The sequence below is a fragment of the Bordetella genomosp. 5 genome, from assembly GCF_002261475.1.
Lineage (GTDB): Bacteria > Pseudomonadota > Gammaproteobacteria > Burkholderiales > Burkholderiaceae_B > Bordetella.
This window is the reverse complement of sequence record NZ_NEVN01000013.1, coordinates 1-57,671: the sequence shown is the minus strand read 5'-3', so window position 1 is coordinate 57,671 and position 57,671 is coordinate 1. Positions and strand designations below refer to the sequence as shown.

Sequence of the window (57,671 nt, the reverse complement as noted above, 5' to 3'; positions counted from 1 at the left end):
ACGAGCACCGCCGGCTGGCGCATGCCCTGCTCGCGCGCGACGAAGCCGCCTGTGTCGCGATTCTCGAAAAGCACATCGGCCGCCGCATGGACCAGATCGTGGTGGCGATCCGCGAGGGTTACGCGCAGATCTACATGAGCGGCATCCCCGCCTGAGCGACCGCGCCGGCGCGATGCGGGGCGCAGCAAGCCGTTGCGACTTGTGACGTCGTGGGCGGGGCGACCTGCGTACACTCGGACGCTCTCGTTACGCCGGCCGTTTCGCCATGTCGCTGCCCGACCCCGCCGTCCGATCCCCGATCCGCTCCGTGACGCACGGCGATGCGCCCGACGCGTGTCGCCGCGGCCTGCTCGCCATGATGGGCGGCCTGGCGCTGGGCCTTCCGTGGCCGGGTTCGGCGGCCACCCCCTCCAGGAGCGCTTCCCGCATGCAGGCCTACGATCTCGTCATCGAACATCGCAGCGTGCCGGCCGATGGCCCGCGCGGTCATGGCTGGTGCTTCGGGCTGCCGCCCGGCATCACGCCGGCACAGTGGCCGCTCGACCCCACCAACGGCTACCCGCTCTCGCACGGATTCACGCTGTTGCTGCCGCCCGAGTATCGGGTGCGGGGCGCGGATCTGGTGGCGCTGTCGTTCTTCGGCATCGCGCCGGATCACAATGACGGCGGACCGGCCGAGGTCGCGGAAGTCAAAGCGTTCTATGACAGCTGGCGCGACGGCATGGACGTGCCCGCCGATCCCGAGCTGCTGCCGTTCTGGCGCGCGCAACAGAGCGCGCACCCGCATCTGCACCGCATGCGGGATCTGCTCGGCTGCCCGTATGCGGTGATTTTCCATACGCAGGCCTCGTTCGAGGGCGAGTTCTGCGAGCCGCCCGCGCTCGAGCCGAACCGCTTTCGCGACCGACTGCGCGCGCCTGTGTGGATGAACGTGGGCTCGGCGGCGGCGTTCTGGGGCTATGACCACGCATTGTCGCCGCCGATCGACCAGGGTTTCTACCGCGAGATCATCGGCGAGGATCCCGGGCGCACCCCCGGCTATAACCGCGCCATCGCCTGGTCGCCGCGCCGCACGGACCCCAACGCCGGATTGGCGCCGCTGGAAGATCCGCCGGCCGGCGAGGGGCAGTATCAGCGCGAGTTCTATTGGGAGGGCGGGCAGGTCGCGCGCGAGCATTACCGCGAGCACGCCTGGGCGCGCGATCTGCAGCCCAACCATATCGGCGGCACCATGCGGCCGGCGCAGGCCATTCCCGACGGGATCAGCCCGTATTACATCGAGTTCGAAGAAACCTTCGGCGGCTACAACTTCGGCACCGGCAACGCCTGGCTCGATCTGCAGCACCTCACTTTTGACTGGAGTCAATGATGGCAGGACGCGCTATGCGCACATCACCCGCTGGCCTCGCAACCCGCGATGGCCAGGCGGCGCAGTTGGGTTTACATGCCGAACCCCGCCGGGCGCGGCTGTCGGCTTTGCGGTGCGCCGCGGCCGGGTTGCTGGCGCTGAGCGCCTGCGTGGCGCATGCCGAGCAGGCGCCCCGCACTTACCATTTCAGCGGCGCCGAATTGCTGGCCGCGATCGAGGGCAACATGCCGTCGGGCAATGCCGATGTGGGCCAGCGCCAGCGCGCGTCGGCGGCCTTCGGACAGGCCTATGTGGTCGGAGTGGCCGATCTGAGCCAGGGACGCCTGTGGTGCACACGCACCGGCGTGCTGCCGCACGAGCTGGTGGACCGCGTGCACACCTATCTCACCGATCTGCCGGCCAACGCATTACGCGGCAACGCGGCCACGCTCACGGGTCAGGCGCTGCGGCGCGCGTTCCCGTGCGCAACGCCGGCCGGCGGCCGCTGAACACGGCGGCTGCGGCGTTCAGTTGGGGCTGATGTTGGCGCGCTGCGCCAGTTCCTTCATCTGCGGCAGCTCTTTCTGAATCAACGCGGCGCTTTCCGTGGCGCCGACAAAACCCGATTCGAAGCCCAGGTTCTCCAGCGTCTCGCGCACGGCCGGGGAGTTGGCGGCCGTGCCCAGACCCTTTTCCAGGCGCGCTTTTACGTCGGCCGGCAGGCCCGCGGGCGCGGCGATCAGCAACCACGAATCCATCGCCACCGACGGGTAACCCAGCTCGGCAAAGGTCGGCACGTCGGGCATCAGGCTCGAACGCGCCGGGCTGGAGATCGCGAGCACGCGCACCTTGCCTTGCTTGCTCTGCGGCAGGGCCGCCGCAACCGTGTCGACCGCGAACGGGATCTGACCGCCGATCAGATCGGTCATCGCGGGGGCGCTGCCCTTGTAGGGGATGTGCGTCATCTGCAGCTTCGCGGCATGAATGAAGGCTTCGGCCATGAAGTGGGCCGACGAGCCCGAGCCGAACGAGCCGTACGGCGGCGGCTCGCTCTTGTGCGCATTGGCGTAGGCCACGAATTCCGGCAGGGTTTTGACCGGCACATTCGGATTTGCGAGCAGCGCCAGGCCGGTGCGGCCGATGATGCCGATGGGGTCGAAGCTCTTGACCGGGTCGTAGGGCAGGTTGGCCTGGATGGCCGGATTGACGGTAAACGTCGTGCCCGGGCCGGCCAGCAGCGTGTAGCCGTCGGGCGCGGAGCGCGCCACATAGCCCGCGCCGATCGCAGTCGCCGCGCCGGCGCGGTTCTCGACCACCACGGTCTGTCCCAGCTCCTGCCCCAACTGCTTGGCCACGACGCGGCCCAGCGCGTCGGTCGCGCCGCCGGCAGGGTAGGGGATGACGAGTGTGATCGGGCGGGAGGGGTAGTTGTCCTGGGCGCTGGCGGGAGCCGCGAAGAACGGGGCGGCCGCGAGCGACAGGCTGGCGGCGAGCAGGGCTTTCTGAATCATGGACTTCTTCTGGTGAGGCAACGTGCAAGGGCCGCCATTGTCCCGGAAAGCACGCGCCTGCCACAACGCGGGGCTAGACCGACGAGCAATAAGCTTATGGCGCGGGATCAGTGGCGGCCACGCGCCCCGGACCCAGGCGGCGGCCACCGTGCCCGCCGCCTGGGTCCGGCCACGCGCGGCGTGGAACCGAAGCGCGACTCGCGTTACTCACGCCCTTTGGGCGTGTGCATGTCGCGCGGGCCCGCCATACGCCATCGGGTGTCGTCCGTGTCCGTCTCCTCCCTGTTATCGCGTCTGCGTCTGCCGCCTCTGCCGCCGCAGAAGCGGCCCGCCGATCTCGTTTATGCCGCGCCCGACCTGCCGCCGTCCGGCGCGCTGCTCGGCCTGGGCATGCAGCACGCCGCCACCGCGCTGGCGCTGATCGCGTATGTGCTCGTGGCGGCACACATGGCGCAGTTGCCGCTGGCCGCCACCAACAGCCTGGTCACGGCCACCGTCCTCGGGATGGCGCTCGCGACCCTGCTGCAGGCCTGGGGCGGCCGCGTGGGGGCGGGCGCCTTGATCGTGCACATCCCCGATCCCGTGATCATCATGACGGCGGCCGCGATCCTGGTGCATTACGGCCCGGGCGGGCTGGTGGCCGCGGGTCTGGTCAACGGCCTGGTCGGATTCTTCGTGGCGCAGGTGTTGCCGCGCCTGCGCGCGCTGTTTCCGCCCACGGTGGCGGGCGTCGTCGTGTGCCTGACCGGGCTGTCGCTCGTGACGCCCGCGCTCGAGCACAGCACGGGCATGGGCGACGGCGGGCCGCTCGATCTGCACGCGGTGTTGATCACGACGGTGGCGCTGGCCGTGGTGGTCGGCATGTCGGTGTGGGGCACGCGCCGCATGAAGCTCTTCGCGCTGCTGAGCGGCTTGCTGGCCGGCGTCGTCGTGGCGGCGCTGTTCGGTCGCCTCTCAGGCGGCGAGCTGCTCGCGGCTGCGCCGCTCTTTGCCTTGCCGGCGCTGCCGGTACCGGTGCTCAACGTGGATCTCGGCCTGTTGCTGGCCGTGGCGCTGCTCTCGCTGATGGTGCAACTCGACACGCTCGGCACCGTGATCCTGATGAACAAGATGGACGATGCCGACTGGCGCCGCGCCGATATGCGCCGGGTGGGCCGCGGCATCCGCGCCGGCTCGATCTCGGCCATCGCAGGCGGCTTTCTCGGCGGCCTGCCGAGCTCGACGTCGTCGGCCAACATCGCGCTCTGCCACATCAGCCGCTCGACCTCGCGCTACGTCGGCATCGCCGCCGCCGCGCTGCTGGCGCTGGTGGCGTTCATGCCCAAAGGCACGCTCGCCCTGACGCTGATCCCCACGCCGGTGATCGGCGCCGTCGAGATCTACGCCGCCGCCTACCTGATCGTCTCCGGCGTCGAGTTGATCGCCTCGCGCGCCATGGACTCCCGCGCCATCTTCATGGTGGGCCTCTCGGTGGTGGCCGGCATGGGCGTGATCCTGCTTCCGGCGCTGCCGCGGCATGCCCCCGAGGTGCTGCAGTTTGTCGTGAGCAACGGCGTGATCCTGGGCGGCATCATCGCCATCCTGCTGAACATGATCTTCCGGCTCGGCACCTCGCGCCGCGCGGCCCGGGCGATCGATCCGCTGCCCGAGTCGACGGCCGACTATCCCCATCCCCCGCCCGACGCCGCCACCGCCATCGTGCAGTTCGTCGAGCACCAGGGCGGCGTGTGGGGCGCCCGCCGCGACATCGTCCACCGCGCCGCCGCCGCGGCCCTCGAAGGCGTCGAAGCCATCGGCCAGGCCGACGGCCGCCGGCTGCTCCAGGTGCGCGGCACCTTCGACGAGTTCAACCTCGACATCGAACTCCTGCACAGCGGCCCGCCGCTACCGCTCGCAGGCGTCCCGGCCGACACCGCGCACCTGCTCGACACCGACGATGCCAATTTCCACGCGGCCCTGGACGCCGCGCTGGCCGGCGTCTCTACCGCCCTCCTCAAACGCCTCACCGACCGCGTCACCACCGGCGAGCGCAATGGGCAGGCGTATCTGAGGCTGCACTTCGATCACTGAGGCTTGGCCGCCGTGACTCACCACTCGCCCGCATAGGGCGAGTGTGGGTGGCATCGAAGCGTGGTGAAATATAGCACTTAGTGCTAGACTTTATTGCGAGAGCGTTGGGTCAAATCTGGAAGAAGCGCCTCCACCAGAACATGTTTCGCAGCATCGTGATCAGACGGATCTGTATCGCCTTATCAGCGTTGAACAGCTGCTCGATCAACTCGAGATCGAGGAACTACTGGAGATTGTCAGCGATGGCGACGAAGCCACGATTTAAAAGCGATGCGTTTGCCGCGATCCATAGCGCAGCTCTCGGATTGCAGCGCTCCGGTGTCGGAAACCGCCAGACGATGCGCGAGTTCGATGAGATGTGTCTCATGGAGGCGCCTCGTTTCGATGCAGCCGCGATCGCGAGAATCCGCGAGACGGCGAATGTCAGTCAGCCCGTGTTTGCCAGGTATCTCAACACCAGCACGTCCACCGTGCAGAAGTGGGAGTCGGGCGCGAAGCAGCCGAGTGGCCCCGCGGCTCGATTGCTCCAGGTCGTTCAAAAGTACGGACTCGAAGTCCTGGCATAGGCGTTTGCCGTCGTGCCCGTCGGTAATTCGCCGCTTCGAGAGCACGCACTGGCCGGTCCAGCCGGCATTTGGCGCGGGCCGACCGGCCGCTCGCGTGCCGTCATGGCTGCTCAAGGCCTGCGCAATTTCCGGTGGCCGACTGTCCCGCCGTCGAATCCTCGCAAACTTTTTGCCAGCATCCGTGCACACGCGCGAAATTTCATGTATAGTTTCGTTCTTCGCGTTGGCCTGGTAGCTCAGTTGGTAGAGCAGCGGATTGAAAATCCGCGTGTCGGTGGTTCGATTCCGCCCCAGGCCACCAAGAATATCAAGCACTTAGCCCCGCGAAAGCGGGGCTTTTTGCTTTGGTCTGTCAGATTTCTGACGTTCTTGGCTGCGCCTGGTTGCGGACACCGGCGTTTGGACGGAACAACTTTTCGCCCGGACGCGCCTCGAACCGCTCGGTTTTTGGCTCCGTTTACCTATACCGCAACTCCTCATCTTCGGAGTTGCCATGCAACCATCCCCGCACCACCTCATCAACCGGTCACGCCTTGTTGAGGTGACCCATGGCTAAGCCCTTCAAAGAAGGTAACGGCTGGGCTTTCCGGCTACGCCTCAACGGGCAGGACGTCTACCGCAGCGGCTTCCAAACTGAAGCCGCTGCCAAAAGCACCATGAAAGACTTGGTAAAGCAGCTTTCTGCTGACGAACAGGCATACGGCCAAGGCCCCTTCAAGTCCACACTCGCTGAAGCGTTCACCCATTACGCGATTCACAAGCTCCCCTTCCTCAAGGGAGCGACACAGGACAAGAATCGCATCAACCGTTACCTACGGGCATTGAAGCTTCCCGTCATCCAGCTTGAGCGCGTCGGCGCAACTGCTGGAGAGAAGCACCATTACTGGAACGTCTCACTTTGCCGCGAGCCAGAACGCGCCATCCCGCAGAGCCTGAAGTCTCATCGCACGAAACTGGCCGGCCAGACGCAAAAAACCGACCGACTCCGACGCAGTCTTGCCGCAACCAAAATCGCGGAAATCTCGCCCTTCCATGTGCAGGAACTCATCAACGCAATGCGCGAGGAGGGAGCTAAGGCCGCCACCATCACCAATGAACGCGCCGAGTTGCGCAGGTTGTTCACGTACACCAAGAAAATTCTTCGGTGGAGCCATCCGGTTTCCAATCCGGCCGCACAGGTGGCCTTGCCGAAAGCCGATGCGCCGCGCAAGCGCATCCTGACAGCCGCAGAATGGAAGCGGATTGCCACGCATCTGCGTGAATATCCGAACCCCTACATCTTCCCCTTGGTCTGCCTCATGCTGGAGACAGCCATGCGGTCGTGCGAGCCGCTGCACTACGCCACGTGGGATGACGTGCAGTGGGAGCGCAACGTCCTTTCGTTGCGAGACGCCAAGGCCGGCAGCAGAGACGTCCCGCTTGGGCCAGGCGCCATCGAAATCTTGACCGCATTGCGCGCGATGGGGCGGCCGGAGGCGTCCGGGCGCATCATTCCCATCACCTACGAGGCCGCAAAGAAAGGGTGGCGTGTCGCTTGCGAGCAGGCCGGTGTCAAGAACGCACGCCTCCACGACCTGCGTCGCACGGCCAGCACGCGGTACGCCAATCAGTTCAACGGCGACCTAACAAAGCTCATGCCGATTACAGGGCACAAGACCGTCAAGATGGTCATGCACTACATCGGCGTCACTGCTGATGACGTGGCGCGTCTCATGCACGGCCACGCAGCAGGCGAGGAGCACTCTCCTGCGCGATACCAAAGCTCCACGGTTTCGCCGCCGCTACGGGCTCCTGTGGTGGAACAAGCAGGCTCTTCGTCTCCGGTCAATGTCACTCCGCCAGTCGCCGCAGCTGTCGTGACGCCGGCACCGGTCGGACGTGCCAGCAACGTGGTCCACCTCGACTTCTCCCGCAGAGTCGCCTGACACGGCGCCGTCAAACAGACACCCCTAAATCAGGCAGCTCGTGGCGCAGGCCATGCGCTGCCGCACCAGGTAGAACATATGGCTTCCTTACGCGACCGGATGAAGCAGCAGACAGCAGCGCTTGCCACCGCATCCGACATACCAACCCCCAGAGCCGACACGCCTCAGGCGCCCCGCACAATGCCAGGCATGATTGCCGCGCTAGTGACTGCCGAACAGCGCGTCAAAGAGCTTGAAAAAGGAGCCGGCTCGCTCGACATCACACTAGCGGACATCGACCCCAACCCGTGGCAGCCCCGGAAAGTGTTCGCTCCTGATGCCTTGTCGGAGTTAGCGGAGTCCGTTCGGGAAATAGGGCTGATAGAGCCCATCGTCGTGAGACAGGCAGGGGAGCGTTTCCAGCTCATCGCGGGCGAGCGACGCCTGCGCGTGCACCATCTACTAGAACGGGCCACTATCCGTTCTGTCATCGTCACGTGCGAAGACCAAGACATGGCCCTGCTCGCCTTGGCAGAAAACCTGAGCAGGGAAGAGCTGTCGGACTATGAAATCGCGCAAGCCTTATTGCAGACAGAGGCCCATTTCCCAAACCGCAAGCGCATGGCTGAAGCGCTGGGCATGTCACGCAGTGGTCTGTATCGCTTCTTCACCTTCCAGAAGCTGCCCGCCTTCGTCTTGGAAGACTTGGCCCTGCGGCCTGGGCTGATAAGCAGCACCACGGCTGATGAACTGGTGACCGCCATCCGGCGTCATGGAGAACTAGGGGAGCAGGCAGCCAGGGAGGTTTGGGCACTGCTTCTTGCCGGTAAGCTTGACCATCGCAAGGCCGACGCGATGTTGGACTCGATAGTGCGGCAGAGAGGCAGCAAGGCGTCGAGCGCCATACAAATCGATGCGCTCTATACCGGAGCGTTGCGGGCCGGCAGCATCCAACGGGACGCCAGGGGCTTTACCCTCAAGCTGAAGGCTGGTGCCATGACAAGTGAGCAAGAGGTCCGGTTACGGGAGTTCATCGAGCGGATGTTCGAAGCAAAGCCTGAAAAGGGCTAACCGAAGCGAGAAAGAACTGACTGGCGCCTGCGGACCGATTCGTGCCGGAGGCGTTCGCTTCAACTTTTTTGCTGAGATGCATCGATTTCGGTCGAAAACGCTATACCTGTACTCAACCACAGTAGAGGTTCATAGCACGTCTGAACAGTCCACCCCCAGCATTACCGACGATGCATCCGTGTCGAAGCTTGTGAACAAAAAGGAGCTTTGCGGGCTGCTGGCCGTGTCGGACCGGACCATTGAAAACATGGTGAAGGCGGGAGCTTTCCCGCCTCCGGTACGCATTGGCAAGTACACGTATTGGTCTGAACTGGCGATTCGCCGTTGGCAAGAGCTAAAGTTTGCAGGGCAGGAAAATTGGATGCCAGTGATAGGCCCGAATATCCCGGTGATTCGATACAGCTAATGCAGTGCAAGAGACCTTCGAGTCGACTCAGCCCCGGAACTTCGCCGGGGTTTTTTTTTGCCGGCCACTCTACGAAGTCGCACCGTCGTCCAGGCGTTCGTCCAAAGCTTTCCTCAGTTGCAAGTTATCTCGTTCAAGCGCTGAGGCAGACGTCAGTAGCCGGATGATGGAATTCCAGTACAACGCGCCGATGTCACCGTCTTCTAGGGCGAGCTGATGCATCTTCTTCACGGCAACAGAAATATCGACCGGTTCCATAACCACCTTTTAGAGAGTTTCAAGCTTGGTTCGAATTGCGTCCTGAACACCGGCTGCGCTGATGCCTTGTGTCCCATCTGTTCGTACCAAGTAGTCTTCATATCCGGCTGGCCAGTTATCGCTGTCGTCGTCGACAGCGAACCAGGACAGCGGCTGGCGTCGCTGTACATCCTCGACTATCTGCACACCTCGAGCCTTGGCCAAGAACGACTCTTTCCCCATATAACGTCGATGGAAAGTCGCTCCAATCACGCGTGCTTGGAGTGGCACACTCAACTGATGTTTGGCGAACTCGAAGCTGCGTACTCGCACCCAGCTTGTCGACAATACGATTGCGACGTCGGGATAGGGCTGTAGGAGGCGGTCAAGTATTGGCATCCATTCGAAGAGCTTTCGGCCAGGTGTCTTGATGTAGATGCCTCGCTTGGCACTGCAGAAAACATCGTCGGAATGAACGACTCCGTCGAAGTCAAGATAGAGCACCTTATCCGAATTTTTTACGGTTCCCATAGCGAGTATTTTGTCGTCGCACTGAGTGCAATGCAACGGTTTCATCCAGGCTTGAATTTACGCAACTGAGAGAGATGAAAGTTGCCTTTTTTCGTATACCAACATGGTCTGTGCGACTCCGTTCTTCCGTTCAAATTCTGTTGTTCCCAAAGCCTGAGAGCCAACTGACGTTCCACTCGACTGTCCAAGTTGGACACGGTCGTCAACTTGGAGCGAACAACCGCATAACCGAACCTACTCGCCGTTGCGAGATTTTCGAGCGCACACGCTATACGAGGAGCGAAGCATTGAATGCTCGTTTTTCTTCCGCTAGCGTTACCTGCATTTGCGCCTCCTACCAACCTCTTAGGTGGAGCATGAGGAAATTGAAAAACCTTAAGGAATCAGGCGGTTATTCGATTCGCAGGTATTTCACACCGTCGTCTTTACTTGCGTCGCAGACCACGGAAGCGGCAGGGAAACGGGCGAAAAGGCGGCACATGCCCACCCCACTCACCTATCAACAGCTCCTGGAAGACCAGGAACGCAAAGTTCAACTCGATGGATTGAACGCTCGGACAGCAGCCAACCGCGCTATAGCCTTGCGCAACTTTCTCCGGGCGAATTCCCTTCACGCAGATGACGTAGTTGGCAACGAGATGCGCATTCAGTACCCGGATGCGATGGAACGGTTCCTAGGCGCTCTACTAGCCGAGGGAAAAAGCCCTCGGTCCATCACCAACACTAAGGCCGCCATGCGACCGTGGAAGGAAGCCGTCGTGGAGAGCGACACACTGCTCGCCTTGGCTGCCGAAAAACCCACGCCGTTCATCGAAAGCATGACGAGCCTTATCGGAGACCGGGCGATTAATCACGTAGCGCATCAAGCGGCATACCCCGCGACATGCTGTTCGGCTGGCTGCGAGGCAAGATTCCCAGGCCCAACAACATCACCTACGTACGACGCCTCGAAGGGTTCTTTGGCGTCGAGAGCAACCTCCTGGTTCAGCTCTCCGGGATGAAGGTCAAAGGACTACGGCAGGAATCGGTCGGTGGTACGCCCGCGCCGATTGAATACCGCAACCAACTTGGCGGCCTGACGCGGTCTATCTACTCTGTAAAGCCGCACGCCGACTCGCCACTGCGGCCGCAATGGACAGAGTTCCTGCGCTACAAGACCATGGCCGTACCTCTTTACAAACGCACCAAGCGCGGGAAATGGCGCGTGTCGCCTTGCCCGCTGACGGCCTTGACGCCGACGAACTGGTGGGCGTTCTTGGATGGCAGAGAAGTTGCCTCTGCCCGGAGGGGCTGGCAGTTCACCGGTACATTCCTCGGCTGGCTGAAGATGTCGACCGAACTTGGAGGCAAGGGTCACCTCGAGTCGGAAGTGCAGACCATGGCCTGGTTAGCTGTGCCGGACCATGTGGAGGACTATCTGAACTGGCGGGCAGCCAGGGCACGAAAGCGCAACCAAGGCTTTGTGCAGTTCCTTGCCTTCGTAGCGACTTTGGTGCGACCCAGAACGGGGTACCTACTGCAAAGGCCCGAGATGCAGGCCACGTTGCCATCCAGGTTGCAGCAGGAGCCATGGGAAAGCATATGCGCCCGGCAGTTCGAGCTCACGGAGCAGTTGACGGGCGCTTATCACAATGAAATTGAGGTCTCGCGGGATTCTTTCGAGCCCATCAAACACATCTTGGACTATGCGTCCCCCATGGATGCGATGGCCGACATGATTCAACGTCTTCGCGCCGATAGGCCCGTTGGGCAATGCCCGACGTGAAGCTGTCTGGTCTCGCAATCTCGTGCTACTGAAAGTCTTATTGTCCAACCCTCTGAGGAAGCGCAACCTGGCCCACATGACCTGGCGCGCGGACAACACCGGCCACCTTTACCAGCGTGGTGACGGCTCATGGTGGATAAAGATTCCCAAGAATGAATTCAAGAATAGCTATGGGGCTGCCGCAGACGTTATCTACGATAGCCCAGTGCATTTCACCGCATGGCGAGACATCGAGCGGTACCTCCACAAGCATCGACCAGCGCTAATGGTCGCTCCAACAAACCTTGTATTTCTGACGATGAAGGAGAAGAGGGCTGACGCTGTGCATCGACCTTGGGTCGAGCTAGGACAGACCGTGGCCGAACTGACCGCGAAGTATCTGGTGCGCTGCAAGGGCATCGGCCCCCACGCGTTCCGTCATCTCGTCGCCTCATCGATTCTTAAGGCTGACGGTGGTGATTTCAAGACTGCGGCCTTAGTCCTGAATGACCGCATTCAAACAGTCGAGCGCCACTATGCCAGCCTTCGTAGTGGCGACGGCGCAGCTCGGATGGCAGAACTGTTGGACAGTTCATTCAGGCGGATGTGAGCAGAGGGTGTCCCGCAGCGGGACACCCTCCGCGCGGGCCAACATGCTTACTCTAGCCCTGTCTGCCGGAACACGTGATGCCGGTGAAAAGCCAAATATTCCGTGTGGCCCAAAGCTAATTTTCCTACGCCCCATTCAGTAGAAAGACCGAGCTGCTGCCTGGATTTCATGGGGAGAGCTTCGGATACGAGCAGCCTTCCTTCATCCGAAAATGAAATCCATCCACCATCGAACAATGCATCAAGGTGCGGACTGAGTAGGAATCCATTGAACACATCCAATCGCTCGTTGTCGCTCCCGCAGACAGCCCAGGGCTTTATGTGCGAGGCTCTTAGCAAGTCAGTTATAGCAAGTCCCGTCACACAACATCGGCCCTGCCAGTAGTCCAGCAAGGCGGCTCGAAACAAGTTCTGGCCCACGCGCTGGACGACAATGCGCTCGGCCTCGGTGGCCATGGGCATATTGTCAGTTTCGCGGCGAAATGCATCGGCTACGCGGTTAGGCCGCGTTCGGGCATGCGCGGCCGCACTACGCAGCACGTCGTAGAGCGCCCCGAAGCCATTCACCGCAATGACGCAAGCACCGTCCGTCGTTCCAAGCAGGTCGGCACTGGACGCGCTGACCGATAGAGTCGACGAAGCGGTCGTCTGCACGAACACAGACTCTGGGAATCGCGCTGACCGCAGTTCGAGGCCGCCGTCACGCTCAAGCGGTGTTATCTCGAAGCCGCAGTCAGTGGCGGCCTTTTCGATGCGTAGTCGGACAAGCGGAGTCATGCCCGCGTCCAAACTAGCCTCTCACACTCCACCAGCGCGTAATTGGCAATCTGATTGATGTCGTTCACCCTCTCCATGCTCTGTTTCTTCAAGAACTGCTTGGGGAACAGGTGATGCCGCTCCTGCGCCGTCTTCTGGCCTTGGGCTGTGGGTCTAAGAGGTCCACCACGGGACTCTCCGGGAATACAAGAAGTAGCCGACCGGTTACCCCGATACATCGAGTCGAACAGGTCACGGACTTTGGCGTTGGCCCAGACGAAGGGGCGCTGGATGTTGGGAAGGCCGATATTGCCGATGAGGTCATCAAGGCTGTAGTGCATTTCTTTGAACACGGTTTTAGTCATAAAGGTATGAACTCTTTTGCTGCGCTTCGCAGGCATTAATCACAGCGGGCGTCCGCCGTATCCCGCCGGAGGTGCCTTCAGAACCTTTGGGTTCTTTGCTGCTGATGTGGTCTTGAAGAGCGACGGGTCAACTTCAAAAACACTCACAGCGACCTGCTGACTTCCATGCACGTGCGCGATAAGACGCTCGTGCTTCGGCAGAGGCACTTGAGCTGTTGAACCACCAAACTCGCCTGAGTTGGCGAGAACCACCGGCTGGTACATGTGGAAGTGCAACGCTGCCACCATGTTGTCGAAGGTTTGAACATCCTGATTCAGTGCGGCGACCAAGAACACGTCTGACTTGTCGCGAAGGTCCGCTACGAGGTCCAAGTCTGTGGCGTCGTAGCAAATGGCTGCAGCCACACGTGTCCGCGATTTGGCGCCAATTGGCAGCTCGACCAAAGTCACATGTGGCCGGTGCCCCTTCACCCCCATCTTCACCTCAAGCTTCATCGGATGATGCTTGCCCTGCCAAACGTACTGGAACGCCCGCCCATGGTCTGGAGATTCGGTTCGAATGAGCCATAGGCCTTGGTTGACGACGCCACCCGCCTTATGCGAATGAAGGAACGTCAAGCCAGTAAAGATGTTGGCTCCTGCCTTGTCTGAAAGCCGTCGCAGAAGGAACACGTGCTCGGGATGGACGGACAGCTCGGGGAAGAGGATTATGTCGACCAACGGGGCATTGGTCTTGTCGGATGCCGTTGCAGGGCTCGCCGACGCCCAGGTCTTGAGCTGCTGGTAAGTCAGGCGGCACACCTCTGCCAAGTGGCGTCGGTGCTCAGCCAGAGTCCCCGGCGTCCAGTGCGTAGGGTCCTTGTCGTTGAATTCACTTCTCTGGGGTCGCATTGGCTGCACGATGGCGACGCGCAGAGGTCGGTCTTGCAAGGGCTCATGGTCATCGACTGGTACCACGTACATTGGCGTCTTGCTTCGACGACCGTACAAGCTGCGCTGCACCAGGATGCGCTCTTGAACAAGAGCGAGTAGCTCGGCAGCGGTTCTGACATTGCCGGCGGCCGAAGCAGCACTTGTCCGGAACTCAACTCCAGGCCATTGAAGGAGCGTCGACAAGAGGCTGGAAAGCCACGGCGACAACGGCGCAGGCTCATCCAGGATACCTCGGCCCGAGTTCAAGAGGCCAAAGCGACGTTTGAACCAAGTGCTGCGCAAACCACTGTAACGACCTACCTCCTCAGTCACAAGGTAGCGACGGCTCGTGAAGTCAAACTCCCCCGTCAGGGCCGAGCGCAGGATGCGGCCCAGCCCGTAGAGCCAGGCCTTCTCGGGCGCAACCCAAGGTGGGCTGGCATACAACGGGTCTGCCACATCACCTGCCTCAATCGACTCCACTCGCAGGAAGCCTGGCTGCTCAGGCAACTCCGGAAGCCGTGACCAGTCCTCGCAACGAAGCAGGATGTCAGAGGCGCTGCGACCGGCTGCCAATTGTTCTTCGGCTCCGGGATGACGCAGCAACGCGTCCGCGAGCATGAGAAGAGCGTTCTCCTGGTCGAAGAGATTGTTCGACTCACTGATGACTTGCAGAAGCGATTGAGCGCGTTTCAGCTTGGTCGAGTGCCTCCGCGAACTGCTCGACCGCTTGTTGACTTGGACCAGCGCAGCCGGAACGAACTGCCGCCAGTTTGATGCGCGGCGCCCATTCAGTGCCGCCATGAGCAAGTCTGGGCGACTCAACGCCATGGTGCGCACAACTGTCTCCCGGACAGCTTGGTCGTCGGTGCGCCTGAGTCCATCCGACAACCACACACCGAAACGCCGGGCATTGGGCTGCAGTTGCTGCGCCACGATGGCCAAAGGTATGGAGCTTCTAAGCTCAGCCCCCTGAGCCGGTTCGAACAGTGCCACGCGCTGCAACGCTGCGTACATCTGTACCTCGGGGGCAGGTTCGACCGTTGCAGCGAGGGACGCATCGCCGATGGAAGCCAGATACAGACGGGCCTGCTGGCGAAGGTACCAGGGCGACGCGGTTCGTTCGGTCAGGACGCGCCGCGCGATTCCCCCAAGCTCCTCGCGGTAGCCCTGGATGTCCACGCCTTCCGGATACTCGTTGGGGTCACGGAAGCCGGTCTCCACGGCACCAGCCCGCAACAGGTCAGCCAGGACGTACTCTGCCACGCGCACCTGCCTGAGCTTTGCCGCGTCAAGGTCAGCCGCTAGGTCGAACAGCTTGATATCGAGCGCCTCAGTCACCGGACCCAGCAGGCGGGGATGAGGAAACAGGTCCAGTCCGCAGCGCAGCAGCAAGACCAGTGCGGGGTTTTCGGCCCAGCACTTGATGAGCTTGCGTGCTGTGGACTCGAACTCATGCGACAGGACCACGCCCTGTGTCACTTGGTCGCCGACTGTTTCGGATGAGCCCGCCGTGCTTTCAAGGTCCGTCATCGCCAGCCGGTGCCGCATCAGCTGGGCAATGCGCGTCGCGACGAACCGCTTCACGGTATCGTCTCGCACGTCAGTGTTAGGTACGGCAACCGTCGCCAGTGCCAGTCGAGAGGGTTTAGGGTCGTCGACGCTGTCAATCTGCTCGGAAGTCCACAGAAGCCCGTCCAGGCCGCCTGCAGCCTGCGCCAACGATTCCAAGTCGAAGGTCCCGCTCAACTCTGCGTTGAGCATCTCCATCAGTGCCGATACGTGGCTTTGCGCCGAAATCGCCCGGTATGAAGTAGCAACGCACTTTTCCAACGACAGCTCAAGTGCGGTCCGAGCGCCCATGCGGTCGCAGTGTGCTTTCAGTGCCGAAGTCACATGTCGCTTGACATACTCCAGCACCGCAGCTTGACCAAGTCCGCTAGGCCCGCTCCCAGTCTCAACGACGACGCGCATATCGTCGACATAGCGGCAGTAGTCCAGCAGCTTGACGTCGTCGCCAATCGTGGCTCCCTCAGCTGCAGACTTCTGCATGTCGCGGTCGAATCGAACGAGATAGGCGTTCGCGAGAAATCCCGATGCGACTAGCCCTTGGGGCAGTCCCAGTTCAAGCGTTTGATGCTCTGCTCCACGAATCAGTCCCGCCTCCTGTTGGTCTTCAGCGCGCCATTGCCACGAGAAGATTCGGGCTGCTCGCTCCCAGAATGCCGCGTCCGCCACCGCAGAGTCAGGGAGGCCGTGCACCGTCCTGTGCTCAAGCTCCAGGCCCTTCAGTTCCTCGAGCAAAGCATCGCGGTCGACATGGTCAAAGAACGACTTGATATCCAACGAAACCACAAACAGCTCCCGCCGCGCCGGCAACTGAGATGTGAGTTCCGCACACACTCGACGAGGTCGGGCAAGGAAGGTTCGGTAGTCCTGGAAGTACTGGCGATAGGTCCGACTATTGCCCCACGAAAACTGGGCTCGAGGCCTAGCACCGGCATTGGTGACCCATGTGCAATGCAGGCGGTTGCCGTAGCTCACCACTCCGGCCGCCCGCATCGCCGCGACATCGGTGCCCGTCGTATCGCCTTGTGCGGATTCCACGGTCTCCGCCAGACACATCATTACCGTCGTCGCCAGGCTCTGGTCACGAATCGACAGGTGAGCAAGCGGCCGCAGCCTCAATCGGTGTTGCGCGGGTCCTGGCTGCCCATCCGATGAGTCTGACGGGCCTTGCTCTCTGGGCGTCCAGTCCTCGAACTTCGGCTCGGCGCCAAGGTCGTTCAAGTCAAGGTCCAACAATTGGTCGAGAGATGTGATGGTTGGGGCTGGGCGAAACCACCAACGCGCGTTCTTGGGCGCGGGAACCAACAGCAAATCCTTCGGCCGAAACTCGGCTTGGCCGACCTCGTCTGCCCAGCGAAGCAGATGGTGCTCCAGGTCGATGGTCGAGGCGTCCAGTTCAAGGACGTCGGCATACCAGTTGTGCCGACGGATGTAGGTGTGCGACTTCTTCCATGCCTGGGCTAGCACGACGACATCGCATAGCTTCTCGCCCTTCGGCGGGAGGTCTTGATACTCTTCTTTGACCACAGACACTCAGCTCTCCCTTCGTTCTTGTTGCGCTCCCTGTGCCGAGTCCCCGTCGGCACGGGACATCAAACCAAATCAAACCCCGTCAGCTCAGGCGCCAACTGCCGCTTGAACAGCAGCGCCTCATCCGCCCCCGGCGCCAACTCCAGGACGACGTGCGGCGCTCCACCAAGTTTTTTCGGCGGCGCCGAGGTTGTGGTGACGATGAACTGGAACGGCGCCATGCCACTCTCGCTGAGCTGCTCCGCCGCCTCGGCGGCTGCGAGGAAGAATTCGCGGTACAGGAGCTCGCTCATGTCCGCCTCTCTCGGGCAGTCATGGACGAGAAAGCCCGGGTGTTTGCTGGCCTTGGACACGGCGGAGTCGAGCAGGCAGACGATGTCGCCGAGCAGTACTTCCAGTACTTGGTAGGCCTCACCGCCGCGCGCTACTTCGAAGGGTCGAACCTCATGCCCCGGAATGAACCGCGCATATCCTGCCGCGCCGAGGAGCCTGGCTGATACGGTGGCCGTCAGGGCCTTAATGGCGTCGACTCTCGACGACTGCTGAGACCGTCGGCTGACCTCTGCCGCCCGCAGAGAGCCCAGCGCTGCTTCGAACTCCTGAAGCTGCTTCCGAGCCGCAACCAGCTCGGCTGTGTCACCGCCTTGGTTCCGTCGGGCGTGCTTCGCCTGAAGCTCATCCCAGGACTGCTTCAAGAGCGTCCGAGCGCTCTCGCTGGTGGCGATACGAACACGTAGTTGTCCAAGCTCGGTCTTCCTCCCGGAGATGCGTTTCGCGTGGTCGGCGACCTCCTGCATCGCACTGTCGAACTCGCGCTTCCGAGCTTCGTGGCGCTTGGCGAGTTCAGCCGCATTTGCCTTGACCTGCCGACCGTCTTGGAACCACGTCATATTGACCGCGCACTTGCGCTCTTGAATGTGATGACATGCGCTGAACTCCACATCCCCATGTTCGCACCGACTGCCGTCCAGCCCTTCCAGTTGCTCCCGCAGCTTGGTCAGCCGCGCAAAGTCGGCCTGGTTTGCGCTCACGAGGGACTTGGCGATTCCGGCGTCAAGCTCTGCTCGGTCGCGGGCCTTCGTCAGCTCATATAGGCGGACCTGCTCCATTGCGAGCGCCTCCTCCGCCTGCACCACTTCCATCTCCCATCTGCGCTCGTCCAATTCGGCTTTCTGCAGCGCCGCCTGAACACGAGACTCGACTGATTCGCCGACGGTGGTCGCGAAGACGGGCTCGTCCTCTTCAGCCCGCACCTTCTGGCGCAGTTGGCGGTCAGCATGGGCCAGAGCAAAGGCTGGTGCTCTCTCGAGCTCGGGGATGCGCTCCTTGCACTGGTCAACCTGCTTCTGCTTGGCCTCGATGTCACGCAGCAGGCGGTCCAGTTCCTGGTCTACCAAACCCAGCACGGAGCCGACCAGCAGCGGCGGGTCCCGCCGTGAGCGCTTGAAGCCCAGGCCTTCGCCCTCGCGCCAGTGGTAGAAGCCGTCGAAGCGGGTTCGCTGCTCCCGAATGCACCAAGCCAGCAGGTGACGCCACTCGAGCGCCTGATTCGTGCCGGGCAAGGTGGGGGCGGCAAGCTGGCCTATCGAGAACTGCTCCAGTGCGCGACCATAACCGTCGAAGTCGTTCGGCGCGGTGCCATCGAGCAACTGGTCCAGTGCGTCACACTGAGCGGCCATGGAGCGGCTGTGCGAACCATACGGCCGGAAGACGAGCCAGAAGGCACCATCCACATGGACCTTCGCCGCCACGCCGCCCTTGGGAAAGCTGCCTGCCGCCTTGCTCCGCAACGTGGCGATGGTCGGTGCATCGTCACCCAGCACGTACCTCAGCAACAGGCAAAGCGACGTCTTGCCCACGCCGTGGCCTGCGCTGGCCAGGCCAGAGGCATCATTCGAAGCGGACTCCTTGGCCCAGACGATGTTCAGCCCGGGATGCAGGTCGATGGTACGCGTGACGGCCAACGGCTCACGGGACTCGACGAACCAAACGGTTTCAACCCACAGCCTGGGCTGCGTGCGGACCGGCTTAATTGCCTTGAGCCAAGTTGACATAGCGTCCTCTCTTACTATGTGCCAGTGGCCTTAGAGCTTGCGGGCACGGTCGCGCTTCTCTCGGCTTCTGATGCCATGCGCCGGCTCTCTGCCAGCCACAGAAGCCGGGCAGTTTCGGGATGCTCTGGTAGTTGGATAACATCGCTAGGTGGCGCACCGGCGCCGCGCGCATAGAAGACCTCGCCACCCCGGGTTGAACGCACGAGCACATCAACGCCAACTAGGCGCTGCACGATGGGCAGGATGCGGCTCAGGAGTAGCGCCACGTCTGCAATTCCGAGTGAACCTTGCAGGGCCTTGAGGCGTGCACCGTCGACAGTTGCCAGATAGTTCGCTGCCGCGGCCAAAGTAGCCACCGCTGACTGGATGTCCGCCAGCGAACTGCCCCCCGTCCGCTCGACGACCAGTGCTATCACCAAGCCAGCCACGCGGCCTTCTTCGGCATTGCGAATCATCCCGAGCTCGGAGTACGACATTGGCACCGGCCGCGGCGCGGATGACACGCTGGCCTGCTCGTCCCACGCCTCCAGCACCAGCCTCCGCGTCCGGTATTCACCGTAGGCCCGAATTTCGCCGTCCTTCAGCACCCGGAAGGTCTCGCTGGGGTAGTCAGCGCCCATCACGTCTTTGGGGTCGAGGATGTAGCGCAGTTCGTCGCGGGTGAGGCCATAGAGGCGGGCGTAGTAGGCATCGAGTTCGGCGCGCAGTTGGGCGCGACGCTCGGTGTTCCAGGCGAAGGGCTGACCCTGCTCTGCGGCTGGGCGCGGGTCATAGGTGGCGAGGTCCTGGCCCCAAGCCTCCAGGTCGTTCGCGGTGTAGGTGAGTTCGAGGACGCGGGGGACGATGAAGGCGAAGTCTGCGTCAGAAAAGCGGTCTGGCGGAGGGACAGGAAACTGCTTGACGTATCCGAAGGTCATATTCGTCCCACCAAGCTTCTGACGAACGACATAGTCAAAGCTCAACGAGCCGAGTAGCCCAAGAAGACAGGCGCAGAGACCTGGTGACTGGTCACTCGCAACTAGCGGCATTGAGTGCCCCACAGCCACACGCGGCATGACCGAAGCGATATAACTGCGCTCGTCGGTGCTTCGGGCGATGTTCCGAAAGCCCATCAACCACCGTGGACTGCGCTGGTCCATCCAGACGTCGAGCAGCGTCCGCAAAGTATCCGCCAGTGATGCAGCTCGTAGCACCTCTGCCAAGGTCGTCAGTTCGTCGTCTGCCAAGCGGGCATCTTGGTTTTGCGTAGCCCACTTGGGGAACTCAGCTAAGGCCTTCTTGGTCGTCAAACCCTCGCCGCGTAGCACTTCGTTCAGGCGCGCGAATTGAGTCTTGAGTTGCGCCTCCGTAGGTGCGATGTGTGGCTGGGCCTGGCTCGGCGTCCACCCGTCGGGCGCGGGTGCAGCACCTGACGCACGATGGAACAACTCGCCAGCCACCCATTGCGCCAATGCCAGCAACAAGTCGCCTAACGCGGAATCCTGAGCGCTCGCATTCCCTGCCTCTCGCGCGGCGTGCAGTGCCAGCCAAGCTCGCGCAACGCGGGTTGGCACGCGGGCGATACGCGCCAACACCTCACGCTCGTCCACCCAGTACCGCGGGCGCACGGTGAAGGTGGGGTCTGCCTTCTGCTCGCCGCTCACGTCGTCAGTTTCCACTTCACCCGCCACTCCGTTGGCAGCCTCTACATAGGTCGCCCACCGGTGGTCGAACTGGTGAATCATCTTCGCCTCGTACAACGGCAAGCGGTCGGGCATGCTAGAGGCAGCGGGCCTATCAGCGAACAGGCCACTGTCGCCAGACATATGGAACATCGTCCGGAAGCGGATGCCCCACGGGTTCACGTCGGGCTGCTGCACCTCTCCATCGTCACCAATTACCTCCTCGTTGATTAGCACGGGCGCAGAGCGGTAAAACTTCTTGGTCAGCTCTGCGTCGCGCTCGCTGCGGAACACCGGGCAGGTTCGGGTATTCGGGTTGATGAGGGCAAACTCGTCCGACGTGAGTTGAAAGCGACGACGGGTGTCGTGAATTTGCTCTGGCTGACGCGCGAAGAAGACGAGCGAGGCAGGCCCACCAGAGGGCTGTCCCCCGAGTGTGAGAAGTGCGAAACGAAATGAGTGATGTACGGAAGGAAAGACGAACTCTTCGTTCTCCAGGCAGAGCAGGCTGCGCAAGAAGCCTCCCACTGCCAAGCGCTCGAAGTAGGCCTTAGTGGAGTCGTCTGTAGCAATGCCCGTTGGCACGATGAATCCAGCCCGTCCGCTTGGTGCTGTGCCTTGCAGGAACAGCTCGGAGAACATGGCGTATGTGTTGACGTCACCCACGCCGGTGAGCGGGTAGCGTCGGCTGTCGTGCGCGAAGAGGCTGGCCGCCTCGGCACCGCGGCGTGCGGCGATGAAGCTGGCGTACAGCGCCATTTCTGCGCGGTTGGGAGGAGTCAACCCCTCGGCACGCTCCAAGTCAGGATTCACGCGGTGCAGCAGCACGCCCTCGCGCAGCCACTCGATGCGCTGTGCGCGCTCGGCCTTGTTCTTGGCCATGGCCACAAGCGGGCTGCGGGTGGCGAAGAACTCTTCTTCCTGCAGCTTGATACGCTCCCAAGGCGGGTTGCCCAGCATAACGCTGAAGCCGCCCCTCGCGGCCACTTGCGGGAAGGCCAGCCACCAGTGGAAGACGCTGTGTTGGCGGCATAGAGCCTGAGCAACATTCTCAACCTCAGTTTTGGGGGCCTGACCACTCAGCACGCCCCACAGGTAGCCCGAAAGGGGAACAGTGTCACCAGCCCCGGCCAGCTTAGGCGCCAAGAAGGCAGCCACGTAGGTGTCTGCCAAACGGGCAAAGCTGCTGCGCTGCGCCTCAGTTTGCGCCGTTGTCCAGGCTTGGCGCTTCGCGGCCAGGTGCGCAGGGGTGTCGTCGTCCAAGGTGTCAACGCTCACGGCCCGCGTCGCCAGGCCAGCCTTGGTGAGCAGGTCGCCGCCAGCGATGGCACGCCAGCTCTTCAGGTCGGCCTTGTTCTGCTTCTTCAGCGCGCTGGCCATGGCCTTGTCGTCACCCGAGAGCGCGGTGTAGGCCTCGTCGGGAATGCCGTCCTCCAGCACCTTGGGGTCCAGCACACCCAGCAGCGCGTCGCCAACACGCAGGTGGTGGTCTACGAAGCTCAGTGGGCGGTCAGGCGAGTAGGCCTCCAGCCACAGCGCCGTCTTGGCCAGCTGGATGGCCATGGGGTTCTTGTCCACGCCGAAGATGCAGCGACCCACCACGTCACGAAGCGCATGACGATAGTCCGATGGCGTCGGGGCCCCACCTTCTCGTTCGGCCGCAGCGCGGTGCAGTGCTACCTCGTCGGCCAAGCGCCGCGCCGCCGACAGCAGGAAGTGGCCGCTGCCGCAGGCGGGGTCGCACACAGTCAGTGCCAGCAGCGCCTGCACTGGTTGCTCTGGGTTGGCCTTCACCGTCTGTGCGATGACGGGCTCTAGCGCGCTCTTGACAAGCTCCTGCACCAAGCTGTCCGGCGTGTAGTAACTGCCGGTGAGCTTGCGGGTGTTGCCCTTGGTGCTGGCGTCGCGCTCGTCGTCGCCGACGAAGGCCAGGCGAGCAGTGGCATGCGATGCCAGCCCTTGCAGGTCGGGAACCAGCTCCAGCAGGCTTTCGTAGACGCTGCCCAACTCCTCGGGGCCCATGTCGCGGTAGTTGACGCGCGAGAGCCCTCCGTCTGCGCGGAACCAGCCGAGCTGGAACACCGCGGCCAGCAGGTGGCGGTTGTTCAGTTGGGCTGAATCCAAGTACAGGCACTGCTCGGCATCAAACAGGCCGCCAAGCGCTGGTAGGCCCAGGGCGGGCTCACCGGTGCTCAAGGAACCGAAGGTGATGCTCAACGCCTGCCACAGGTCGGCATGGCGGTCGTGCTGGCTGCGGCGCACGGCGCGCTCGCGCAGCCAGGTGAGCGAGTAGCCGGACAGGTAGCGGTCCTTCGCCTCGTCGCTGGCATCGGGAGCGAAGACCAGACGTTCGCCCGTGCCACGGTCGCGTCGGTCTTCCACTGTGGCCAGGAAGATGAGGCGGTAGACCAGGCGCAGTAGTTCTTCAAAGAACGCCTGGCGGTCGTAGCCATCCTGCATGCTCTGCAGCGCGGCGCGCAAGGTGCCATTAGCCGGGTGGGACAGGAAGCCTGTCCCCAGCGCTCGGAGGGCCTCCGCCACCTGGTAACGCAGCTTGCCGCGCACGGTGACACCGGCCTGTTGGCCTGCGGCACGCCAACGTTCCCAGGGGCAGTCGGTGGGTGGTGTTTCGGCGGCGCCGAAACGTGAGGCGTGGGCCAGGAGCCAGAAGGCGCTGAAGTCGGGCAGAAGCTCTTCGGTGAACAGCGCCTCGAGGTCGACCTCGATGTAGGCCGGGCGCGTGAGGCTGGCGTTATCACGCAGGATGCGCAGCGTCAGGCCGTTGCTGACGATGGCCCACAGCGATGCATCGCTGGCGTTCAGCGTCTCCTGCGCAAGCATGAAGGGGCTGCGACGGCGGGTCTTGCCGGTATCAGGGTCGGTCTCGCCGAAGCGCTCGGCAGCGCTATCCAGCGGTTGGTCGAAGCCTGCGAAAACGAGCGGCACCCGCCCGCCGTTTCCCGCATGCCCGACGGCGTAGTGGTGGCCGGCATGCTGGATGGCCTGGCAGCGTGCAGCGTCATGGAAGTGCAGCACGTCGCGCAGCAGCGGCAGCAGCCACTCTCGGACGGTGACGTCGTGCGCTTGCACGTCCTTTCGCTGACGCAGGGACTGGAAATCATGCCAGAGGGTGAGCGCAATCTTGAAGTCGCGGGCGATTTCGTCGCGCAGTTTCAGGCCCTTGGCGATGCGGTACTGCGGCTCGGTCTGCTCGCTGGCCTTGGGGTCCGCCAGCAGAGTGAGGCGAGTCAGTTCCTCAGCGGGGAGCAGGCCGCCTTCGATGCGAATGGCGCGGTAGGCGAGCTGGTGGAGGGGCTTCTTGGCCATGGCGTCAGGCTCCCCTGGCGTTGGTGGTGGCTGCATCCGGCAGCAGCACGTACAGGCCCATCACGTCGACAGGCAGGCTGGCCGTGACTTGGTAGCTGCCGCGGCCTTCGGCCGCCTCGCGTACGCGGCGGTGGTCAGCCAGCAGCGCCTGGGCGCGAGCCTTGGCCATGGCCTCCAACTGGGGCCGCCAGCCAGGCAAGGCGTCGAGGGCCGTCTGCAGTTGACGGTCACGCAACGGTGCGGGCATGTTGCGGGTGGCTTCGGCGCCCAACAGTTGGCGGGTCATTTCGGAGGCCAGCTCGGTAAAGGGCTCGGAACCGCTGGCGGCCACGGCGACGGCTTCCTCGCACATCAGTAGCCGTGTCTGGCTGTCATGTGTGACGGTGAGCTGGTGACGGATGCGCAGCAGCAGCACGGTGGTCTTGAGCGACACGCCCTGCACGAAAGCAGCGCCGGCACGAGCGACCGCGGCGTCATCGGTGGAGGTGCTGGCATCGTCCAGTGCCTGCTCCAGCAGCGTGTCGGCCAGTACGGACACCAGCGGGTGCGTGCGGTGGACGAAGTTGGTGCCCTGGGCAGCGGGCTGGTGGAAGTCGATGCGCAGCGTGTTGGACAGGCCTTCGGCTGCGAGGCGCTCGCGCACGGCAGGCGGCAGGTGCTCGGTGAGCAGCTTGAAGTGCTGCTTCACCGGTTGCAGCGGTGCACCGAGCTGTGCTGCGGCACGGCTGACGAAACGTTTAACTTCAGCTTCGCCACCCAGCACGGTGGCAGACTTGCGCCACTCAGGCAGCACGTCTTCGGGCTTCAGGCGGCGCTGGGCAAAGATGCTGCGGTTTTGCTTGGCCTTCTCCTTGGCGCTCTGCCAGGCCAGGTCGATTTCGTTGGCCGCCTCGCCGAACAGGTCCAACTGAGATTGGGCGTTGAGATGGCCCTTGCGCAGCAGCACGGCGTTCATAAGCGCCTGGGTGAGCTTGCCCTCGTTGTCGGGCATGGGCACGAGAACGCCCAGCTCCTTGCGGATGCTCTCGGCCTTGCGCAGGATGACTTGCAGGACTGCGCCGTCGACGGGGTTATCTTCGCCGTACAGCATGGTGCTGCGCACCTCGCGCGCCTTCTGGCCGAAACGGTCCACGCGGCCTTCGCGCTGTTCGTGCCGGGTCGGGTTCCAGCTGAGGTCGTAGTGGACAACCGCAGTGAATAGGCCTTGCAGGTTGATACCCTCGGACAGGCAGTCCGTGGCCACCAGGACGCGGGACTCGCTCTCGCCAAGCTGGTCGACCGCCGCCTCCCTCTCGTCGGGCGTCAGCTCCCCGGTCACCGCCTTGATGTTGGCTGTCTTGAACTTCTCCTGCAGGGCTGCTGCGAGGTAGTGCGCCGTGGCGATGTAGCGGCAGAAGACGACGGGCTGGAAGCCCTCCTTTAGCAGCAGCGACACGTGTTCCTGCAGCTTGGCGAGCTTGGGGTCGCTCTGCTGGCCGGCCAGCGCCGCAGCGCTGGTCATCAACGCTTGCAGGCGCTGGCTGTCTTCGGTCTGGGCGCCGGGCTCCATGTCGTCGGGGGACAGTGCATCGTCGGTGCCGTCAAGCACGCGGTCGCTGGCCTGAGCCTCGAACTCCTCCAGGGACGTAGCTTCAGCCCCCTCCGCCTCAGGCAGCGCACCCTGCAGCCGGGTTCGCAGTGCGTTGACGGCCGCAGCGGGTGACGACGAGATGCAGCGCAGCAGGGCCAGCGCGGCCCACCAGTTCATGCGCTGCTCGCGCAGCGCCTGCCCTTCGGAGCGCTCGACCAGCTCCCGAGCGTAGGCCAGCACGTCGTTGAAGAGCTGGCCCCAAGCGCCAGTGAGCTTGTAGGTGATTTCGGCGGACTTGCGGTCCGGGAACATCGAGGTGTCCTGCCATTCGGCGATGTCAGGCCGACGGCGTTGGACGAAGTGGCGCGAAAGGTCTTCGCGCAGGTCGCTGCGCTGGCTAGCGGGCAGGTCTTTCAGCTGGGTAAATTCGGTGCGCAGCAGGCCCAGCAGGTTGAAGAACGCCTCCTCGTCGCCGCTGTGCGGCGTGGCCGTCAGCAGCACCAGGTGCCGCTTCGCGTCGGCCGCCAGGCCCTTGAGCAACTGGTAGCGCTGCTGACGGCCTTGGCCGGACTGGGTGCAGGTGTGGGCCTCGTCGACGATGACGAACTCTGGGCAGAAGCGCTGGAAGGCCTCGCGACGGCGCTCGGACTTGATGTAGTCCAGGCTCACCACCGTGTAGGGGTGAGCATGGAATACCGAAGTGCCGGGCGGCAGGTCGCGCTCCAGCCGGTCGGCGGTGTTGGAGCGCACCACAACGGCAGCAATGTGAAAGCGCTCGGCCAACTCGCGTTGCCACTGCTCGCACAGGTGCGGCGGGCACAGCACGGTCATGCGTTGGACCTCCCCCCGGTCGAGCAGCTCGCGGGCGATGAGTGCGCCTTCGATGGTCTTACCAATACCCACGTCGTCGGCCACCAGCAGGCGCACCACAGGCTGCTTCAGCGCCATCAGCAAGGGCACGAGTTGGTAGGCGCGCGGCTCGACGGCGATATTGCCGAAGCTGCGGAAGGGGCCAGCGCCGCTGCGCAGCTTGAGCTGCAGGGCATCCAAGAGCAGTTGGCTGGCAGAGTGGTTGCGCGCCTGGGCGACGGAGGGCCAGGGAAAGGTCGCTGGCTGCACAGGCTGGCGTTCCAGCGGCAGATAGATGAGCGTCTCATCGCGCTCGCCTCCACCCAATGGGCGCAACCTCAGGGTCTGTTGGTCAGACTCTGGCAGGACAATCCACTCGCGGCCGCGGGCCTCAACTAGACTGCCCGGAAGAAATTCCGGTATCGGAGCGTTCATATTTTGCAGGCCTTGCCTGGACCAAAGAGGTCGGCGTTGTTCTTGAAGATATCGGGCCATTGGGCCTGTTCTTTCGGGAAGCGCACCACCAGATAGCCCAGTTCGTCGAGAGTTCGGTCGATGGCCGCATCAGCGGCACGCTGGGTTTCGGTTTCGTGATATGGGCCGTCGATAAAGACGGCGAGGTTCAGGTCGTCGTAGAAGAAGTCGGCGCAGGCATTGGCGTCGGCGATAGTGTGCTGGCCGCGGTCGGGCTTGCGGTACCCATGGTCGTTGACATGGCCCAGCCAGGCTTGCTCCAGCGTGCTGCCGGCCGTCCGGGCGAGCTCGGCGTCGTGTTCCTGCGGGGCCCGACCGTGCGTGCCCTGGTGAGCCCGAGCGGCCGTTAGACGACAGAGGATGTCCAGCAAGAGCCCGTCAGCGTTCTTGTCCTTTCGGTCGATTAGAGTGTGGTCAGGCTGGTTGTAGTAAGAGAGCAGGCAGCGGTAGCAGCCAGCTTCGCACAGCGGCTTGCCAGCATGGTCCAGCTCTTCGGTCACCTTCTTCCTGGCCCATGGCTGGCCAGCGGGCGGTGCCACGAAGTGCATGATTTCCAGTGCCTTGGCTGCGACGGCGGACAGAGCCTCAGGTTCAGTGGCCAGGCGTGTGAGCACGCCAGCGCCACCCTCGGCAGCCTCGAATAGCAGGATGGACTGGCGGCTATCACGCGTGGGTAGTGGCTCGGCCATCAACTCGCTTTCCTCGAGCTGGTAGACCGCTTCGATACCGCGCTTAAGCGCGTACTGCAGGGTGGTTAGAGTCTCAGCCGCAAGCTCGCCAAAGCGGTTGTGCGGCCTTACGATGAGGATGTTCCGGCGGTCTTCGACGTAGGGCACGATGCGCTGCGGCGGAGTCTTGTCAGGTGGTGCCTCGCCCTCTTGCTCAGTCACTCCGTTGCCATCGTCGACGCCGCCAACCCAGTGGCCGGTTACAGGGTTCATCATGAAGCCTTGGATTGACTTCTCCTTGCGGCGTCGCCAGCCAAAGTTCATCCGCCAGACCGTGGCAGCGGGACCGTACTGCATCTCAAGCAGAGGCCCCTGGCTATCTTCAACGACCGTAGTGACCATCTGCAGCTTGCCTTCGGCCTCGGCAAATTGCAGGGTGGTCTGCATCTCGTACCCCTGCCTCACTCGCTCTTCTTCGTTGGCGGTAATGCGCTCAGCCCGCTTGGTGGAAACGTTCTCGATGCGGTAAAGATTCTTGACGTCCTTAGCTCCCGAGAGCGAGGCTCCACAAGAGACGCAGCGGTCTGAATCCCGCTGGGACCGGAAGTGGCCATAACCGCAGGCCGGACACAGGCGTGCGACTTCGGTCGGCAGCTTTGCGCCTTGGGTTACTTGGTCCTGGCCCGTGATGGTCAGCAGCGCCTTGGTCACGCGGTATTGGCTGCCCTCGTGGTAGATGAGGCTATAGGGGCCGAACTCACCCAGCGCCAAGAAGCGTGGGCGAGACAGGAAGCTCTCGCGGCCGATGGAGCCGCGGCGTGCAGGTAGGTAGGCCAGCAGTGGCAGGCGCGGGAAGTTATAGCCTGGTAGGAAGCCCTGGGAGGCCAGGTAGCGATAGGTGTAGAAGTCGGAGTTGAAGGCGCTGTCGCCGGCTAGTAATAGGTCACGCTGCTTGCGGGCCTCATTGTGGCGCTGCTGGGCTTCGCGACGCTCGCGCTCGCTGGCTGCCGGGTTGTTCTCTATTTTGAAGTTCAGCTCGATGGCTTGCGCCGTCGCACGGTAGAGGTCGCGCCAGCGTTGCAGTGCGCCGTCGAATTCGTGATACGCACGCTGGAAAACGGATTCAGCCCAGTGCTCGCTGTACCACGGAGCGTTTTGGGGCGTGAGCTCGGAGGCCAACATGCCCAAAACCTTGAGGCCGCGCTGGTGGGCTCGCTTCTTGGCTTCCGGCTTGTCGAGGTCTGCCGTCATTTCTTCAGTGACTGGCAACGCCTCCGGCTGGTTCATATCCAGCAAGTCACGCACGCTGTTGCCCAGGCGCTTGCCTGTCTCAGCGAGCCAGATAGCATGCATGTGACTCTTCACCAGTTCCAGATTGGCCAGGTCCAGGGTTGGAGCATTGACCTGGCCATGCACCATGCGGACGGGGTCTCGGAAGTAGTATTGGTCGTGCGGGCTCTGCGACGCACAATACGTGATGACCAGAGCAGGCTGCCCGGCTCGCCCCGCACGTCCGCTACGCTGCGCGTAGTTGGCCGGTGTTGGCGGTACGTTGCGCATGTAGACGGTATTCAGCGAGGAGATGTCAACGCCCAGCTCCATGGTCGGCGAGCAGAACAGCACGGGCAGCCATTCCAGCTCAACGCCGTTCTTCTTGCGGAACTCATCGCGGTCCTTATCCGTGTAGCGGAAACGGGCTTCGCGCTCGAGCCGGTCGTCTTGCTCGACCTGGGCCGTGTGCTCGCGAGCTTCGAAATCGAAGAGCTGGTGCACCGGATTTGCCAATAGACCGGCGATGTTACGGTAGAGGGTACGGAAAAACTCGTTGTCTTCGGCTTGACGCAGGCTCTGGCCCGAACCTGGCTCCCACAGCAGCGCGGTACCGTTGAGCTGCCAGCCGGTTAGGCCGACATCCGTTTCTTCGCGCTTAACCAGACCGTAGGACTCGGCAGCCTTGAGCAACGCCGAGATGACATCCGGGTAGGTTTGGTCATTGATGTGCTTGTAGAACGGATTACCGCCGCCCCATGTGCTGCCTTGGCGCAGCAGCCTCCCTAGGCGAGAGCGACTCGAACCGATGACCAGAAAATCTTCCAGTTGCAACCGACGCCCACGGCGGTCGGTCTCTTCGCTCGGACGCGAGGTGACGAACCATCGCGCCGGAACTGGTCGCTCATCCTCGGTGAATCCCCAAGGTTCGCATAGGTTGGCGTAGCTCTGCGTACGCAACTGCTCGAGCTCGGTACGGTCAAGGTAGCGCGTGGCGATGCAAAGCCCCTGGCGCATGAAGTCGAACAACGCGCGCAGAACCAAGGTCCGCTCAGCGGGCGTGGCCGCCTGCAAGACTTGGGGTGCCTCGGCCCATTCTGTAGCGTCGGCAGCCAGGTCTTCGATGTCCTGGTAGCCAATGCGGACTAGCCCCAGCTGTTCAAGGTTGGGGTTGTTGTATCGCCAGCCGCGCCTTAAGTCGAAGTAGGTCCGATAGCCCAGAATGCCTCTCATGGCCTCCTGTACCTGCCGGCGCGTGTTGCCCTTGACCTCGGGCTGTTGCATGTATTCCGCTCGCACAGCCGGGTCATCGCGTTGAAATCCCAAGGCTTCGAAGACCGCGCTGGCGACTTCGCGCTCGGAAAGAGCCTGACCGCCGTCCTTATTCACGGCCGACAGCAGCGCCGCGCGGGTCAGCAGCACTTGCAAGAAGTCGTTGAAGTGCCCCGCCTGCAGTGCGGCGTCTTGCCGGTTGTCGGAGAAACCCAAGACCTTCTTGGCCTCGGAGGAAAGCTGCTGGTCCTGCTCGTACAAATAGCGCAGTGCCGACAGCGTAAGCATCGTCGTGGCTGAGCTACGACCTTCACCTGATAAGGAGGTCAACCGCAGTGCGTCCTTGCCGGATGAGGTGTGCGAGATGCCACATGCCAGGCAAAAGCGGAAGGCGCCGGGAATGAACCATGCCTGCAAACCCTTGTCGGTAGCCGTAATCCCGTCGGGTCGAACCTTGACAGCTTGCGGCGCGAACTTGCGCTGGGCCGATTTGATGCGCCACTCCCCATCAACCCGCTCTTCCAGCCACGTTTCAGGGTAGCGTTCAATTACCTCCGGTTCCCACAGGCCGCGGCCGTCGGGCATCAGGAATCCAAACTTGACCGCGTCGTCGTCGTGCTGTCGCTCGTCGATGCTGCGAACCGCAAATCCTCGGCCTTCTGGGCCTTCGGTGTCCCAGACGGGGATGTATTCCTGGCCGCAGTCGCGGCAGAAATGTACGTGGAAGTACCGCCGCTGCCGGTCGTCATCACCGGAGACGAACTGCTGGCCGTCCAGCGTAATGGCTCGGTTTCCTGCTGCCTCGAGTGTCGTGTATACCTTTCCACCCCCAGCGATGAACTGGTGCAGCTTGAACGCAAAGAGACTTTTGCCAGTCTCGTTCGTGACTGCGTAGGCGCGCAGCATGAACTGTTGCAGATAGGTCAGGCAGCTCTCGATGGGTTCGCCAGAGGCTTCGTGCAGCCGCTGCGATGCATCTGCCAGCGTGCGCGGACGTGCACGACGCGGCTTGTCGTCCTCGTATGTCAGGCCCAGGGTAAGCTCGACCCACACCGACATCGGATGGGCGGCCATGGCGTCATAGCTGAGGTCCGTCGGTACGCCAGCTCGGATGGCGTCCCTCAGTTTGTTCCTCACGGTTTCGAGCGTCTGACTCTCGGGCGTCGTGCGGCGAAGTGTCTCGGTAATGATATTTCGGTCCGAGATTGCTGTGCCGAACAGCCTCCGGGCCACCTTCGCCACTACGGCGTTGCGCTCCATCTGTGTGCCTTCGGACGCCATGGTGGCCGAAGTGCCAACGCAAATGAGTTCTTCAGACAACGCCTCGCGCACGCGCCTTACCAGCAATGCTACGTCTGCACCTTGGCGCCCCCGGTATGTGTGCAATTCATCCAGAACGAGGAAGCGCAAGCCTTGAGCATTACGCATTACGGCTTTGTCAATATCATTCTGCCTGGTCATTAGTAACTCAAGCATCATGAAATTTGTTAGCAGTATGTCTGGGGGGCGTGCGGCCATAGCTTGCCGCTCTTCGTCCGACTCCTGTCCCGTATATCGACCAAAAGAAACTGCTCGCGTGGACGCGTCTGACCCTAAGAATTTCTTCAACTCCTCAAGCTGGGAGTTGGCCAGTGCGTTCATCGGGTAGATAACTATCGCACGCGTACGCGGGGTCGGGTCCGCGCGTTTTGCCTTCAGGCAAGCATCGACGATAGGGATGAAATAGCTGAGTGACTTACCCGAGCCAGTGCCAGTTGTTAGAACATAGCTCTCACCCGCCAAGGCCAAACTGATGGCTTCAGCCTGGTGCTTGTGCAGCGGTAGCGTTACCCCGGTGGATGTTGCGGATTTTCCTAGCCTGAAGATGCTCGAACATTCTGGGCTCAACTGTCCCGCGCGCACGAGGTCATCTACCGTCCCTCCGGACCGGTAGGTGGGGTTAATTTGAATTAAGGGTTCAGGCCAATAGCGTTGACTTTCGTACTCACGGTCAACATGTGCCCGAATATCGTCTGAGCGTATACGAGTGAAGCTGCGGGTGAACTCTCTATATTCGGCAACGATGTGCTCGCGAAACTGAAAAACGTCCACCTTTCCCTTCCTCTAGTTGCCGTTTTCGCCCAGATGAGCGCCCAAGTGACCGACCATAGAGCGTTAACTGAACGCTCGTTATGACTACGCAAAGCTGGAACAATCCAGCGCGTGCCCTCTATATATCGGGGCGGTCGCCTTCAATCGGCTTTGGCGCATTGCGACAGCCCGCTTACGTTTTGAAAAACCTGAAGGATAGTACCGCGCCAGCGCAGAAGGGGGTAGGCACTCAACGAATTCAGTGTTAACGGAGCGAAATTTCGGAGAACACCGGCTCTTCTGCACAAGTTCTCCAGACAGCGCTGGATGTGAACGCTGGCCGGCCTGTGCTCGTTGCTTCGGCCTGTGGCGCCCTAACAATGACGGTCTCTGCATACGCATGATGCTTCTAGCCCTCCATCGTTCCGTAGGGCACTACAACACAATTCGCGCTGGCTCCGCAGCTTGCCATCGACCAACGCGGGTCGAAAGCAGTTTCTGCGGCGGAATGCTTCGAGGTGGCAAGGTGCGAGGAAAATAGTAGGCAATGACCACCTCCCTGGCTGCCCATTGTGTGTAGCGCCATGCGGTGCCAATAGGACTTCACCAGGGAGCAACGACGGTCGCTAAAGGGTGATGAGCCCCACGCGGGCGCGCCTCTTCGCGCTATCTTTGGGCTTGTATATTTTTTCTTTTAATTTTTAGCGCGCCATTTTTTTCAGAAATCCCTTGGGAATTCAGCCTTTTTTGCCTGAGTCATAGCGACAAGTCCCCGCATTTAGGCCGCAGGTCCCCTTTGGGTAGCGACCAGTCCCTCAGAAGAGCCGCCACGAGTCCCCCGCTATGCTGCCCTTGCGCCCGTTGTGTGTCGTAGGGAAATGACCCCTCATTCCTATACTCAAGCCGGCCAGGCCTTAGCGGCAGGCGACCACTAGGAATAGATTGAATGAGCCGGTCGTCCGTCTCCTACTTCCTGCCATTGCCGTACGGGCTGGGCAGCAACACCTTCACGGCGAGGGCATTGGTCAGAAGTGCCATCTTTAGCTCCCAGCCCTATCGCGGGCCTAGCATGCGGCCTTGCTACCAAGGACCCACTCGCTTGGCGTCGGCCGAGGAATTTGAGGTCTGGCAACTGTCGGGCTGGCAACTCGACCAAGCGGATGCAGAGCTTTGGCATCAAATCGTGCGCGTGGCGGTGCTTGAAGGCCAAGGCGTCGTGACCTCATACGCTACGGTTAATGTCTCCCTGGCCCAATTGATGTCTGCGACGACACGAAAGAAGGGCGGAAAAACACGAACGCTCTTGTCGAGTTCGCTGCAAAGGCTGATGGCCGCGACGTTCGAGATACGGTGTCGCCACCGGACCGTCCTGTTTCAGCCCTTGGTGACGGTCATCTCGGCCGCTGCCAAATCAGGTAGGCTGGAAGTCACTTTGGGGGCTGGGTTGCCAGAACTCGTTCAAGAGCGACAATTCGTGGTGCTCAGGCGTGCGGAACGCACCCCGCTTCTTCAAGAGCCCCTTGCCTGCGGCTTGCATGCTTACTTCGCCAGCCATGTCACGCCGTACCCTATCAAGTCACAGACCTTGAAACGGCTGCTAGGACGCGACTCCATGCAAGACAGCAAATGGCGGCTGGCGCTGGTTGCGGCACTGGGCCGCCTACGTGAGGTGACAGGATGGCCTGCATGCTCACTTGGCGTCGACGACAAGGTGACGGTGGTGCGTGCTCGGGGAAAGGTCCTGAAAGCCCCGTCTCCTCGCCTCCCGGCTCCGGAGCGCATCCCCCCGGCAAGCCTGGACGACGCTAGCATGGAACTCGAACGTATTCGCATGACCATCGACATCTGAGGTCGTCTAGGTGTGGCGTGCTTTGCATATACTGGTGAGAACCCATGCCAATGAGATGCCATGCGCAAATCCTCCCCACAACCCAAGAAGCATCAGCCGTCCCTTCAGGAGGCCATCGAGCTCGCAAAGAGCGAGCCTTCGATGTTTGCAGCCGAGCAGTGGAAGCTCATGGCGACAATCAACGAGTCGGCTTATTTGGGGTTGCCATCAGCAATGCCGGAACGTGTGCAGCCTTCTGAGCACTCGTCGGAAGGCTACGATGTTCGTAAACGCATCACGTAGGCAGCAAACGCAGCGGCGGTCTGATAGACTGAATTCACGGTCGCCGGCATCTGTCGATTTTCTGACACTGCGAACGGAAGAAACCTGCGCTCGACTTCGGTCGAGTTCGGCTAAGTGATTGATTAATCGGAGTATTGCGGTAGGCTTCGGCACCGAAAAGCGCGGGATTCGCATTGAAAATCCGCGTGTCGGTGGTTCGATTCCGCCCCAGGCCACCAAAGATTCAAGTCAAAAAACCCAGCCTTCGCGCTGGGTTTTTTGCGTTTGTGCATTCAGTGTGCCAATGGATCGCACAGCCAGGTCGCCTCAGCGGTGATGTTCTGGTGAAGGCTCATTGGCTGCATCTCTTCAGGCGTTCCATGACGGGGTCGGCGCGCTCAGGTTCGGAAAGAAGGCCTGGCAGTATGTTGCCGAAGTCGGGATTCTCGATGAGTCGTGCGAACGTCGCGCCCCCGGCTTGGCGCAAGTCGACGGGTGCGGCGCTCAGTTCCGCGGCAAGTTCCTCGCGTCCGTCGATGATGTTCAATACATCTTCCATGTCATGGCTGCTCATGAAGTCGCCGCCGCCTCGACCAACGAAAGCTTCCAGTTTGGTGGCAATAAAGGCCGCGGCGCTCATCGGATTGATCCTGATGCCATTGCCAAGGTCCATGATGCCGGCGGTCTCGACCGCATAGGGATACCAGCGATTGGAGAAGCCCAGGACGTCCGGGTGCACGGGCACGAGGTCAAAGAGCACACCGGATTCCTTGTGCACCCAGCGGCAAATGACGTCGCTACTCACATCGCGCGAGAAACCACGTGCCGCAATGGCTTCTTCGAAGCGATGAAACAGGCGTGATTCGCCTCCAACACGGCATCCACGTCCCGCGTGGCGCGTACGGGGTCGGCCAACGGGTCTGTGATCCCGGTGGCTGCTCTTAATCACCGTCCCGCCGCGCCAGATGCCGCGCGGCATCCAGCTGCGTTACGTCGGTGACGCCCAGCATCGCCATATCGCGCGACACTTCCGCCGACAGCAGGCCGATCGCGTGTCGCAGGCCGGGCATGCCGCCCACCGCTGCCGCATAGCCGAAGGGCCGCCCGACGAACGCGCACTTCGCGCCCAGCGCCAATGCCTTCAGCACGTCGGTGCCGCGCCTCACGCCGCTATCGATCATCACCGGGATGTCCGGGCAGGCCCGCACGATCTCGGGCAGGGCGCGCAAGGGTGCGATGGCGTCGTCGAGCTGGCGGCCGCCGTGGTTGGACACGATGATGCCGTCGGCGCCGGCATCGCGGGCCTGGCGTGCGTCGTCGTCGCGCAGCACGCCCTTCACGACCAGCCGGCCGCGCCACTGCGCGCGGATCGCACGCAGGGTTTCCCAGTTCAGGTTGCCGCGCTCGGCAAAATCGCGCATCACGCTCGGCGAGAGAATGGGCGCGCCGCGCGTGGCGTAGTTGTTCTCGAAGTGCGGCATGCCGTGCCGCCACAGGGTGCGCAGAAAGGTGCCGAACAGCCAGCGCGGATGCGTGATGCCTTGCCACGCCAGGCTGACGCTGGGGCGCATCGGCGCCGAAAATCCGCTGCGCGTCATGGTCTCGCTGTTGGGCTTGACCTGCGTGTCGACGGTCACCACCAGCGTCTGGAACGCGGTCCTGGCGACCCGGTCGATCAGGGCTTCGATGGCCGCGCGGTCGCCGGGCAGGTAGGCCTGGAACCAGGCCTGCGGATGCGCCTCTGCCACGGCCTCGAGCGGGATCAGGGAGGAGCCGCTCATGATCATGGGCACGCGCGCCTCGGCCGCGGCCTGCGCCATCACGACATCGCCACGATAGGCCGAAAGCGCCGACAGGCCGAGCGGGCACAGCCCGAACGGCGCGGCATACTCCTGGCCGAACAGCGTGATGGCGGTGCTGCGCCGGGACACGTCCACCATCACCGACGGCCGGAACACGTAGTCGCGAAACGCGTTCCGGTTCTCGTCGTAGGACGCGCCCGTCTCGGCCACCGCCCGCAGGTATCCGAAGACCGGCCGCGGCAGATGACGGCGCGCGGCGGCTTCGAAATCGTCCAGCGATAGCACGCCGCGCAGGCGGCGTGGCAAAGAGGACGGTGCAGCTTGAGCCATGCTTCTATTACTCCGATTTGATGCCCGATTTGCGGACCAGGTCGCCCCACTTCACGCTCTCGGTCTGCATGTACTGTTTGAAGGCGGCGCTGTCGCGGCCCTCGATCTTCATGCCCTGTTCGCCCATCTTCGTGCGCGTGGCGGGATCGGCCAGCGCGGTCTTCACGCCGGATTCCAGCTTCTTCACGACCGCGTCGGGCGTGCCTTGCGGTGCATAGAGGCCGAACCACGTGAGCGCCTCGAAGCCTTTCAGACCCGACTCGGCGACCGTGGGGATCTCGGGCGCGGTGGGCGAGCGCTCCAGGCCCGACACCGCGATCGCGCGCAGCTTGCCGCTCTTGATGTGCGGCAGCAGCGTGGGCAGGTTGCTGAACATCAGCGGCACCTGGTTGCCCAGCACGTCGGTGATGGCGTTGGCCTCGCCGCGATACGGCACGTGCACCATCTTCACGCCGGCCATGGAATTGAAGAGTTCCATCGAAACGTGCTGCGGGCCGCCCAGGCCGGACGAGGCATAGGTCAGCTCGCCGTTTTTCTCTTTGGCGTACGCAATCACGTCCTGCACGGTCTTGAGCGGCAAGGACGGGTGAACCACCAGCACCAGCGGTACCGAAGCCACCAGCGAGACCGGCACGAAATCCTTGATCGGATCGAAGCGCAGCGAGGGATACATGCCCGGCGCCACCACCATCGTCGATTGCGTGCCCAGCAGCAGCGTGTAGCCGTCGGGTTGGGCGCGCGATGCCGCCTCGGCGGCGATGGTGCCCGTGGCGCCCGCGCGGTTCTCGATGACGTAGGTCTGCCCGAAGGCCGCGCCCAGGCCATGGCCGAGCTGCCGGGCGACGTTGTCGACGGCGCCGCCGGCAGAGAAGCCCACCAGGATCGTGGTCGGCTTGCTGGGATAGGCGTCGGCGGCATGGGCGGCGGCGCCCATCATCAACGGGGCGGCGATGACACCGGCCAGGGTGGCGCCAAGCAGGCGCCGGCGCGTCTGCGCGGTCAGGGGATGCGGCATGGTTTGTCTCCGTAATGTCGCGGCTGCGACTTGATATGTTTTTTATGTATCGGGTCGTGCAGGTACGGCCGTGCTGCGGGTCGTTCGGGTAGTGCGGATCACTCGGATCATTCGGGTCGTTCAGAGCGTTCGGATCGTCCAGAGCGTTTGGGGCGTTCGGGTCGCTCGGATTGTTCGGGTCGTTCGGGTCGTGCGAGTCGTTCAGATCGTCCGGGTCGTTCAGATCGTCCGGGTCGCGCGCAACGTGCGCGTCACTCCAACCCCCGCCGCGGGCGACAGGAGTCCCGCCGTGCCGCGGCCAGGGCGCGCGGCACGGAATCACTCGCGTCGAAAGCGCGCGAAAACTTACTTCTGCGTGTCGCGCCAGCTCTTGTAGCGGGCGGCGGCGGCTTCGTTGGGCGGGTAGAGGCCGGGCAGCGGCACGCCGGCATCCACTTCCTTCATGATCCAGCCCTCCAGGCGCTCTTGCTCGACGGAGGCCTCGACCACCTCGTCGATGAGGTTCGCCGGAATCAGCACCGCGCCATCCCGATCCAGGACCAGGTAGTCGTTCGGGAACACGGCCACGCCACCGCAGCCGATGGGTTCCTGCCAGTTGACGAACGTCAGGCCGGCCACCGAGGGCGGCGCGGCGGCGCCGCTGGCCCAGACCGGCAGCTCGGTGCCCAGCACGCCTTCGAGGTCGCGCACGGCGCCGTCGGTGACCAGCGCGGCCACGCCGCGTTTTTTCATGCGGGCGCACAGGATGTCGCCGAAGATGCCCGCGTCGGTCGAACCCATGGCGTCGACCACCGCGATCGCGCCCTCGGGCATGGCTTCGATCGCCGCCCGCGTCGAGATGGGCGAGGACCACGAGGCCGGCGTGGCCAGGTCTTCGCGCGCCGGCACGAAGCGCAGCGTGAAGGCACGGCCCACGATGCGCTTGCCTTGCGGCACGAGCGGGAAAGCGCCGCGCAGCCAGACGTTGCGCAGGCCCTTCTTCAGCAGCACGGTGGTGAGCGTGGCGGTGGTCACGCCTTCCAGCGCGCGTTGGATCTTGGGATCGATGGGCAAAGCTTCGACGGACATGTTCACTCCAAATAGACCACCCTCGCCATTCCCGGCGGGGAACGCCGCGGGCCGAACGCCTGTGCGGCCGAGGGGCCATTCACGATGGACTCAGCCAGGGCGACTGCCCTGACACCGGTCATTGTGGCCATGCTCAAACTGAACCACAATTTGCTTTTAGAACATTGAGAACGAAGGATTTGTGGATTCATGGATACCCGCTACATCGACACCTTCGTACTCGTGGCCGAGTGCGGCTCCATGGCCGAGGCCGCCCGCCGCATGAGCATCACGCCCACCGCCCTGGCGCAGCGCATGCACGCGCTCGAACGCGAGTTCGGCGTCCCGCTCTTCAGCCGCTCGGGGCGCTTCGTGCGCATCACCGAGGGCGGCGCACGCCTGCTGGAGCGCGCACGGCGTTTCCAGCGCGAAGTGCGGGCGCTCAAGACCGCGGTCTCGACGGAGGGTTTTCCGGGCGGGCTGCGCATCGGGTCCATTCGCACCGCGCTGGGCAACATGGTGCCGCAGGCGCTCAAGCACATCGCCGAGCGCCATCCGGGTCTGGATGCCATGATCGACCTGGGCGCGTCGCACGAGCTCTATCACCAGGTGATCGCGGGCAAGGTCGACGCCGCCTTTCTGGTCGAGCCGCCGTTTCGCACGCCCAAGTCCTTCACCTGGCACACCTTGCGCGTGGAGCCGCTGGTGTTGCTCGTGCCGGCGGCGATGGCCGGGGTCGAGCCCGACACGCTGCTGGTCCGGGAGCCGCTGCTGCGCTATGACCGGCGCACCTGGGGCGGCTCGCTGGCCGACCAATACCTGCAGTCGCGCAACCTCAATCCGCGCGAGCGCTTTGAGCTCGACTCGCCCGACGGCCTGGCTGCGTTGGTGGAGATGGGTCTGGGCATCGCGCTGGTGCCGAATTGCTTTCGGCCGGGGGCGCTGCCCGCGGGCGTCGCCGTGGTGGCGCTGCCGCGCAACACGCTGGCGCGGCGGCTGGGGTTGTTGTGGCCCCATCATTCGACCTACGGCCGCCTGTTCGAAACCCTGGTGGCCGCCATGGAGGCGCCGCCCGCCGCGGCCTAGCGCCCGCGGCGCCGCCGGGCCGGCTATGGCGCCTCTACCACAGACTCCCGACTGCCCGGGTAGGGTATCCGGGTCTACCCGGGGCAGGGGGGTATAATCTTTTTCGGTCGCTGTTACAACTTAGCAGCTTTGCGCCGGACGGGTCGCACTTGTCCGAACCCTCATGTCAGTCGCCGTTCTTGCCTTCGGTCTGAATCACACCTCCGCGCCGGTCTCGGTGCGCGAACGTGTTTCCATGCCCGCGGACTTGCTCAAGCCCGCGCTGGACGGCTTGCGCCTGGCGTTTGGCGGATCGGTGCGCGAAGCCGCGATCCTCTCGACCTGTAATCGCACCGAGATCTACTGTGCCGCCGACGCGGTCGCCGCCGAGCAACTGCCGGCCTGGCTGGCCGAGCATCACAGCCTCGAGACCTCCGCGCTGTCGCCCCACCTGTATCGCCATCGTCAGGACGACGCCGTGCGCCACGCGTTCCGCGTGGCCAGCGGCCTCGATTCGATGGTGCTGGGCGAGCCGCAGATCCTGGGCCAGATGAAAGACGCGGTGCGCGCGGCCGACGAGCTCGGCTCGCTCGGCACCTTGCTGCATCAGCTGTTCCAGCGCACCTTCTCGGTCGCCAAAGAGGTCCGCTCCCAGACCGCCATCGGCGCGCATTCGGTCTCGATGGCCGCTGCCGCCGTCCGTCTGGCCGAGCGCGTCTTCGGTGACCTCGGTCAGGCGCGCACGCTGTTCATCGGCGCGGGCGAGATGATCGAGCTGTGCGCCACGCACTTCGCGGCGCAAAACCCCAAATCCATGGTCGTGGCGAATCGCACTGTCGAGCGCGCCGAGACCCTCGCTGGCCGTTTCTCGGCCAGCACCATGAAGCTGGCCGATCTCACGGATCGCCTGGCCGAATTCGACGTGGTGGTGTCCTGTACGGCCAGCTCCCTGCCCATATTGGGTCTGGGCATGGTCGAGCGCGCCACGCGTCTGCGCCGTCACCGTCCGATGGTCATGATCGACCTGGCGGTGCCGCGCGATATCGAGCCCGAAGTCGGCCGTCTCGACGACATCTATCTGTACTCGGTCGATGATCTCGGCCGTCTCGTGCAGAGCGGCACCGACGCGCGTCGCGCGGCGGTGGTGCAGGCCGAGGCCATCATCGAGACGCGCGTTCAAAACTTCATGCACTGGATGCAGTCGCGTGAAGTGGTGCCCGTGATCCGCGACCTGCATCAGGCCGCCGAAGACGTCCGCGCCGCCGAACTCGAGCGCGCCCGCCGCATGCTGGCGCGCGGCGAGTCGCCCGAAGCGGTGCTCGAGCAGTTGGCGCATGGCCTCACGCAGAAGTATCTGCATGGCCCGCTCGCCGCGCTCAACCGCAGTCAGGGCGAAGAGCGCAAGGAACTGCTGGCCTGGGTGCCGCGCCTGTTCCCCGGCCGCGACTCCCGCCGTTAGCGGCGCCCGTACACGCCCCGTCTGATGCCGCGTGCGCTGGTCGCACGCGCGCCCGTTTTTTATTTTCTTCGAGTTGATCCCATGAAATCGTCCATGCGCAGCCGGTTGGAGCAGCTGGCTCACCGTCTGATTGAAGTCGATGCCTTGCTGGCGGATCCCGAAAGCGCGTCCGACATGGATCGTTTTCGCAAACTCTCGCGTGAACGCGCCGAACTCGAGCCCGTCGTCGAAGCCTTCAAGACGTTCCAGGCGACCGAGGGCGATCTGGCCACCGCGCAGGAGATGCTCTCCGATCCCGACATGAAGTCGATGGCGGAAGACGAGATCAAGGCCGGCCGCGCGCGCATCGAAACGCTCGAAGCGGATCTGCAGGTGCTGCTGCTGCCGCGCGATCCCGACGACAGCCGCAGCCTGTTCCTCGAAATCCGCGCGGGCACCGGCGGCGACGAGAGCGCGCTGTTCTCCGGCGACCTGCTGCGCATGTACTCGCGCTACGCCGAGCAGCGCGGCTGGCGCGTCGAGATCATGTCCGAGAGCGCATCGGAGCTGGGCGGCTACAAAGAAGTGATCGCGCGCATCGACGGCGACGGCGCCTACGGCCGGCTCAAGTTTGAATCCGGGGCGCACCGCGTCCAGCGCGTGCCCGCCACCGAGGCTCAGGGCCGCATTCACACCTCGGCCTGCACCGTGGCCGTGATGCCCGAGGCCGACGAGATGAGCGACATCGTCATCAATCCGTCCGACCTGCGCATCGATACGTTCCGCGCGAGCGGCGCGGGCGGCCAGCACATCAACAAAACCGACTCCGCCGTACGCATCACGCACCTGCCCACGGGCCTGGTGGTCGAGTGCCAGGACGACCGTTCGCAGCATCGCAATAAAGACAAGGCGATGCAGGTGCTGGCCGCCCGCCTCAAAGACAAGGAAATGCGCGAGCGCCAGAGCAAGGAAGCGGCCGAGCGCAAAAGCCTCATCGGCTCCGGCGACCGCTCCGAGCGCATCCGCACGTACAACTATCCGCAGGGCCGCGTTACCGACCACCGCATCAACCTCACGCTCTACAAGCTGGGCCACATCATGGAAGGCGACCTCGACGAGCTCACGGGCGCGTTGCTGGCCGAGCGTCAGGCCGAGCTGCTGGCCGCGCTGGGCGACGACATCTGATCGCCATGGCGCAGATCAAGGACCTGCTCGCCGACCCGCGTCTGCCGCGTCTGGAGGCGCGCATGCTGGCCGAGCGCGCGCTGGGCCGCACGCGCGCCTGGATGATCGCGCACGACACCGACGCGCTCACGGCCGTGCAGCAGGAGGCCTACGAGGCCTTGGCGGCGCGGCGCATCGCCGGCGAGCCCATGGCTTATGTGCTGGGCGAACGCGAGTTCATGGGGCATGTGTTCGCCGTCTCGCCGGCCGTGCTGATCCCGCGCCCCGATACCGAGCTGCTGGTCGAGACCGCCCTGGCGTTTCTGCGCGAACATCCACGCGCGCGCGTGGTCGACCTGGGCACGGGCAGCGGCGCCATCGCGGTGTCCGTGGCCCTGGGCGCGCCCGAGGCCGACGTCCGTGCGACCGACCTGAGCGCCGATGCGCTGGCCGTGGCCGGGGCCAATGCGGCGCGGCTGGACGCGCGCGTCACCTTTCATCAGGGCAGCTGGTATCAGGCCCTGCCGGCCGATGCCGTCTTCGATCTGATCCTGTCGAATCCGCCCTATATCCATCGCGACGACGCGCATCTGACGCAGGGTGACCTGCGCTTCGAACCGCCGGGCGCGCTCACCGACCATCAGGACGGCCTGTCGGCCCTGGCCGAGCTTGCGCACGGGGCCGTGGCGCGGCTGGCGCCTGGCGGCGCGATCTGGCTCGAGCACGGCTGGGACCAGGCCGTGGCGGTGCGCGCGCTGCTGGTCCAGGCGGGCCTGCGCCAGGTCGAAAGTCGGCGGGATCTGGGGGGAATCGAGCGGATTTCCGGCGGCTACCTATAATTGACCCATGCAGTCTGAACAACCGCTTCCTATTTTGCGAGACCTACCATGAGCGACGTCCAAGAATTCATCCGTGAAACGGTTACCCAGCACCCCGTGGTGCTGTTCATGAAGGGCACGGCCCAATTCCCGCAGTGCGGCTTTTCCGGCCGTGCGATCCAGATGCTGAAAGGCTGTGGCGTGAAGAAGCTGGTGACCGTCAACGTGCTCGAAGACGACGAAGTGCGTCAGGGCATCAAGACCTTCTCCAGCTGGCCCACCATTCCGCAGCTCTACGTGCAGGGCGAGTTCATCGGCGGCTCCGACATCATGGGCGAGATGAACGAAAGCGGCGAGCTCAAGAAGCTGCTCGACGAAGCCGGCGCCACCGTTTGATGGCAAAGCGCAGGCTCGTCATCGGCATCACGGGCGCCACGGGCGCCCTGTATGCCGTGCGCATGCTGCAGGCCCTGCGCGGCGTGGACGACGTCGAATCGCATCTCGTGATCTCGTCGTCGGGTGTGCTCAACATCAAGCACGAGCTCGACATCGGGCGCCACGAGGTGCAGGCGCTCGCCGACCACGTCCACAGCATCCGCGACGTGGGCGCCACGCTGGCGAGCGGGGCCTTCCAGACCGCGGGCATGGTGATCGTGCCGTGTTCCATGCGCACGCTCGCCGCGGTCGCGCATGGTCTGTCCGACAACCTCATCACCCGCGCGGCCGACGTCACCCTCAAGGAGCGCCGCCGCCTCGTGATGATGGTGCGCGAAACGCCGTTCAATCTGGCGCACCTGCGCAACATGACCGCCGTCACCGAAATGGGCGGCATCGTGTTTCCGCCGTTGCCGGCGTTCTACCATCGCCCCACCTCGATCGAGCAGATGATCGACCACACCGTGGCGCGCGTGCTCGAGCTCTTCGAGATCGAAGTGCCCGGGCCGCACTGGGAAGGCATGTAGGCGCGTGGCTGGCCGGCGCGCTGCACATCTGCATTCACGCCTGCACAAGCAAAAGGCCACGCATTCGCGTGGCCTTTTGGTTTGGTGGATGGCGTTCAGGCCGCCTGCGGCACCGGGTAGGTCTGCTGATAGCGCACGCTGAACGTGCGCAGGGCCTCGAGCGCGGCCTGCGGGTCGTGGCCGGGCTTGACCAGAAAGCTGTCGAAGCCCACGCGGGCCTGGTAGAACACCGTATCGATCATCACGTCGCCCACCGCGCGCAACTCGCCCTGCCAGTGATACTGGCGGCGCAGCAGTTGCGCGATCGAGTAACCGCGGCCGTCGGTGTAGGCCGGAAAATCGATGGCGATGTAGGCGATGTGCGCGGCGTCGATGTTGCCGTTTTCATCGGCCAGCTGCGAGAGCTCGGTGTCGGGCGGCAGCAGAACCGCCACCGGATGCCGGCGTGCGCTCAGCGCCGCGCGCTGCGCGGTCCAGAGGGCCAGCGGTACCTGCCAGCCGGGCTCGTCGGCGGGCAGGCTGTCGGGGGCGTCTTCGGGCACGCTGAACACGCGGGTGGTATCGGCCTGCAGGTGACCGGCCCGGATCAGACGGGCTTCGGCGGAAGTGTGCTCAGACATGGGCGGCCTCGCGGTCGGCGGCGGGCTTGGCGATGACCGGATCGGCATAGACATCGCGTTTGAAGGGATCGATACCGACGCGGTCAACCACATCGATGAAGCGTTCGGCGTCGCTGTCACGCAGCTCGAGATAGGTGCGGATCAGGCGATCCACCACGTCGGGCATTTGTCCGCGGGCAAACGAGGGGCCGATGATGCGGCCGATCGCGGCGCCACCGCCACGGCGCGACTCCAGGTCGGGCAGGGGCTTGGCCGCGCCATTCTGGCGGCCGCCGATCGTGACCTGATACCACTCTTCGCCCGCCTTATCCACGCCGAGGATGCCGATGTGGCCCACGTGGTGGTGGCCGCAGGCGTTGATGCAGCCGGAGATGTTGAGATCGAGCTCGCCGATCTCGAACAGATAATCGAGATTGTCGAAGCGCTGCTGGATCGACTCGGCCACCGGGATCGACACCGCGTTGGCGAGCGCGCAGAAGTCGCCGCCCGGACAGGCGATGATGTTGGTCAGCAGGCCGACGTTCGGCGTGGCGAGGTTGAGCGCCTTGAGCTCCGCCCACAGCTCGGGCAGGCGGGCGCGTTCGACGTCGGCCAGGATCAGGTTCTGCTCGTGCGACACGCGCAGCTCGCCGAAGCCATAGCGTTCGGCCAGATCCGCCACGGCGTCCATCTGGTCGGCGGTGATGTCGCCCGGCGGCACGCCGGTGGGCTTGAGCGACAGGGTCACGGCGGCGTAGCCGTCGATCTTGTGGCTGTGCACATTGGTGCGCAACCAGCGGCGATACGTGGGATCCGCCTCGGCCAGGGCCGGGCTGGGATCAGCGGCTTGCGCGGCTTCGGCGCGGTATTGCGGCCACACGAAGCGGCTGGCAATCGTGTCGAGCTGCGCCTGCGTGATCGTGTCGGGACCACCCTTGATGTGCTGCCATTCTTCTTCGACCTGTTGGCCGTAGACATCGGGCGTGAGGTCCTTGACCAGGATCTTGATGCGCGCCTTGTACTTGTTGTCGCGGCGGCCATGCAGGTTATAGACGCGCAGCGCGGCCTGCAGATAGGTCAGCAGATGCTGCCAGGGCACAAAAGGCTTGATCAGGTGGCCCACGATCGGCGTGCGGCCGAGGCCGCCGCCGATCCACACGCGAAAGCCGATCTCGCCGTCCTGTTCGACCGCCTGCAGGCCGATGTCGTGCACGCCGACCGCGGCGCGGTCCTGCACGGCGCCGGACACGGCGATCTTGAACTTGCGCGGCAGGAAGGCGAATTCGGGATGCAGCGTGGACCACTGGCGGATGATCTCGCACCACACCAGCGGATTGACGAACTCATCGGGGGCGATGCCCGCGAAGTGGTCGGTGGTGGTGTTGCGGATGCAATTGCCGCTGGTCTGGATGGCGTGCATCTGCACTTCGGCCAGCTCGCCGAGGATGGTCGGCACGTCTTCGAGACGCGGCCAGTTGAACTGGATGTTCTGGCGCGTCGAGAAGTGGCCGTAGCCACGATCGTAGGTGCGCGCGATATGGCCGAGCTTGCGCAGCTGGCGCGCGTTGAGCATGCCGTACGGGATCGCGACGCGCAGCATCGGCGCATGGCGCTGGATGTACAGGCCATTCTGCAGGCGCAGAACGCGGAAGTCGTCTTCGGTCAGCTGGCCGTCGAGAAAGCGGCGCGTCTGGCCGGCGAACTGGGCCACGCGCTCCTCGACCAGTTGCTGGTCGACGGGGTCATACACATACATGGTCAATGCCCTAACAGGTGTCGGTGCGGCGCGCCGTGGCGCGCGGATGCGGCGGCGCCGGCAGGGCGCCATGACGGATGGATGTACATAACCGTAGCAGCAGGGCGCGGACCCCGTCTAAGTCATTTTGGTAATAAGGTTGGTGGCTATGGTTCTGAGCCGCAGAGCCTTGCCTGGCGCGGGTTTCGGCGGTGTGGGGGCCCTGCGCCGCGAGCGCGGGATCGCGTCGCGCGCGGCCATTTTTGAGAATGAGAATCAGCCATCAGAGAACGGCGCGCGGAGGGCGGGCGCGCCCGCGCAGGCATGGCGAAGGGCGCGCCGAGGGTGGTGCGCACTTGCGCCGGCACGGTGACCGCCGCGGCACGACTGACGGCGGAACGGCGAGGGGCGCGGCGGCCCCGGCCGGGCCTCAATCGATCTTGTAGTCCATCCAGGACGCGACCATGTCGTGCAGTCCGCCTTCCTGGTCGAACGCGGCCCGTTCACCCTCGGCCTTGTTGCGGCCGAGCTCGAGGATGTACATGTAGTCGGACACTTCGGCGCAGCGGCGCACGTTCTGGTCGACCAGCACGACCGTCATGCCCTCGTCGGCAAAGCCGCGGATGACGGCGTAGATCTCCTTGGAGATCTTGGGCGCCAGCATGGCGGTGGGCTCGTCCAGCAGGATAACCGAGGGCTCGATGAGCAGCGCGCGGCCGAACTCGACGAAGCGCTGCTGCCCGCCGCTCATGCTCGAGACGGGGTCGTTGCGCTTGGCGGCGAGAATGGGAAAGCGCTGGTAGATGCTGTCGATGCGGCGGCGTACGCGGGCCTTGTCGCGACGAAACGGCCAGCAACCCAGCAGCAGGTTGTCTTCGACGGACAGCTCGCCGAACAGGCTGCGGTGCTGCGGCACGAACGCCACGCCGCTGCCGGCGCGCTGATGCGAGGGCTGACGCGAGATGTCCTGCCCGCGCAGCGTGATCTTGCCGCCGCGCAGCGGCAGAAAGCCGAACAGCGTCTTGAGCACGGTGGACTTGCCCGCGCCGTTGGGCCCGATGATGCCCGTGACCTGGCCCGCGCGCGCATGCACGTTCACGCCGTTGAGGATGGTGATGTCGCCGTGATAGGCCACGGTCACGTTGTCCAGCGAGAAAACGGATTCGGCCATGCTCAGGCTCCGAGATAGGCTTCGACCACGCGCGGGTCGCTCTTGACGCGGTCGGCGTCGCCCTCGCACAGGATCGCGCCTTCGTTCATCACGATGATGTGGTGCGACAGCTGATAGATGGAAGTGAGGTCGTGCGAAACCAGCACGACCGAGCAATCGTGTTCGCGGGGCACCTCCGCGATGATGCGGATCAGCAGCTGCGCGAGCGTGGGGTTCACGCCGGCGAAGGGCTCGTCGAGCAGCACGACCTTGGGCCGCGCCACCATGATGCGGGCGAGCTCCAGCAGCTTCTGCTGGCCGCCCGACAGCTCTTCGGCGTGGTTGTGGCGCAGGCGGTGCAGCTCCACCTTATTCAGCCAATACTCCGATTGGGCGTAGCGTTCGTCGGCGTCGCGTCCGGTCTGTTGCTGGGCCACGTCGAGATTGTCGAGCAGGCTCAGGTGCGGAAAGACGCGCGGCACCTGGAAGGTGCGGCCCACGCCAAGCCGTGCGACTTCGTGCGTGGCCTTGCCGGCTATGGGTTTGCCATCGAGCAGGATGCTGCCTTCATCGGGCAGATACAGGCCATTGATGCAATTGAGCAGCGTGGTCTTGCCGGAGCCGTTCATGCCGATCACGCCCAGGATGGCGGCGCGCGGAACATGCAGGCTCACGCCCTGCAGAGCGACCAGGCCGCCGAAGCGCTTCTTCAGATTGTCGATCTTCAACATGGGTCCGCTCCTTCAGCGCAGCGCGCGCTGGCCGAACAGGCCGGAGGGGCGCACGAAGATCATGGCCACCATCAGCGCAAAGCCCAGCATCGTCGCGATCGAGGGGTTGAAGAACACCACCGAGACCTGCTCGGTCACGCCGAACAGCAGCGCGCCCACGAGGGCCCCGACGGGGTGGCCGAGTCCGCCGAGCACGATGACGATGAAGCCGATCAGCGTGTAGTCGTTGCCCATGAAGGGCGAAAAGGACGGGAAGACCAGCGCCACCAGTACACCGGTGACGGCCGCGAGGCCGATGCCCAGGCCGAACGCCACCGCCGACAGCCGCTCGGCGTTGATGCCGACGATGCGGATCGCGTCGCGGTTCATGATGATGGCGCGCAGCGCCTTGCCGACCTGCGTGCGATAGAGGAACCAGGCCAGCGCGCCGATCACGGCCAGCGCGATCGCGAGCGCCACGAGACGCACGGTGGGAATCAGCACCGGGCCGAACTTGAGGAACACGGGCTCGAGGCTGTAGGGCAGCGAGCGGGCGTCGGCCTCGAACATCAGCAGCATCAGCGCGCCCAGCATGATGGACACGCCGAACATGAGCAGCAGCGAGCTGATCTCCGGGTCTTCGGCGCGCGAGAGGCGCGGGATCAGCAGGAAGTACAGCACGTAGCCGACGCCGAAGAACACCAGAAACGCCAGCGGCAGGGCGAGCAGCGGATTGATGCCGAAGTACTCGAGCATCAGGTAGGCGAAGTAGGCGCCCAGCACGAGAAACTCGCCGTGGGCGAAGTTCACGACGCGCAGCACGCCGAACACCACGTTCAGGCCCACGCCGATCAGGCCGTAGATGGCGCCCAGGATGAGGCCGTTGACCAGCCCCTGGATGATGAGTGCACTCATGAGGCTTCCTTCAGGCGATGTAGCGGCGCAGATTGGGATAGCGCTTGAGCAGGCTGCCCACGATGCCGCGCGGCAGGAACAGCATCAGCAGCACGATCACCAGGCCGAGCAGCAGCAGGTTGAGCACCGGGAATTTCTGCCAGATCAGGTGGTCGACGCCCACCAGTGCCAGCGTGCCGATCACCGGGCCGAGGATGGTGCCGAAGCCGCCCGCCATCGCATAGATGATGCTCTTGGCCGTGATCAGGACATGAAAGGCGTACTCGGGGTCGACCACGTTCGTGTACCAGGCCTCCACGCCGCCGGCGAGCGCCGGAAACAGCGCGGCCAGCATCCAGGCCTTCAGGCGCGTGTGGGGCACGTGGATGCCGATGCAGGCGGCCGCGGCGTCGTCGTCGCGGATGGCCTTGAGTGCCTTGCCCAGCGGCGAGATCGACAGCCAGGTCACGGTGGCCAGCGTGGCGGCCATCACGGCGAGCATCGCGTAGTAGCTGTGCACGGGATTGTTGGCGCTGGCGAGGATCAGTCCCATGCTGCCGCCGGTGAAGTCCTGCGGCAGATTCGAGATCAGCAGCCTCATGATGGTGGCCAGCGCCAGGCTCACGATGCCGAAGTACACGCCGCGCAGGCGCAGCGTGGGCGCGAAGAGCAGGGAGACCAGCACGCCCACCGCGCCCGCCACCAGCAGAGAGGGCAGCATCGGCCACTGCAGGACCTTGTAGCAGATGCCCGTGGCGTAGGAACCCACGCCGTAGAACACCACGTAGCCGAAAGGCAGGTAGCCCGTGAAGCCCACGCAGATGTTCATGGCGCTCGCGAGCGTGACCCAGAGCATCAGGTAGAACGCGAACGAGATATTGGTGGTGGACGCCGGTACGACCGCCAGGGCGGCGGCCAGCAAAACGAAAACTGAGATGGCGATGCGGGTGCGCAGGCGCAGGACGCGTTGGTCCTGCGCGCGGGCGGGCGGGTTGCCTGCCAGCGCGTCGGGGCTGCTGCTCATGTCTCTATCCCTCTTGGTGCGGTGGGAAAAGCGTGGCCGTGTCGTTTGAACGGATTATGAACAGGTCAGCCCATCAAGGCCATAACTTGGTGTTAAGTGTTTACCCCAACTTATTGCCGAAAGAGGCGTTCAGCACCACTCGCAGGTCGTCGATGAACTCGGCGGCGATGCGGGGCAGCGGGCGGTTGCTGGCGTGCACGGCGGTCACGTGCAGCGGGATGTCGTCGGCCAGCGGCACGATGGTCACGTCGGGCCAGTGGTTCTGCATGACGGTGAATTCGTCGATGATCGCGATGCCCGTGCCGGCATTGACCAGCGCGCAGGCCAGCTGGCTCCAGGGCACGTCGGCGCACATGCGGCAGGGCAGGCCCGCCTGCTCGAAGGCGTTGGTGACCAGCATGCCGAAGGGCATCCGCGTGCCCACGACGATGTGCGGATAAGGCGAGAGGTCGTGCAGGCTGACCTGCGCGTGGCTCGCCAGCGGGTGCTCGCGCGGGATCGCCGCCACCATGCGGCCCGTGTGCAGCGGGATGGTGGTCATGAAGGGGTGCTCGGTCTGCATCACCACCAGGCCCAGATCGGCCTCGCCATTGAGCACGTCGGGGATCAGGTGCGGCAGCGCGTTGGTATTGAGGCGCAGCAGCACGTCGGCGCGCCGGCCCTGGAAGCGCGCCACCGCGCGGGGCACCAGGAACTGCGCCAGGCTGGGGATCGAGGTGAGGCGCAGCACGCCCGCGCCGTGGCCGGCCAGGGCATCCGCCAGGTCATTGACCCGCTGCATCATGCGCTGGGTTTTCTCGATCTCTTCGAAAAGGGCGTGGACCTCGGCGGTGGGCTGGAGCCGGCCTCGCACGCGTTCGAACAGGTTCAGTCCCAGTTGCTTTTCGGTGGTGGCCAGCATGCGGCTGACCGCCGGCTGGCTGATGCCGAGCAATCGCGCTGCCCCGCTGATGGAGCCCGCGACCACGATGGCCCACAGCATTTCGGTCTGGCGATAGTTGAGTTTATTCAAGGCGTGCGCTCCATGCCTATTTGTTATACGCTATTTGCCAATCTGCGCAAACATGACGCAGATTTGCGGTTTGCCCAGTGCGGCGGGCCTGTCGGTATCTCCCCTTTTGTGCAATTCAAGGAGTTTTCCTATGTCCAGAAGTCCGTGGTTATCCCGTCTGCCCGCGCTGTTGCTGGCGGCCGCCGCGCTCACGCCCGCCCTGGGTTCGGCGCAGAACAGCGACAAGGTGCGCATCGGCATGACCGTCTCGTCGACGGGCAGCTTCGCGCTCGCCTCGCAATCGGGTGTGCGGGGCGTGGAGGTGTGGGTCGATGATGTGAACCGCCGCGGCGGCATCGAGATCAAGGGCAAGAAGTATCCGGTCGAACTGGTCAAGCTCGATGACCGCAGCGACAAACAGATGGTCACCCGCGTCTACGAACGCCTGATTGTCGATGAAAAAGTGGATCTGGTGTTTGCGCCGTTCGGTTCCACGCTGACGGCGGCGGCGGGCACCGTGACCGAGCGCCTGGGCAAGTACCTGATGGTGTGGTCCGCCGCGAGCGACGATCTCTACAAGCAGGGCTTCAAGAACATGGTGTCGGGCACCCAGATGCCGGTGTCGTCCATGCTGCGCGCGCCGATGGAGCTGGCCAACAATCTGGGCGTGAAGAAGGTCGCGCTGCTCTACGCCGACGAGCCGTTCCCGGCGGGCCTGGCCGATGGCGGCCGTGCGCACGCCAAGCGTCTGAATATGGACGTGGTGCTCTACGAAAAATACCCCAAGGGACAAAAAGATTTCAGCACGCTGTTGCAGAAGGCCAAGGCCATGGGCGCCGAAGCGCTGATCCCGACTTCGTATGAAGGCGACCTGATCAGCATGACGCGCCAGATGAAGCAGCTCGACATCACGTTCCCGTACGTGTTCATGGTGTATGCCTCGACGCCGCAATTCCAGGCGATCGGCGCGGACTCCAACTACATCTTCAGCCACACCAACTATCACCCGTCGATCAACTGGAAGGTCGATGCGGGCCTCACGCGCGAGCAGTTCGCGCAGGCCTACGATCGTCTGTTCCCGAAGGCCGAGTTCCCGCCCGATTTCCAGACCGCGCTGGCCTATGGCGCGGGCGCCCTGACCGAAGAGATCGTGAAGAAGGCCGGCTCGACCGACGCGGCGGCGCTCAAGCAGGCCTCGATGGACCTGTCGGGCAAGGTCACGGTGATGGCCGGCCCCTATGCGATCGACGAGACCGGCAAGCAGTTGCAGATGCCGTTCCCCGTGGTGCAGCTGCTGCCCGGCAAGGGCATGGTGCCGGTGTGGCCGCAGGACGTCGCGGTCGAGAAGGCCGTGTACCCGGCCCCCGCCTGGAACAAGCGCTGAGTCCGTACCGGACGCCGCGTTCCCTGGCGCTGGCCGCATCACGAGTGCGGCCAGCGCCGACTCAATGAGGAAAACATGTCAGAACTAGCCTATGCCAGCCTGTCCGTGCTGGCCGAAGGATTGGCGAGCGGCCGCTTCAGCGCCGTGGAATTGGCGCGGCTGTATCTCGATCGCATCGAACGCGGCAACGCGGCGTTGCACGCCTACGTGTCCGTCGATGCGGAGGGTGCCCTGGCGCTGGCGCAGGCCGCCGATGACCGGCGCGCGCGCGGCTACACGCTGGGTCCGCTCGATGGCCTGCCGATCGCGCTCAAGGATCTGTGCGAAGTGCGCGGCACGATGACCACGGCAGGCTCGCAGGCCTGGCTCGAGCGCGCCAGCGAGGCCACCGGCGTCGTGGCGCACCGTCTCGTGCAGGCCGGCATGGTCGTGCTGGGCAAGACGCATATGGTGGAGTTCGCGTTCGGCGGCTGGGGCACCAATCCCGTGATGGGCACCCCGCGCAACCCCTGGGACGCCCAGGCGCATCGCGTGCCGGGCGGATCGTCGAGCGGATCCGGCGTGGCCGTGGCGGCGGGGCTGGCGCCGGCGGCGATCGGCTCCGACACCGGCGGCTCGGTGCGTATCCCGGCGGCACTCAATGGCATCACCGGCCTCAAGACCACCTGCGGCGTCATCAGCCGCGATGGCGCGGTGGCGCTGTCGCAGACGCTCGATTCGATCGGGCCGCTCACGCGCGATGTGCGCGATGCGATGCTGATCACGCAGGCGCTCGCCGGCCCGGACGCCGCGGATCCCGTGACGCTCGGCGCGCCGCCGTTTCGCATCGAGCTGCCGCGCGACAGCGCCGCGCCGCTGGCAGGCATGCGGATCGCCGTGATGCCGCCCGAGGCCTACCCCATCGCGGTCACCCCGGCCATCACGCGTGCCGTGAGCGATGCGCGCGCGGTGCTCAGCGGGCTGGGCGCCGAGGTGTTCGAGTGCGACGTGCCGTTCGACTTTCACGCGATGATGCTCGCCAATGGACGCATCATCGCGGCCGAGGCGTATGCGCTGCATCGCGCCTATATCGAGGATGCCGGACTGCCTATCGGGCAATACGTGCGTGCCCGCGTGCTGGGTGGCAAGTCGCTCAGCGCGGCGGATTATCTCGAGGCCTTGCGCGAACACGCGCAGACGCGCGCGCGCTGGCAGCAATGGATGGCGCAATACGATGCGCTGCTCACGCCGGCGCTGCCGTTCGAGGCACGCCGCCTCGACGAGGTCGACGAAAACGCCACCCCGCTCGCGGCGTTTTCGCGCGCCGGAAATTTCCTGGGCGCCTGCGGCTTATCGCTGCCGGCGGGCCATGGCGAACACGGCCTGCCGGTCGCGGTGCAACTGCTGGGCAAGCCGTTCGACGAAGCCACGCTCGGCCGCATCGGCATCGCGTTCCAGGGCGTGAGCGACTGGCATCGCCGCACGCCGGATCTGCGCGCGTTCGGACTCGACTGATTGCCCGGGCCGGGGCGTGCGGGAGGGGGGAGCCCGAAGGACCCGCCCGCCCCGGCTGTCAGGGCAAGACGGGTCGCGCGTCGCGCGATCAGTTTGCGATCGGCGCTTCGAGGCAGGGCGAGAATTCGCCGGTGGCCGGATCGCGCACGAACAGCAGGCCGGTGGCCACGCCGAAATACGTGCCGTGCAGCTGCAGCGCGCCGCTTTCGACGCGGCGGCGGATCGAGGGGAAGGTCATCAGGTTGTTCAGGCTGTGCTCGACCACGGCCAGTTCCATGCGCTTGATGTCCTTGTCGCGGTCGCCGGTGGTGGCGCCCAGGCGCTCGGCCACGGGGGCGATCTGCGACATCCACTTGCCGATGAAGTCCATCTTCGACAGCGGCTGCGATTCGTCGTAGAACGAGCGGATGCCGCCGCACGACGCATGGCCCAACACCACGATGTGCTTGACGTTCAGGCCGTTGACCGCGAATTCGATCGCGGCGCTGGTGCCGTGGTACGAGGACTCGGAGTCGGGATCGCAAGGCGGCACCAGGTTGGCCACGTTGCGCACCACGAACAACTCGCCGGGGCCGGCATCGAAGATCGTTTCGGGCGCGACACGGGAGTCGCAACAGCCGATCACCAGGATCTCGGGGGTTTGGCCTTTTTCGGCCAGGGCTTGGTAGCGGGCGCGTTCGCTATCGAAGCGGCCTTGCAGGAACGCCTGATAGCCGTCGGTCAGTCTTTTGGGAAACATGATGGTCCTTCCTGGAGTTCGTTGCCCGCCGGCGGCGGCCCGGATGGGCCGGTCGCCTGACCTGCATGTAAGGCAGGCACCGACGGCGCGCGAGCAAGACCTCGCCAGAAAACCTGCGCCGGTACGCGGGAGCAGGTGAATTTTCCCACAACGGCCTTACAACGGCTTGGCCAGATCGCGCAATAACCTTTATTAACAAAGGGTTATTCGGCGCGGACGTGCATCGCCGTGAAGCGCGAGAAGCTCAGCGGCGTGGCGGCGCGGAACTGCCAGACCTCGCCCGGCTCGAGCGGTTTGTCGGTCTTGTCGCTGACCCGGCCGATCTCGCGGCCATCGGCGTCGTACAGGGCGAACTCCACTTCGGCGCGCTCGATGCGCTTGGCGCCGAGGTTCGAATAGGTGCCGGTGATGGTGGTCTGGGAGGTGTTCGTGTCGCGCACGGCTTCCAGATTGCCCACATTGACCCCGTAGGGCAGGCTCTGGGCGCCCGCGGTGGCTGCGGCGAGGGTGAGAAGCAGGGCGGCAAAACGCGTTTTCATGGTCGGTTCCGGTGGCTGCGACGAATTCACCTTACCGGTGGGCCCGGCTGGCGGACAAGCCGCGAAACCGTAACGTTTGTCGCCAGGTTTGTCGGCATTTGGGAAGCTCCGTTGTCAGCGCGCGCGAAGATGCTTGTCGGGCGCGGTGGTTTGACCGAAGATTGAGCCGCCGGTGGAGGCTGGCCGGCGTCATTCGCACCGCGTCGCACGCCGGTCGCGCGCAGCCGGTGCCAGGGAGGAATGCCATGTCTTTCCGCACGTTCAGCATCGCCGCCGGCCTGTGTCTGGGCCTTACCCTCGCACACGGCACCGCCGCCGTCGCTCAGACCGCCGCGCCCGCCAAAGAACTCACCCCACAGCAAAAGCGCATGGCCGAATGCAACCAGTCGGCTACCGGCAAGACCGGTGATGAGCGCAAGACCTACATGAGCAGTTGCCTCAAGGGCGAGACCGCGCCGGCCAAGGCGCTCACGCCGCAACAGCAGCGCATGAAGGACTGCAATGCCAAGGCCAGTGCCCAATCGCTGGCGGGCGACAAGCGCAAAACCTTCATGAGTACCTGCCTGAAAGGCGCGTGAGGCCGCTGGCTGACGGGGTCGCTGGCCGGCGTCCGCCGGCCGGCGGCGGCGCCGCTGCGCGAGCCTCGGGCGGTGCGATGCGCGCCATGGGCGTATGAAGCCTCGGGCGGTGCGATGCGCGCCATGGGCGCATGAGAGCCTCGGGCGGTGCGATGTGCGCAATGGGCGCATGACGGGATTCGTTATAGTGGCCCGCATGCGCAGACAACGGTATCTCCATCCTCTTTCCGTGCCGCTCGGCATCGTGGCGGCGTTGCTCGTCGTGGTGGCGGTGTGGGCAGTCAGCCTGCCTTTCGCGCGGCTGCAGATCAATAGCGGCGCTCAGCTACTGCTGCATTGGGCCGGCTGCCTGGCCGCGCTGGCCTTCGTCTATGCGATGCGATTCCAGTTGGGCGTCTGGGCCCATGGCGCCGTCGCGGTGGCGATGTGGTCGCGCTTGTATGCCGACCTGGATCTGCTGCGCGCGAGCGACCTCGCGCCGCGGGGTGCAGCCGTCTACGCGGACTACCTCGGGGCGTGGAACCTGACACCGCTCTTTCTCATGGCGGCGGCGACCAGCCTGACCTTCGTGGCGCTGGTCGCACTCGCCCTGTCGATGTATCGGCGCGTGGGGCAGGGGGCGGTGTCATGAGCCTCACGACGCTGGTTGCCGCCCATTTCTGGAATGTGGCCTGCTTCGTGCTGGCCGTCGCGGCGCTGCACGGTCTGGTCGCCGTGTGGGTGCTGCGTGCGCGCGGGGCGGCATTGCCCCGATGGTGCCCCCGCGTGGCCACCGGACTGCTGCTGGCCGGGGCAGGCGGGCTCGTGGCGGGCAATTTGTTGCGCGCGCAATCATTGTCCGGGCTGCAGACCGCGCTGGTGGATCAGGTGCAGGCGATCTGCCGTGCGGCGGATGAGCGCGTGACGCAACTCGGCGGTCGAGGCGCGAGCGACGATGCCGCGACGCGCCAGCGCATCGGGGCGGCGATCGACGCGGAGTTCCGCGATGCCGTGCGCACGCACTTTGCATCGGCGCGTTATACGCCGCTCAGCGTGGTGGCGCCGCGCGGCGCGGATCAGCGTCACCGTGATCTGGTGATCCGCGTGGCGAACCGGGCGCGCTCCACGGAGCCCATGTATGTGGGCTGCTACAACCAGTATGCGCACCCGCCGGGCTCGATCGGCTTCGGCGCGACGCCTTACTGGCGCATCGGTGTGAGCGGCGTACCGTCGGGCGGCGCTCCGTCGGGCGGCGCTCCGTCGGGCGCCGCATCCTCCGGCCACGTGGTGTTCTTCTGGCAGGAACGCGTGGATGGCGCGTCCCGGGTGAGCTTCCAACCGCCGGCCGCGCGGCCCTGATGCGCGGCCACCGCCATATGCGGTGGCCGCACGACATCCGCTCGAACCCCCGCCCGAGCCCCCGCCGGAACGTTCACCGGAACATTCGCCGGAACATTCGCCGGAACATTCGCCGGGCGGCCTGATTCCGCATCCTGGGGCGGTGCCCGCCGCAGCGTGGCTCTGCGCGGGCACCGGGGCATGAGCCTTTCCTTTTTCGGCCGCCCGGTCGCACCGGTTCTTCGGCCTGCGCGCCCGTCGTTCTTTAAATAGAACGTTGAGGCGAATTTTCACCATCTACCGGGCTTTCGTCCTGTTCTTTAAAGTTCTGTTCATGGCAGCGACGCAACGACGCAGACCTGCAAACGGCGCCCCACTCAACCCCGCGCCCCTCAACCGAACCGGAGAACAGACATGACCAAG

At 64.2% G+C, this 57,671-nt stretch carries 45 protein-coding genes and 1 tRNA gene (1 of these 46 running past the window's edge); 24 read left to right on the top strand and 22 right to left on the bottom strand.

Annotation, left to right across the window (positions count from 1 at the left end):
- From CEK29_RS21215 to CEK29_RS21205, 3 genes are all read left to right on the top strand, one after another.
- A protein-coding gene (locus tag CEK29_RS21215; protein ID WP_094804496.1) for a GntR family transcriptional regulator crosses the window boundary here: on the top strand, window positions 1-155 show its end. The gene continues 526 nt to the left of window position 1, outside the view; the window shows 155 of its 681 coding nt (coding positions 527-681); its start codon lies beyond the left edge, outside the window; it ends in the stop codon at window positions 153-155.
- Window positions 156-265: 110 nt separating this feature from the next.
- On the top strand, window positions 266-1,369 hold the full coding sequence (locus CEK29_RS21210) for a hypothetical protein (RefSeq protein WP_217903898.1): 1,104 nt from the start codon (window positions 266-268) through the stop codon (window positions 1,367-1,369).
- 14 nt (window positions 1,370-1,383) lie between these two features.
- The gene (locus CEK29_RS21205; RefSeq protein WP_141218375.1) at window positions 1,384-1,857 is read left to right on the top strand and encodes a Rap1a/Tai family immunity protein; all 474 of its coding nucleotides are present in this window, start codon (window positions 1,384-1,386) and stop codon (window positions 1,855-1,857) included.
- Between the two features lie 18 nt (window positions 1,858-1,875).
- Here the strand turns inward: CEK29_RS21205 and CEK29_RS21200 are convergent, their stop codons facing one another.
- Window positions 1,876-2,859, bottom strand: a complete 984-nt coding sequence (locus CEK29_RS21200) for a Bug family tripartite tricarboxylate transporter substrate binding protein (RefSeq protein ID WP_094804488.1) — start codon at window positions 2,857-2,859, stop codon at window positions 1,876-1,878.
- Between the two features lie 267 nt (window positions 2,860-3,126).
- On the opposite strand from CEK29_RS21200, the gene CEK29_RS21195 reads away from it, so the two are divergent.
- The 6 genes from CEK29_RS21195 (at window position 3,127) to CEK29_RS21170 (ending at window position 8,876) form a co-directional block, all read left to right on the top strand.
- A complete protein-coding gene (locus CEK29_RS21195; RefSeq protein ID WP_170948584.1) occupies window positions 3,127-4,929 on the top strand; it encodes a solute carrier family 23 protein in 1,803 nt (600 codons plus the stop codon).
- A gap of 242 nt (window positions 4,930-5,171) precedes the next feature.
- Window positions 5,172-5,495 (top strand): helix-turn-helix domain-containing protein, encoded by a 324-nt coding sequence (locus CEK29_RS21190; protein WP_094859265.1) that lies wholly within the window; start codon window positions 5,172-5,174, stop codon window positions 5,493-5,495.
- A 225-nt stretch (window positions 5,496-5,720) separates the two neighbouring features.
- Window positions 5,721-5,796 (top strand) — tRNA-Phe (locus tag CEK29_RS21185).
- Between the two features lie 247 nt (window positions 5,797-6,043).
- A complete protein-coding gene (locus CEK29_RS21180) occupies window positions 6,044-7,420 on the top strand; it encodes a tyrosine-type recombinase/integrase (protein WP_094859264.1) in 1,377 nt (458 codons plus the stop codon).
- 78 nt (window positions 7,421-7,498) lie between these two features.
- Window positions 7,499-8,470 (top strand): ParB/RepB/Spo0J family partition protein, encoded by a 972-nt coding sequence (locus tag CEK29_RS21175; protein WP_094859263.1) that lies wholly within the window; start codon window positions 7,499-7,501, stop codon window positions 8,468-8,470.
- A 178-nt stretch (window positions 8,471-8,648) separates the two neighbouring features.
- Window positions 8,649-8,876, top strand: a complete 228-nt coding sequence (locus CEK29_RS21170; protein WP_094859457.1) for a helix-turn-helix transcriptional regulator — start codon at window positions 8,649-8,651, stop codon at window positions 8,874-8,876.
- Window positions 8,877-9,143: 267 nt separating this feature from the next.
- On the opposite strand, the gene CEK29_RS21160 is transcribed toward CEK29_RS21170, so the two are convergent.
- Window positions 9,144-9,689 carry an HAD domain-containing protein gene (locus CEK29_RS21160; RefSeq protein WP_255176227.1) on the bottom strand — a complete coding sequence of 182 codons (546 nt, stop codon included), beginning with the start codon at window positions 9,687-9,689 and terminating at the stop codon, window positions 9,144-9,146.
- An 838-nt stretch (window positions 9,690-10,527) separates the two neighbouring features.
- Between CEK29_RS21160 and CEK29_RS21155 the strand changes: the two genes are divergently transcribed.
- Both CEK29_RS21155 and CEK29_RS21150 read left to right on the top strand, forming a co-directional pair.
- A complete protein-coding gene (locus CEK29_RS21155) occupies window positions 10,528-11,409 on the top strand; it encodes a hypothetical protein (protein ID WP_094859261.1) in 882 nt (293 codons plus the stop codon).
- Between the two features lie 40 nt (window positions 11,410-11,449).
- Entirely contained in the window at window positions 11,450-11,998 is a 549-nt protein-coding gene (locus CEK29_RS21150; RefSeq protein WP_255176226.1) for a hypothetical protein, read from the top strand.
- A 47-nt stretch (window positions 11,999-12,045) separates the two neighbouring features.
- Here CEK29_RS21150 and CEK29_RS21145 read toward each other — a convergent pair whose 3' ends face one another.
- From CEK29_RS21145 to CEK29_RS21120, 7 genes are read right to left on the bottom strand one after another with little or no spacing between them, the layout of a single operon-like run.
- Complete coding sequence (locus tag CEK29_RS21145) at window positions 12,046-12,774, bottom strand: HNH endonuclease (RefSeq protein ID WP_094859260.1); 729 nt, start codon at window positions 12,772-12,774, stop codon at window positions 12,046-12,048.
- The gene (locus tag CEK29_RS23980) at window positions 12,771-13,118 is read right to left on the bottom strand and encodes a hypothetical protein (RefSeq protein ID WP_176456951.1); all 348 of its coding nucleotides are present in this window, start codon (window positions 13,116-13,118) and stop codon (window positions 12,771-12,773) included. The genes CEK29_RS21145 and CEK29_RS23980 overlap by 4 nt, the downstream gene beginning before the upstream one ends.
- A 39-nt stretch (window positions 13,119-13,157) precedes the next feature.
- On the bottom strand, window positions 13,158-17,132 hold the full coding sequence (locus CEK29_RS21140) for a reverse transcriptase domain-containing protein (protein ID WP_094859259.1): 3,975 nt from the start codon (window positions 17,130-17,132) through the stop codon (window positions 13,158-13,160).
- 59 nt (window positions 17,133-17,191) lie between these two features.
- The gene (locus CEK29_RS21135; protein WP_094859258.1) at window positions 17,192-19,183 is read right to left on the bottom strand and encodes a hypothetical protein; all 1,992 of its coding nucleotides are present in this window, start codon (window positions 19,181-19,183) and stop codon (window positions 17,192-17,194) included.
- A gap of 14 nt (window positions 19,184-19,197) precedes the next feature.
- Window positions 19,198-24,171 (bottom strand): Eco57I restriction-modification methylase domain-containing protein, encoded by a 4,974-nt coding sequence (locus CEK29_RS21130; RefSeq protein ID WP_141218374.1) that lies wholly within the window; start codon window positions 24,169-24,171, stop codon window positions 19,198-19,200.
- 4 nt (window positions 24,172-24,175) lie between these two features.
- The gene (locus CEK29_RS21125; RefSeq protein ID WP_094859257.1) at window positions 24,176-27,025 is read right to left on the bottom strand and encodes a helicase-related protein; all 2,850 of its coding nucleotides are present in this window, start codon (window positions 27,023-27,025) and stop codon (window positions 24,176-24,178) included.
- Complete coding sequence (locus CEK29_RS21120) at window positions 27,022-32,364, bottom strand: DEAD/DEAH box helicase (protein ID WP_094859256.1); 5,343 nt, start codon at window positions 32,362-32,364, stop codon at window positions 27,022-27,024. Before CEK29_RS21120 ends, CEK29_RS21125 begins: the two co-directional genes overlap by 4 nt.
- Window positions 32,365-33,442: 1,078 nt before the next feature.
- Between CEK29_RS21120 and trfA the strand changes: the two genes are divergently transcribed.
- Together trfA and CEK29_RS21110 are read left to right on the top strand one after the other, a co-directional pair.
- A complete protein-coding gene (gene trfA / locus CEK29_RS21115; RefSeq protein ID WP_176456952.1) occupies window positions 33,443-34,192 on the top strand; it encodes a plasmid replication initiator TrfA in 750 nt (249 codons plus the stop codon).
- A 60-nt stretch (window positions 34,193-34,252) separates the two neighbouring features.
- Window positions 34,253-34,474 carry a hypothetical protein gene (locus CEK29_RS21110; protein ID WP_094859254.1) on the top strand — a complete coding sequence of 74 codons (222 nt, stop codon included), beginning with the start codon at window positions 34,253-34,255 and terminating at the stop codon, window positions 34,472-34,474.
- Between the two features lie 331 nt (window positions 34,475-34,805).
- On the opposite strand, the gene CEK29_RS21105 is transcribed toward CEK29_RS21110, so the two are convergent.
- The 4 genes from CEK29_RS21105 to CEK29_RS21090 form a co-directional block, all read right to left on the bottom strand.
- Window positions 34,806-35,213, bottom strand: a complete 408-nt coding sequence (locus CEK29_RS21105) for a hypothetical protein (protein ID WP_094859253.1) — start codon at window positions 35,211-35,213, stop codon at window positions 34,806-34,808.
- A 181-nt stretch (window positions 35,214-35,394) separates the two neighbouring features.
- A complete protein-coding gene (locus CEK29_RS21100; RefSeq protein WP_094859252.1) occupies window positions 35,395-36,585 on the bottom strand; it encodes an alpha-hydroxy acid oxidase in 1,191 nt (396 codons plus the stop codon).
- 7 nt (window positions 36,586-36,592) lie between these two features.
- Window positions 36,593-37,600 carry a Bug family tripartite tricarboxylate transporter substrate binding protein gene (locus CEK29_RS21095; protein WP_094804482.1) on the bottom strand — a complete coding sequence of 336 codons (1,008 nt, stop codon included), beginning with the start codon at window positions 37,598-37,600 and terminating at the stop codon, window positions 36,593-36,595.
- 345 nt (window positions 37,601-37,945) lie between these two features.
- Window positions 37,946-38,668, bottom strand: a complete 723-nt coding sequence (locus tag CEK29_RS21090; protein WP_094804480.1) for a ribonuclease activity regulator RraA — start codon at window positions 38,666-38,668, stop codon at window positions 37,946-37,948.
- A gap of 189 nt (window positions 38,669-38,857) precedes the next feature.
- Between CEK29_RS21090 and CEK29_RS21085 the strand changes: the two genes are divergently transcribed.
- The 6 genes from CEK29_RS21085 (at window position 38,858) to CEK29_RS21060 (ending at window position 44,094) form a co-directional block, all read left to right on the top strand.
- Complete coding sequence (locus tag CEK29_RS21085) at window positions 38,858-39,733, top strand: LysR family transcriptional regulator (RefSeq protein ID WP_094859251.1); 876 nt, start codon at window positions 38,858-38,860, stop codon at window positions 39,731-39,733.
- Between the two features lie 163 nt (window positions 39,734-39,896).
- Window positions 39,897-41,171, top strand: coding sequence for a glutamyl-tRNA reductase (gene hemA, locus CEK29_RS21080; RefSeq protein ID WP_094804476.1), 1,275 nt, complete (start codon window positions 39,897-39,899; stop codon window positions 41,169-41,171).
- 81 nt (window positions 41,172-41,252) lie between these two features.
- The gene (prfA, locus tag CEK29_RS21075; RefSeq protein WP_094804474.1) at window positions 41,253-42,335 is read left to right on the top strand and encodes a peptide chain release factor 1; all 1,083 of its coding nucleotides are present in this window, start codon (window positions 41,253-41,255) and stop codon (window positions 42,333-42,335) included.
- 5 nt (window positions 42,336-42,340) lie between these two features.
- The gene (gene prmC, locus CEK29_RS21070; RefSeq protein ID WP_094859250.1) at window positions 42,341-43,153 is read left to right on the top strand and encodes a peptide chain release factor N(5)-glutamine methyltransferase; all 813 of its coding nucleotides are present in this window, start codon (window positions 42,341-42,343) and stop codon (window positions 43,151-43,153) included.
- Window positions 43,154-43,201: 48 nt separating this feature from the next.
- Complete coding sequence (grxD, locus tag CEK29_RS21065) at window positions 43,202-43,528, top strand: Grx4 family monothiol glutaredoxin (RefSeq protein WP_094804470.1); 327 nt, start codon at window positions 43,202-43,204, stop codon at window positions 43,526-43,528.
- Window positions 43,528-44,094: a UbiX family flavin prenyltransferase gene (locus CEK29_RS21060; RefSeq protein ID WP_094804468.1), complete on the top strand. Its 567-nt coding sequence runs from the start codon at window positions 43,528-43,530 to the stop codon at window positions 44,092-44,094. Before grxD ends, CEK29_RS21060 begins: the two co-directional genes overlap by 1 nt.
- 95 nt (window positions 44,095-44,189) lie before the next feature.
- Here the strand turns inward: CEK29_RS21060 and CEK29_RS21055 are convergent, their stop codons facing one another.
- The 7 genes from CEK29_RS21055 to CEK29_RS21025 all read right to left on the bottom strand — a co-directional run bounded on the left by CEK29_RS21055 (window position 44,190) and on the right by CEK29_RS21025 (window position 51,188).
- The gene (locus CEK29_RS21055; protein WP_094859249.1) at window positions 44,190-44,714 is read right to left on the bottom strand and encodes a DUF934 domain-containing protein; all 525 of its coding nucleotides are present in this window, start codon (window positions 44,712-44,714) and stop codon (window positions 44,190-44,192) included.
- Window positions 44,707-46,449 (bottom strand): nitrite/sulfite reductase, encoded by a 1,743-nt coding sequence (locus CEK29_RS21050; RefSeq protein WP_094859248.1) that lies wholly within the window; start codon window positions 46,447-46,449, stop codon window positions 44,707-44,709. The genes CEK29_RS21055 and CEK29_RS21050 overlap by 8 nt, the downstream gene beginning before the upstream one ends.
- Window positions 46,450-46,858: 409 nt before the next feature.
- Window positions 46,859-47,599 (bottom strand): branched-chain amino acid ABC transporter ATP-binding protein, encoded by a 741-nt coding sequence (locus CEK29_RS21045; RefSeq protein ID WP_094804462.1) that lies wholly within the window; start codon window positions 47,597-47,599, stop codon window positions 46,859-46,861.
- 2 nt (window positions 47,600-47,601) lie between these two features.
- Window positions 47,602-48,309: an ABC transporter ATP-binding protein gene (locus CEK29_RS21040; RefSeq protein ID WP_094859247.1), complete on the bottom strand. Its 708-nt coding sequence runs from the start codon at window positions 48,307-48,309 to the stop codon at window positions 47,602-47,604.
- Between the two features lie 12 nt (window positions 48,310-48,321).
- Window positions 48,322-49,203: a branched-chain amino acid ABC transporter permease gene (locus CEK29_RS21035; RefSeq protein ID WP_094804458.1), complete on the bottom strand. Its 882-nt coding sequence runs from the start codon at window positions 49,201-49,203 to the stop codon at window positions 48,322-48,324.
- A 10-nt stretch (window positions 49,204-49,213) separates the two neighbouring features.
- Window positions 49,214-50,206 (bottom strand): branched-chain amino acid ABC transporter permease, encoded by a 993-nt coding sequence (locus tag CEK29_RS21030; protein ID WP_094859246.1) that lies wholly within the window; start codon window positions 50,204-50,206, stop codon window positions 49,214-49,216.
- A gap of 100 nt (window positions 50,207-50,306) precedes the next feature.
- Window positions 50,307-51,188, bottom strand: a complete 882-nt coding sequence (locus CEK29_RS21025; RefSeq protein WP_094804750.1) for a LysR family transcriptional regulator — start codon at window positions 51,186-51,188, stop codon at window positions 50,307-50,309.
- 160 nt (window positions 51,189-51,348) lie between these two features.
- Between CEK29_RS21025 and CEK29_RS21020 the strand changes: the two genes are divergently transcribed.
- Window positions 51,349-52,581, top strand: coding sequence for an amino acid ABC transporter substrate-binding protein (locus tag CEK29_RS21020; RefSeq protein ID WP_094804454.1), 1,233 nt, complete (start codon window positions 51,349-51,351; stop codon window positions 52,579-52,581).
- Window positions 52,582-52,656: 75 nt separating this feature from the next.
- Window positions 52,657-54,075, top strand: a complete 1,419-nt coding sequence (locus CEK29_RS21015; protein ID WP_094859245.1) for an amidase — start codon at window positions 52,657-52,659, stop codon at window positions 54,073-54,075.
- A gap of 88 nt (window positions 54,076-54,163) precedes the next feature.
- Here CEK29_RS21015 and CEK29_RS21010 read toward each other — a convergent pair whose 3' ends face one another.
- Both CEK29_RS21010 and CEK29_RS21005 read right to left on the bottom strand, forming a co-directional pair.
- Complete coding sequence (locus tag CEK29_RS21010) at window positions 54,164-54,814, bottom strand: carbonic anhydrase (RefSeq protein ID WP_094804450.1); 651 nt, start codon at window positions 54,812-54,814, stop codon at window positions 54,164-54,166.
- Between the two features lie 203 nt (window positions 54,815-55,017).
- Window positions 55,018-55,353, bottom strand: coding sequence for an FxLYD domain-containing protein (locus tag CEK29_RS21005; RefSeq protein WP_094859244.1), 336 nt, complete (start codon window positions 55,351-55,353; stop codon window positions 55,018-55,020).
- 245 nt (window positions 55,354-55,598) lie between these two features.
- Here CEK29_RS21005 and CEK29_RS21000 point away from each other — a divergent pair, with 245 nt between their 5' ends.
- The 3 genes from CEK29_RS21000 (at window position 55,599) to CEK29_RS20990 (ending at window position 57,269) form a co-directional block, all read left to right on the top strand.
- On the top strand, window positions 55,599-55,931 hold the full coding sequence (locus CEK29_RS21000) for a PsiF family protein (RefSeq protein WP_094804446.1): 333 nt from the start codon (window positions 55,599-55,601) through the stop codon (window positions 55,929-55,931).
- Window positions 55,932-56,127: 196 nt separating this feature from the next.
- Complete coding sequence (locus CEK29_RS20995; RefSeq protein ID WP_141218373.1) at window positions 56,128-56,562, top strand: hypothetical protein; 435 nt, start codon at window positions 56,128-56,130, stop codon at window positions 56,560-56,562.
- Window positions 56,559-57,269 carry a hypothetical protein gene (locus CEK29_RS20990; protein WP_094859242.1) on the top strand — a complete coding sequence of 237 codons (711 nt, stop codon included), beginning with the start codon at window positions 56,559-56,561 and terminating at the stop codon, window positions 57,267-57,269. Before CEK29_RS20995 ends, CEK29_RS20990 begins: the two co-directional genes overlap by 4 nt.
- Window positions 57,270-57,671 lie beyond the last annotated feature (402 nt).

What these genes read in the sequence shown, in the direction of transcription:
- CEK29_RS21210 (WP_217903898.1), top strand. Translation starts at nt 266, where the DNA reads ATGTCGCTGCCCGACCCCGCCGTCCGATCCCCGATCCGCTCCGTGACG.
- CEK29_RS21205 (WP_141218375.1), top strand. Translation starts at nt 1,384, where the DNA reads ATGCGCACATCACCCGCTGGCCTCGCAACCCGCGATGGCCAGGCGGCG.
- CEK29_RS21200 (WP_094804488.1), bottom strand. Translation starts at nt 2,859, where the DNA reads ATGATTCAGAAAGCCCTGCTCGCCGCCAGCCTGTCGCTCGCGGCCGCC.
- CEK29_RS21190 (WP_094859265.1), top strand. Translation starts at nt 5,172, where the DNA reads ATGGCGACGAAGCCACGATTTAAAAGCGATGCGTTTGCCGCGATCCAT.
- CEK29_RS21180 (WP_094859264.1), top strand. Translation starts at nt 6,044, where the DNA reads ATGGCTAAGCCCTTCAAAGAAGGTAACGGCTGGGCTTTCCGGCTACGC.
- CEK29_RS21175 (WP_094859263.1), top strand. Translation starts at nt 7,499, where the DNA reads ATGGCTTCCTTACGCGACCGGATGAAGCAGCAGACAGCAGCGCTTGCC.
- CEK29_RS21160 (WP_255176227.1), bottom strand. Translation starts at nt 9,689, where the DNA reads ATGAAACCGTTGCATTGCACTCAGTGCGACGACAAAATACTCGCTATG.
- CEK29_RS21155 (WP_094859261.1), top strand. Translation starts at nt 10,528, where the DNA reads ATGCTGTTCGGCTGGCTGCGAGGCAAGATTCCCAGGCCCAACAACATC.
- CEK29_RS21145 (WP_094859260.1), bottom strand. Translation starts at nt 12,774, where the DNA reads ATGACTCCGCTTGTCCGACTACGCATCGAAAAGGCCGCCACTGACTGC.
- CEK29_RS23980 (WP_176456951.1), bottom strand. Translation starts at nt 13,118, where the DNA reads ATGACTAAAACCGTGTTCAAAGAAATGCACTACAGCCTTGATGACCTC.
- CEK29_RS21135 (WP_094859258.1), bottom strand. Translation starts at nt 19,183, where the DNA reads ATGTCAACTTGGCTCAAGGCAATTAAGCCGGTCCGCACGCAGCCCAGG.
- CEK29_RS21130 (WP_141218374.1), bottom strand. Translation starts at nt 24,171, where the DNA reads ATGGCCAAGAAGCCCCTCCACCAGCTCGCCTACCGCGCCATTCGCATC.
- CEK29_RS21125 (WP_094859257.1), bottom strand. Translation starts at nt 27,025, where the DNA reads ATGAACGCTCCGATACCGGAATTTCTTCCGGGCAGTCTAGTTGAGGCC.
- CEK29_RS21110 (WP_094859254.1), top strand. Translation starts at nt 34,253, where the DNA reads ATGCGCAAATCCTCCCCACAACCCAAGAAGCATCAGCCGTCCCTTCAG.
- CEK29_RS21100 (WP_094859252.1), bottom strand. Translation starts at nt 36,585, where the DNA reads ATGGCTCAAGCTGCACCGTCCTCTTTGCCACGCCGCCTGCGCGGCGTG.
- CEK29_RS21095 (WP_094804482.1), bottom strand. Translation starts at nt 37,600, where the DNA reads ATGCCGCATCCCCTGACCGCGCAGACGCGCCGGCGCCTGCTTGGCGCC.
- CEK29_RS21090 (WP_094804480.1), bottom strand. Translation starts at nt 38,668, where the DNA reads ATGTCCGTCGAAGCTTTGCCCATCGATCCCAAGATCCAACGCGCGCTG.
- CEK29_RS21085 (WP_094859251.1), top strand. Translation starts at nt 38,858, where the DNA reads ATGGATACCCGCTACATCGACACCTTCGTACTCGTGGCCGAGTGCGGC.
- hemA (WP_094804476.1), top strand. Translation starts at nt 39,897, where the DNA reads ATGTCAGTCGCCGTTCTTGCCTTCGGTCTGAATCACACCTCCGCGCCG.
- prfA (WP_094804474.1), top strand. Translation starts at nt 41,253, where the DNA reads ATGAAATCGTCCATGCGCAGCCGGTTGGAGCAGCTGGCTCACCGTCTG.
- prmC (WP_094859250.1), top strand. Translation starts at nt 42,341, where the DNA reads ATGGCGCAGATCAAGGACCTGCTCGCCGACCCGCGTCTGCCGCGTCTG.
- grxD (WP_094804470.1), top strand. Translation starts at nt 43,202, where the DNA reads ATGAGCGACGTCCAAGAATTCATCCGTGAAACGGTTACCCAGCACCCC.
- CEK29_RS21060 (WP_094804468.1), top strand. Translation starts at nt 43,528, where the DNA reads ATGGCAAAGCGCAGGCTCGTCATCGGCATCACGGGCGCCACGGGCGCC.
- CEK29_RS21055 (WP_094859249.1), bottom strand. Translation starts at nt 44,714, where the DNA reads ATGTCTGAGCACACTTCCGCCGAAGCCCGTCTGATCCGGGCCGGTCAC.
- CEK29_RS21050 (WP_094859248.1), bottom strand. Translation starts at nt 46,449, where the DNA reads ATGTATGTGTATGACCCCGTCGACCAGCAACTGGTCGAGGAGCGCGTG.
- CEK29_RS21045 (WP_094804462.1), bottom strand. Translation starts at nt 47,599, where the DNA reads ATGGCCGAATCCGTTTTCTCGCTGGACAACGTGACCGTGGCCTATCAC.
- CEK29_RS21040 (WP_094859247.1), bottom strand. Translation starts at nt 48,309, where the DNA reads ATGTTGAAGATCGACAATCTGAAGAAGCGCTTCGGCGGCCTGGTCGCT.
- CEK29_RS21035 (WP_094804458.1), bottom strand. Translation starts at nt 49,203, where the DNA reads ATGAGTGCACTCATCATCCAGGGGCTGGTCAACGGCCTCATCCTGGGC.
- CEK29_RS21030 (WP_094859246.1), bottom strand. Translation starts at nt 50,206, where the DNA reads ATGAGCAGCAGCCCCGACGCGCTGGCAGGCAACCCGCCCGCCCGCGCG.
- CEK29_RS21025 (WP_094804750.1), bottom strand. Translation starts at nt 51,188, where the DNA reads ATGCTGTGGGCCATCGTGGTCGCGGGCTCCATCAGCGGGGCAGCGCGA.
- CEK29_RS21020 (WP_094804454.1), top strand. Translation starts at nt 51,349, where the DNA reads ATGTCCAGAAGTCCGTGGTTATCCCGTCTGCCCGCGCTGTTGCTGGCG.
- CEK29_RS21015 (WP_094859245.1), top strand. Translation starts at nt 52,657, where the DNA reads ATGTCAGAACTAGCCTATGCCAGCCTGTCCGTGCTGGCCGAAGGATTG.
- CEK29_RS21010 (WP_094804450.1), bottom strand. Translation starts at nt 54,814, where the DNA reads ATGTTTCCCAAAAGACTGACCGACGGCTATCAGGCGTTCCTGCAAGGC.
- CEK29_RS21005 (WP_094859244.1), bottom strand. Translation starts at nt 55,353, where the DNA reads ATGAAAACGCGTTTTGCCGCCCTGCTTCTCACCCTCGCCGCAGCCACC.
- CEK29_RS21000 (WP_094804446.1), top strand. Translation starts at nt 55,599, where the DNA reads ATGTCTTTCCGCACGTTCAGCATCGCCGCCGGCCTGTGTCTGGGCCTT.
- CEK29_RS20995 (WP_141218373.1), top strand. Translation starts at nt 56,128, where the DNA reads ATGCGCAGACAACGGTATCTCCATCCTCTTTCCGTGCCGCTCGGCATC.
- CEK29_RS20990 (WP_094859242.1), top strand. Translation starts at nt 56,559, where the DNA reads ATGAGCCTCACGACGCTGGTTGCCGCCCATTTCTGGAATGTGGCCTGC.